The 50,171-nt window shown below is 61.4% G+C and carries 48 protein-coding genes and 1 pseudogene; 23 read left to right on the forward strand and 26 right to left on the reverse strand.

Annotated elements, in window-relative coordinates:
- Both JKL46_RS25620 and JKL46_RS25625 read right to left on the reverse strand, forming a co-directional pair.
- A partial coding sequence (locus JKL46_RS25620) for a helix-turn-helix domain-containing protein (RefSeq protein ID WP_201838637.1) occupies nucleotides 1-461 on the reverse strand: 461 nt, incomplete at its 3' end.
- A gap of 174 nt (nucleotides 462-635) precedes the next feature.
- The gene (locus JKL46_RS25625) at nucleotides 636-848 is read right to left on the reverse strand and encodes a hypothetical protein (RefSeq protein WP_210381468.1); all 213 of its coding nucleotides are present in this window, start codon (nucleotides 846-848) and stop codon (nucleotides 636-638) included.
- Between the two features lie 676 nt (nucleotides 849-1,524).
- Between JKL46_RS25625 and JKL46_RS25630 the strand changes: the two genes are divergently transcribed.
- Nucleotides 1,525-1,722, forward strand: a complete 198-nt coding sequence (locus JKL46_RS25630; protein WP_201838640.1) for a hypothetical protein — start codon at nucleotides 1,525-1,527, stop codon at nucleotides 1,720-1,722.
- Nucleotides 1,723-2,285: 563 nt separating this feature from the next.
- Here JKL46_RS25630 and JKL46_RS36635 read toward each other — a convergent pair.
- The 4 genes from JKL46_RS36635 to JKL46_RS25645 form a co-directional block, all read right to left on the reverse strand.
- Nucleotides 2,286-2,468, reverse strand: coding sequence for a hypothetical protein (locus JKL46_RS36635; protein ID WP_201838641.1), 183 nt, complete (start codon nucleotides 2,466-2,468; stop codon nucleotides 2,286-2,288).
- 182 nt (nucleotides 2,469-2,650) lie between these two features.
- Complete coding sequence (locus tag JKL46_RS25640; RefSeq protein WP_343074123.1) at nucleotides 2,651-4,009, reverse strand: S8 family peptidase; 1,359 nt, start codon at nucleotides 4,007-4,009, stop codon at nucleotides 2,651-2,653.
- Nucleotides 4,006-4,299 (reverse strand): S8 family serine peptidase, encoded by a 294-nt coding sequence (locus JKL46_RS37195; protein WP_343074124.1) that lies wholly within the window; start codon nucleotides 4,297-4,299, stop codon nucleotides 4,006-4,008. Before JKL46_RS37195 ends, JKL46_RS25640 begins: the two co-directional genes overlap by 4 nt.
- 286 nt (nucleotides 4,300-4,585) lie before the next feature.
- A complete protein-coding gene (locus JKL46_RS25645; protein WP_201838642.1) occupies nucleotides 4,586-5,287 on the reverse strand; it encodes a GntR family transcriptional regulator in 702 nt (233 codons plus the stop codon).
- A 232-nt stretch (nucleotides 5,288-5,519) separates the two neighbouring features.
- Between JKL46_RS25645 and JKL46_RS25650 the strand changes: the two genes are divergently transcribed.
- The 10 genes from JKL46_RS25650 (at nucleotide 5,520) to JKL46_RS25695 (ending at nucleotide 16,718) form a co-directional block, all read left to right on the forward strand.
- Entirely contained in the window at nucleotides 5,520-6,461 is a 942-nt protein-coding gene (locus JKL46_RS25650; RefSeq protein WP_201838643.1) for an ABC transporter permease, read from the forward strand.
- A complete protein-coding gene (locus tag JKL46_RS25655; RefSeq protein WP_201838644.1) occupies nucleotides 6,461-7,333 on the forward strand; it encodes an ABC transporter permease in 873 nt (290 codons plus the stop codon). The genes JKL46_RS25650 and JKL46_RS25655 overlap by 1 nt, the downstream gene beginning before the upstream one ends.
- Before the next feature lie 9 nt (nucleotides 7,334-7,342).
- Nucleotides 7,343-8,944: an ABC transporter ATP-binding protein gene (locus JKL46_RS25660; RefSeq protein ID WP_201838645.1), complete on the forward strand. Its 1,602-nt coding sequence runs from the start codon at nucleotides 7,343-7,345 to the stop codon at nucleotides 8,942-8,944.
- A 30-nt stretch (nucleotides 8,945-8,974) separates the two neighbouring features.
- Entirely contained in the window at nucleotides 8,975-10,564 is a 1,590-nt protein-coding gene (locus JKL46_RS25665; protein WP_201838646.1) for an ABC transporter substrate-binding protein, read from the forward strand.
- A 69-nt stretch (nucleotides 10,565-10,633) separates the two neighbouring features.
- Nucleotides 10,634-11,788, forward strand: a complete 1,155-nt coding sequence (locus JKL46_RS25670; protein WP_201838648.1) for a M24 family metallopeptidase — start codon at nucleotides 10,634-10,636, stop codon at nucleotides 11,786-11,788.
- A gap of 125 nt (nucleotides 11,789-11,913) precedes the next feature.
- A complete protein-coding gene (locus tag JKL46_RS25675) occupies nucleotides 11,914-13,197 on the forward strand; it encodes an MFS transporter (RefSeq protein ID WP_343074118.1) in 1,284 nt (427 codons plus the stop codon).
- Nucleotides 13,194-14,747 (forward strand): sensor histidine kinase, encoded by a 1,554-nt coding sequence (locus tag JKL46_RS25680; RefSeq protein ID WP_201838650.1) that lies wholly within the window; start codon nucleotides 13,194-13,196, stop codon nucleotides 14,745-14,747. Before JKL46_RS25675 ends, JKL46_RS25680 begins: the two co-directional genes overlap by 4 nt.
- Entirely contained in the window at nucleotides 14,744-15,370 is a 627-nt protein-coding gene (locus JKL46_RS25685) for a response regulator transcription factor (RefSeq protein WP_201838651.1), read from the forward strand. The genes JKL46_RS25680 and JKL46_RS25685 overlap by 4 nt, the downstream gene beginning before the upstream one ends.
- 110 nt (nucleotides 15,371-15,480) lie before the next feature.
- The gene (locus JKL46_RS25690) at nucleotides 15,481-15,969 is read left to right on the forward strand and encodes a GlcG/HbpS family heme-binding protein (RefSeq protein WP_201838652.1); all 489 of its coding nucleotides are present in this window, start codon (nucleotides 15,481-15,483) and stop codon (nucleotides 15,967-15,969) included.
- A 56-nt stretch (nucleotides 15,970-16,025) separates the two neighbouring features.
- Nucleotides 16,026-16,718 (forward strand): ankyrin repeat domain-containing protein, encoded by a 693-nt coding sequence (locus JKL46_RS25695; protein WP_201838653.1) that lies wholly within the window; start codon nucleotides 16,026-16,028, stop codon nucleotides 16,716-16,718.
- Nucleotides 16,719-16,918: 200 nt separating this feature from the next.
- Here JKL46_RS25695 and JKL46_RS25700 read toward each other — a convergent pair whose 3' ends face one another.
- The 5 genes from JKL46_RS25700 to JKL46_RS25720 are packed head-to-tail and all read right to left on the reverse strand — an operon-like array spanning nucleotide 16,919 to nucleotide 22,312.
- A complete protein-coding gene (locus JKL46_RS25700; protein ID WP_201838655.1) occupies nucleotides 16,919-17,794 on the reverse strand; it encodes an ABC transporter permease in 876 nt (291 codons plus the stop codon).
- 4 nt (nucleotides 17,795-17,798) lie between these two features.
- The gene (locus JKL46_RS25705) at nucleotides 17,799-18,728 is read right to left on the reverse strand and encodes an ABC transporter permease (RefSeq protein WP_343074119.1); all 930 of its coding nucleotides are present in this window, start codon (nucleotides 18,726-18,728) and stop codon (nucleotides 17,799-17,801) included.
- Entirely contained in the window at nucleotides 18,725-20,248 is a 1,524-nt protein-coding gene (locus JKL46_RS25710) for an ABC transporter substrate-binding protein (protein ID WP_201838657.1), read from the reverse strand. The genes JKL46_RS25705 and JKL46_RS25710 overlap by 4 nt, the downstream gene beginning before the upstream one ends.
- Nucleotides 20,249-20,268: 20 nt before the next feature.
- Nucleotides 20,269-21,219 (reverse strand): oligopeptide/dipeptide ABC transporter ATP-binding protein, encoded by a 951-nt coding sequence (locus JKL46_RS25715; protein ID WP_425493301.1) that lies wholly within the window; start codon nucleotides 21,217-21,219, stop codon nucleotides 20,269-20,271.
- A 4-nt stretch (nucleotides 21,220-21,223) separates the two neighbouring features.
- Nucleotides 21,224-22,312: an ABC transporter ATP-binding protein gene (locus JKL46_RS25720; RefSeq protein WP_246529530.1), complete on the reverse strand. Its 1,089-nt coding sequence runs from the start codon at nucleotides 22,310-22,312 to the stop codon at nucleotides 21,224-21,226.
- Between JKL46_RS25720 and JKL46_RS25725 the strand changes: the two genes are divergently transcribed.
- Entirely contained in the window at nucleotides 22,312-23,241 is a 930-nt protein-coding gene (locus JKL46_RS25725) for a LysR family transcriptional regulator (RefSeq protein ID WP_201838662.1), read from the forward strand. The two genes, JKL46_RS25720 and JKL46_RS25725, sit on opposite strands and share 1 nt — an antisense overlap.
- Before the next feature lie 152 nt (nucleotides 23,242-23,393).
- Nucleotides 23,394-24,761 (forward strand): amidase, encoded by a 1,368-nt coding sequence (locus JKL46_RS25730; RefSeq protein WP_201838664.1) that lies wholly within the window; start codon nucleotides 23,394-23,396, stop codon nucleotides 24,759-24,761.
- Between the two features lie 247 nt (nucleotides 24,762-25,008).
- Here the strand turns inward: JKL46_RS25730 and JKL46_RS25735 are convergent, their stop codons facing one another.
- From JKL46_RS25735 to JKL46_RS25800, 14 genes and pseudogenes are all read right to left on the reverse strand, one after another.
- Nucleotides 25,009-25,806, reverse strand: a complete 798-nt coding sequence (locus tag JKL46_RS25735) for an amino acid ABC transporter ATP-binding protein (protein ID WP_281400072.1) — start codon at nucleotides 25,804-25,806, stop codon at nucleotides 25,009-25,011.
- Nucleotides 25,803-26,444: an amino acid ABC transporter permease gene (locus tag JKL46_RS25740; RefSeq protein ID WP_201838666.1), complete on the reverse strand. Its 642-nt coding sequence runs from the start codon at nucleotides 26,442-26,444 to the stop codon at nucleotides 25,803-25,805. The genes JKL46_RS25735 and JKL46_RS25740 overlap by 4 nt, the downstream gene beginning before the upstream one ends.
- Nucleotides 26,441-27,187, reverse strand: coding sequence for an AroM family protein (locus tag JKL46_RS25745; RefSeq protein ID WP_201838668.1), 747 nt, complete (start codon nucleotides 27,185-27,187; stop codon nucleotides 26,441-26,443). Before JKL46_RS25745 ends, JKL46_RS25740 begins: the two co-directional genes overlap by 4 nt.
- Entirely contained in the window at nucleotides 27,184-27,879 is a 696-nt protein-coding gene (locus tag JKL46_RS25750; protein ID WP_201838670.1) for an amino acid ABC transporter permease, read from the reverse strand. Before JKL46_RS25750 ends, JKL46_RS25745 begins: the two co-directional genes overlap by 4 nt.
- A 43-nt stretch (nucleotides 27,880-27,922) precedes the next feature.
- Nucleotides 27,923-28,717, reverse strand: a complete 795-nt coding sequence (locus JKL46_RS25755) for a substrate-binding periplasmic protein (RefSeq protein ID WP_246529531.1) — start codon at nucleotides 28,715-28,717, stop codon at nucleotides 27,923-27,925.
- A 273-nt stretch (nucleotides 28,718-28,990) separates the two neighbouring features.
- Nucleotides 28,991-29,776, reverse strand: coding sequence for an SDR family oxidoreductase (locus JKL46_RS25760; protein ID WP_201838671.1), 786 nt, complete (start codon nucleotides 29,774-29,776; stop codon nucleotides 28,991-28,993).
- A gap of 274 nt (nucleotides 29,777-30,050) precedes the next feature.
- Complete coding sequence (locus tag JKL46_RS25765) at nucleotides 30,051-30,977, reverse strand: dihydrodipicolinate synthase family protein (RefSeq protein ID WP_201838672.1); 927 nt, start codon at nucleotides 30,975-30,977, stop codon at nucleotides 30,051-30,053.
- On the reverse strand, nucleotides 30,978-32,351 hold the full coding sequence (locus JKL46_RS25770; protein WP_201838674.1) for a dihydroorotase: 1,374 nt from the start codon (nucleotides 32,349-32,351) through the stop codon (nucleotides 30,978-30,980).
- 57 nt (nucleotides 32,352-32,408) lie between these two features.
- Nucleotides 32,409-33,794 (reverse strand): amidase, encoded by a 1,386-nt coding sequence (locus JKL46_RS25775; protein WP_201838676.1) that lies wholly within the window; start codon nucleotides 33,792-33,794, stop codon nucleotides 32,409-32,411.
- Nucleotides 33,795-34,033: 239 nt separating this feature from the next.
- A pseudogene (locus JKL46_RS25780) lies at nucleotides 34,034-34,558 on the reverse strand (transposase); the annotation flags it as partial.
- A complete protein-coding gene (locus JKL46_RS25785; protein WP_246529532.1) occupies nucleotides 34,536-35,675 on the reverse strand; it encodes a MalY/PatB family protein in 1,140 nt (379 codons plus the stop codon). The gene JKL46_RS25785 and the pseudogene JKL46_RS25780, both read right to left, overlap by 23 nt.
- Before the next feature lie 42 nt (nucleotides 35,676-35,717).
- Nucleotides 35,718-35,966, reverse strand: coding sequence for a dihydrodipicolinate synthase family protein (locus JKL46_RS25790; RefSeq protein ID WP_201838678.1), 249 nt, complete (start codon nucleotides 35,964-35,966; stop codon nucleotides 35,718-35,720).
- 12 nt (nucleotides 35,967-35,978) lie between these two features.
- The gene (locus JKL46_RS25795; protein WP_246529533.1) at nucleotides 35,979-37,337 is read right to left on the reverse strand and encodes a dihydroorotase; all 1,359 of its coding nucleotides are present in this window, start codon (nucleotides 37,335-37,337) and stop codon (nucleotides 35,979-35,981) included.
- A gap of 2 nt (nucleotides 37,338-37,339) precedes the next feature.
- Nucleotides 37,340-38,002, reverse strand: a complete 663-nt coding sequence (locus JKL46_RS25800) for an aspartate/glutamate racemase family protein (RefSeq protein ID WP_201838680.1) — start codon at nucleotides 38,000-38,002, stop codon at nucleotides 37,340-37,342.
- A 163-nt stretch (nucleotides 38,003-38,165) separates the two neighbouring features.
- Between JKL46_RS25800 and JKL46_RS25805 the strand changes: the two genes are divergently transcribed.
- The gene (locus JKL46_RS25805) at nucleotides 38,166-38,852 is read left to right on the forward strand and encodes a GntR family transcriptional regulator (protein ID WP_343074121.1); all 687 of its coding nucleotides are present in this window, start codon (nucleotides 38,166-38,168) and stop codon (nucleotides 38,850-38,852) included.
- 26 nt (nucleotides 38,853-38,878) lie between these two features.
- On the opposite strand, the gene JKL46_RS25810 is transcribed toward JKL46_RS25805, so the two are convergent.
- Nucleotides 38,879-40,693: an ABC transporter ATP-binding protein gene (locus tag JKL46_RS25810; RefSeq protein WP_425493300.1), complete on the reverse strand. Its 1,815-nt coding sequence runs from the start codon at nucleotides 40,691-40,693 to the stop codon at nucleotides 38,879-38,881.
- Nucleotides 40,694-40,796: 103 nt separating this feature from the next.
- Between JKL46_RS25810 and JKL46_RS25815 the strand changes: the two genes are divergently transcribed.
- The 9 genes from JKL46_RS25815 to JKL46_RS25855 all read left to right on the forward strand — a co-directional run bounded on the left by JKL46_RS25815 (nucleotide 40,797) and on the right by JKL46_RS25855 (nucleotide 49,960).
- The gene (locus JKL46_RS25815) at nucleotides 40,797-41,654 is read left to right on the forward strand and encodes a rhodanese-like domain-containing protein (RefSeq protein ID WP_201838682.1); all 858 of its coding nucleotides are present in this window, start codon (nucleotides 40,797-40,799) and stop codon (nucleotides 41,652-41,654) included.
- A gap of 260 nt (nucleotides 41,655-41,914) precedes the next feature.
- On the forward strand, nucleotides 41,915-43,477 hold the full coding sequence (locus tag JKL46_RS25820; protein ID WP_201838684.1) for an ABC transporter substrate-binding protein: 1,563 nt from the start codon (nucleotides 41,915-41,917) through the stop codon (nucleotides 43,475-43,477).
- A 73-nt stretch (nucleotides 43,478-43,550) separates the two neighbouring features.
- On the forward strand, nucleotides 43,551-44,561 hold the full coding sequence (locus JKL46_RS25825) for an ABC transporter permease (RefSeq protein WP_201838686.1): 1,011 nt from the start codon (nucleotides 43,551-43,553) through the stop codon (nucleotides 44,559-44,561).
- On the forward strand, nucleotides 44,558-45,397 hold the full coding sequence (locus JKL46_RS25830) for an ABC transporter permease (protein WP_201838688.1): 840 nt from the start codon (nucleotides 44,558-44,560) through the stop codon (nucleotides 45,395-45,397). The genes JKL46_RS25825 and JKL46_RS25830 overlap by 4 nt, the downstream gene beginning before the upstream one ends.
- Before the next feature lies 1 nt (nucleotide 45,398).
- Nucleotides 45,399-46,781 (forward strand): ABC transporter substrate-binding protein, encoded by a 1,383-nt coding sequence (locus tag JKL46_RS25835; protein ID WP_201838690.1) that lies wholly within the window; start codon nucleotides 45,399-45,401, stop codon nucleotides 46,779-46,781.
- A 10-nt stretch (nucleotides 46,782-46,791) separates the two neighbouring features.
- Nucleotides 46,792-47,175 carry a VOC family protein gene (locus tag JKL46_RS25840; protein ID WP_201838691.1) on the forward strand — a complete coding sequence of 128 codons (384 nt, stop codon included), beginning with the start codon at nucleotides 46,792-46,794 and terminating at the stop codon, nucleotides 47,173-47,175.
- Nucleotides 47,172-48,932, forward strand: coding sequence for an SUMF1/EgtB/PvdO family nonheme iron enzyme (locus JKL46_RS25845; RefSeq protein ID WP_201838693.1), 1,761 nt, complete (start codon nucleotides 47,172-47,174; stop codon nucleotides 48,930-48,932). Before JKL46_RS25840 ends, JKL46_RS25845 begins: the two co-directional genes overlap by 4 nt.
- A 98-nt stretch (nucleotides 48,933-49,030) precedes the next feature.
- The gene (locus tag JKL46_RS25850; RefSeq protein WP_343074122.1) at nucleotides 49,031-49,291 is read left to right on the forward strand and encodes an SOS response-associated peptidase family protein; all 261 of its coding nucleotides are present in this window, start codon (nucleotides 49,031-49,033) and stop codon (nucleotides 49,289-49,291) included.
- Nucleotides 49,292-49,774: 483 nt separating this feature from the next.
- Nucleotides 49,775-49,960 carry a hypothetical protein gene (locus tag JKL46_RS25855; RefSeq protein WP_201838695.1) on the forward strand — a complete coding sequence of 62 codons (186 nt, stop codon included), beginning with the start codon at nucleotides 49,775-49,777 and terminating at the stop codon, nucleotides 49,958-49,960.
- Nucleotides 49,961-50,171 lie beyond the last annotated feature (211 nt).

The following is a 50,171-nucleotide window of genomic DNA, read 5'->3' on the forward strand; positions in this document are numbered from 1 at the left end:
ACCTCGCGCAGCTGCTTCTGCTCGAGAAGCATGACCGCCCAGTCGCCGCGCCGGGCATAGACCGGGGTCAGATCGAACCCGAAGGCGTCGACCACCTGCCCGGCCAGGTCCTTGACGGCAAAGCGCTTGCCGTTGGGCGAGTCCTTAGGGGTGACGAGCTGCAAGTCGACGAGCTGGCGCAGGATGCGCCGGATCGCCCGCTCGGTCAGGCCGGTGCGGGTTATGAGATAATCGTTGGACGGCCAGACCAGCAGCCGCTCCCACTCCTGCTCGCCCCAGCAGGCCACGAGCTCGGACAGGACCGCGCGCTGGGCCGGCCTGAGCTCGAGGGCCTTGCCGGCATCCCGGGCTGCCGCAGAGAGTTCTTTTCGTGTTACGGTACGCCCGTTTTCGAGCGCAAGCTTCCTTCCGGCCAGAGCGGCATGTCTCAGCCGCCGGCCTCCTGACGATGCAAGCTGCATCGTACCCTCCATGTTGAGGGCAAAGCGGGAGTGCTCACCGAAACCGATGCTCTTGACAGTCAGTTTGTCGGGATGGCATAAGGAGGTTGCAAAACGTTCCGAATGCCCACCCTCGCGGTGGTCTCCAAAGGCCCTCGAAGTTTCCAGCTTCGTGGGCCTTTTGCTTTGCCTGGTTTACGTCACGATCTTCATCTCCTTCCGGACGAAGGCTGCTTCGAGAGCATGGGCGATGGCGACTTGGCGAGAGGGGAAGAGCCCGCGCTCGACTGCTTCGTCGATCGCAGTGCCGATTTCCCGCGGAAGCCAAACATTGGTTTCCCGGTCTCCCCGCTCGCGGCGGGTTTGACGGAGACGTTGAGCCCGCTTTCGACTCCCTGCATCAGCCATTTCGTCCACCCATGATACTCGTAGCGATACGAGGATTGCCCGATTCTGAGTTGGCTGTGGAGTCGCGCGTCAAGAATCCATTCACAATAGATCGATTATCCGTTGGAAAACTCGTTTAGGCAGAATCATTTAGCGCAAAATGCCGAATCAATTCGCAAGTAAAGCCCTGGTTCCAAGCGGCTGGGCGTTATGCCCTTGATTCTACGTCGTGAGTTATCGAACCGACATCTCAATGCAGGCTCCGACGTTCTTCTCTAAGAGACTCGGCGTCTCGGCGTTGAAGACTGCACGTCAGTAGCAGACAGACCATTAATATTTGTGAGAGCTCAAGAACCTAGGTCCCAACAGGGGTGCCGGTTAAGTGCTCGCCTGTTTCATCGCCACTGGTGGCCCACACTTTCCTAGAGAGATGTCATAGTTGGCAGGACGCCTCCAGCGCGTAGCCCGTGTCTGGATGCGAGACCTCCTTAGCGTGAAATCGAATGGATCATATCAATAGCCATCATCTTGCCTCTTGTGGGAATGGTGGTTGTTCTCGTGGGCAAAGCGGTGGGGAGCCTTTGGGATCAGCCGAAAGTCTCTCGCCGGCAGATGTACGCCATGTTCACGGCCATCGGTCCCGTTGTGGTCTATAGGAGCCGGTGCGCTAGACCGTGACGGGGCGAGGGACGCCTTAATGCATGCCGACCGCATGGACTCCGTAGCAATGAGTGTGACGCACTTCGCAAACCTCCTTGAAATCGGCCCGCAAGGTATAACCGTGCGAGCAATGGATGACAGACGTGGCGACAAACTGGATGAAGGCGAATGCGAGGTGCTCAAAGCGGGCCGCCAGGACAAGCGGCCGGAGAGCTTTCAGCCGCAAAGGCGATAAACTGTGGAGGGTCTGCATCCACTGCCAGCAATCCGCTTTCCTCACCACCGAACACTGGGAATGTAAGCGCGACGCGCCGTAGAGTTTGGTTCATCGCGTGGCACTGTTGCAGTACTTGAAAAGGGCATAACGAACCCAGTTCAATGGCCTTTTAAGCTGCAAGTCCGAAGAACTTCTCAATGAGACAGATTTTGCCTGTCGCCTGACGTTTCCGCTGGATGCAATGACCATGGCGGATCATGCACATGATTTCAAAGCCCGTCAGGGTCGCGGCGGCGGTTTCCATGGTCTAAAAGCCACGCGTTGGACTGATCATGCGCTTGAGCGGGTTCCGTTGCAAACCCCGACGTAGGTCAAGAAACTGCCGGAGATGACCTCAGGTTAGGCGGCCACGTCGAAGAGAGCTACAGGCGTCCTGACCCAGCTTCGAATCTTCTACAATCAACCCGCAAGGGGTCCGCTAGCAAGCTGCGGCCGTCCGGCTTCGCATCCCGGTGATCGCGCCCGGAGCCGGTCCTTCAAGGAGCCATCGAGCGGGAATTGGCCTGCTCCGGATAGAGCCTTCAAAAATGTCGCACGATCTTTCCATTGTCCAGAACCACGCCTTCCAGCTCACCCGCACCCTGATGGTCCCGGTCACGGTCATAAAGTCCGGCGACTAATAAGGGCCCTCCGACGAACTCGACGACGGCGACGACCTCGAACTCATCCACAAATTCGATCCCTACGATCGCCGGCCGGCTCATTGAGCCGGTTCCGTAGGCGCCGCGTCAGCCTCGTGGCGCCTACGCTGAGGTCAAAGACGCGCTCGGTCTGGAAGCGCGCGCCCCGTTAATCCAATTCTGGACGCCCTCCCGCCGACCTGGCGCCACGAGATCCCGTCTGCACCCCCTGCACTTGCCGCGGTCACCTGCCGCAGACACGACGATCACGTCTCGATCGCCGTTTGGACAGCTACGGCCACTTCCACAGGCGTGAAGATGTCAACGTTCGAGCCGGGCGCCCGAATCGTCACGACCAGGGCGTATCGCGCTCGCGCGTCGAAGCGTTCAAGGTAAGGTTTCTCCTTCCACCAGCCGCCGACCGGGAACACCCCGATCGCATCACGTTCGGCAAGATCGGCGGCGCTGCCGGACCAGAAGTCGGCATGCAGTGAGCCGCGATCGCGAAACGTGCCGAGCAGCCACTCCTCTCCGCCTCCGGCGGGAGCCCCTTCCTCCTCGTCGCGAGCAGCTTGGTTGATGCGGGCGCGGAACTCGTCGACTGTCTCGGTTGCCGCCTTCACTCTGAACCGCAGGCCATGCGACGCGTAGCGATGCCGGCGCGTCCATCCCCTTTCGCCAGGATTGGGCTCAACGAAATATGACAACGTCGCGCGGAGCTCAACCTGTGCCGCGCCAAGGGCACCGAGCTGCTCCCTCGGCCAAGGCAAGCGATGCAACTTCATGTCGCGGGTCTTTGCGGCCGACCCGCCCTCTCGCTGAAAGGGCTGCAACTCGTCTTCGACAATGAGCGTCAGGTCATTCACCGTCGACAGGAGCGCGCGCCCCAGATCTGGCACACCGTACCCGTAGCGGCGCACCAACGCCTGGAGTTGGCCCTTCGCGCCGTTGCACCCATCGATACGGACGCGCATTGCAGGGGTCCACTCGGCCGAGTGGACGATCAGCGCACGCACCGTTTCAGGCCACAATCCCGGGCGCGCCGACAATATCTGTCCCGCCATGCGGGCCGCATGCGCTGTCGCCGCGCTCGTATCGCCGAGGGTCGTGAAGTGGCGCAGCTCGGGACGAAAGTGGGTGGTCAGGATCTGCAAGTCATCGATCGCTTCACCCGGCAATGTCCCGTCATGAGCGAGATTACCGCCCTCGAAGACAACGTCGGGCTTCACTGGCCACTGCCGGCCCCACACGACCGACGTGCGGCTGCGCGGAGAGAGCTCACCCGCCGCCGCGATCGCCGCATAGCCCGCGAAGGCGGGATCAATGATGTCGACCTTCTCCGTGAATGCGCCGACCGTCAGCGCGTTCCAAGCCTGGGCGGGGTCATCGACCGCCTCCAGATCGTTCCGCGTCAGATGATCGGCCGGCACGAGGTCGTCACCGATATTGCCGGCCGACAGAATGATCAGACGTCGCTGCTCTTCCTCGAAACAGAGCTGATCGACTGCGGCCGACCATGATGTCGGCCTTCCGCGCGCGGGGTTAGCGCTGGTGATAGCCATCGCAATGGCGCGGCGCCGGTTCGGCGCCTGGACCTCGGCGCGGGCGATCGCTTCGCCGGTTATCGCACCATAGAGTTCCGGTTCGTTGGCCCATCCGCGGGCGGAAGGATGCGGACGCTTTCAAGCCGAAATGGCAATGGGACAGGATCGCCTCCAGCCAGTACTGGCACCAGATCGCCATACAGGCCGACGCCGGCCATCCGGGTACCGTGGCCGCGCCATGCCGGCGTGTCGTCGCTGCCCCAGGCCGGCTTGATCGTGTGCCAGTCCTCGGCGGCAAGCGCGGGTTCGATCAGCGGATGGGTCCGCCTGACCCCGCTTCTTGAACCCCGCCGCGAGCGGCAGGAGATGATTGGTCACTCCACGAGTTCGGAGGATCGACGCGGCCATGGTCGACCCCAGGATAGCTGCCAGATAGCAGACGCTAATGCTCTACCAAGCCCCTCGATGGCTGCTCTCCAAAGGATGGGACCGACCTGGCTCTCGGTAACATGGCTAGGCCGGTGCGCTCAACCTGTGGGTGGTATCGTACCCCAATTTTCCGAGACCGGCGCGCCTGCGATCAACTTGTCCTGGTGGCTTGTTACGAGCGTGTTGTCGTGGGGGAACAATAGCCAAGGCATTATGCGATGTCTGCCGCTACGCTAAACCTTCAGCGGCTGCGTATGCAGATAAAACATCTTTGATGCTTCGACCGTCGTCTGTTGGGAGCAAGGCGCGTGTCGTTATCGAGTCGAGATGGTGTCGCATGAGCGTAACCGCCTCGTCAGTCTTGCCGGCGACCAGCTTGTCGAGAAGGTCTTGATGCTCCGATACGGCGCATTCGGACGAATGTGGTCTGCCATAAAGAGCGAGGATCAGCGAGCTGCGGGCAACCAGCTCGTTCACGTAGCGGATAAGGCTGGCATTATGTGTCATTTGTGCAAGGAGCGTATGGAACTCGCCTGCCAGCCGAATGGAAGCTGCATGCTCCGTCTTGGCAGCTTCCTCGGCTCGAATATGGGTGGAAAGCGCATCAATTTGCTCTTGCATTAACCTACCCGAAAGTGTTTCCACGACAAGGCGCTCCAGCGCCATTCGGGTCAAAAATAGGTTCCGGCCTTCCTCCAGAGTTGGCCGCGCAACTACCGCCCCCTTGTTCGGGCGCAAGTCGACCAATCCCTCCTCGCTTAGGCGAACCAGTGCTTCGCGGACGAGTGTCCGGCTGACGCCCAACCGCTCGCCGATTGAATCCTCTGGAAGCTTTGTTCCGGGTGACAGGGCCTGATCGAGGATCGCCCGTTTCAGGGCGCGATGAACAGCCTGGGAGCGGCCACCCCCGTCCCTCCCTTTCTGTGCCATTTTACAATCTCCAACGCCAAGCCATCCCTCGAATTGCATACAAATATTGTCTGTGTCCAGCAATTCGGCTGCATAGGAGCTTTGCGGTCTGACCCATAGGAGGCTTTAGCTCATATTCTTCCATGAAAATGCCAGCTTAGCCACAAAAGCCCCTTTACGGGCTCGGTCATTGTATGCAAGGTTTTCCGAGAAATGCATACAATAATTGCATTCACTGAGTCGGAGGAATTGCATGCTTGCCTTCATCGCCAAGAGGGTGCTGAGCTTGATTCCCGTGATCGTGGTCGTGGCGATCGTGGTCTTCATGCTCTTGCGGCTAAGCCCTGGTGATCCTGCCGTCGTCATCGCGGGCGACAATGCCGACGCCGCGGCAATCGAGCGGATCCGCGTGTCACTCGGCCTGGACCAGCCGTTGGTCACCCAGTTTTTCATATGGGCTGGTTCCCTCCTCCAGGGAGATCTCGGGATTTCGATCTTCTCAAAGATCCCCGTGACGGACCTCATCCTGCAGCGCCTTGAGCCGACAGTCTCCCTTGCCCTGACGACTCTCTTTTTCGCGGTCGTGATTGCCGTTCCCCTCGGAACGATCGCAGGGGCCACTGCGGGGAGCTGGTTAGACCGGTCGTTGATGCTTGTGTCTGTCCTCGGCTTCTCAATCCCCGCTTTCGTGCTGGGCTACTGCCTCATCTATGTCTTCTCGCTCCAACTGCGCATCCTGCCGGTTCAAGGCTTCTCCAGCATCAGGCAGGGAATTGGTCCTTTCCTGTCCACCATCGCGCTGCCGACGATGACGATGGGGCTTGCCTACCTGGTGCTGATCGCGCGCATCACCCGGGCGAGCGTCCTGGAAATGATGGGCGAGGATTTCATTCGCACTGCGCGGGCCAAAGGCGTGAAAGAGCGTATCGTTGTGACCAGGCATGCGTTGCGCAATTCCGCCATACCGATCCTGACCGTCATCGGCATCGGCGTCGCACTCCTGATCAGCGGCGTCGTGGTGATCGAAACCGTGTTCAACATTCCCGGTGTTGGACGGCTGGTTGTCGATGCCATTCTGAAGCGCGACTACCCGGTCATTCAGGGCATCATCCTGATGTTTTCCGGGACATACGTTCTCATCAACCTGGCGATCGACATCGGTTACGCCTTCCTCGATCCAAGGGTGCGCTACTAATGACCAATCTTGCTTCGCCTCCCCTCGCGTCGGTCTCCACCAAGCGCTGGCCGCCGCCGTTCTTGCTCCATCCCTCTGTCTTCATCGGCGGGCTGCTCGTCACGATGATCATCCTTGTGGCGGTCCTCGCGCCGCTTCTCGGCACCGTCGATCCGAGCCGTATTGCTCCGAGCATGCGCCTGAAACCACCCTCGGAACTCGCCTGGTTCGGCACCGACCTGTACGGCCGCGATGTCTATAGCCGTGCAATTTATGGCGCACGCAGTTCCATTCTCATCGGGCTCTGTGTCGCCGCCGCAGCACTGATCGGCGGCGTCGCCATCGGACTTGTGACCGGTTACTTCCGCTGGGTCGACGCTGTGGTCATGCGCATCATGGACGGCCTGATGGCGATTCCGACCTTCCTGCTGGCGATCGCCTTGGTATCCCTGACGCGCGCCAACGTCGCAACTGTCATCGTCGCCCTGACGATCCCGGAAATTCCGCGTGTTGTCCGGTTGGTGCGCAGCGTCGTGTTGACCGTGCGCGAGGAGCCCTTCGTCGAAGCTGCCAAGACTGTGGGGACATCGACGCCCAAACTTCTCTGGCGTCATATCCTGCCCAGCACGACTGCGCCGCTGATGGTCCTCGGTACTTACATCTGCGCGTCGGCGATCCTGATCGAAGCGGGCCTCAGCTTTCTCGGAACGGGGTTACCACCTGAAATCCCAAGTTGGGGCAACATGATCTCAGAAGGCCGGACCTTCTTCCAGGTTGCACCACGCCTCGTCTTCCTGCCGAGCCTTTTCTTGGCCCTGACGGTTCTTGGCATCAATCTTCTCGGAGACGGGCTACGCGACACGCTCGATCCTCGTATCGCAAAAAGGATGTGAGACTTGCTGATGAAACCGCCATTCTCGATCCTCGAGATCTCCGACCTTGCCATCCCTTTGCCTGGAGGTGGAGATCGCGGCTTCGCGGTTGACGGCATCTCGCTCTCTGTCTCTGCAGGTGAGATCGTTTGCGTCGTTGGTGAATCCGGCTCCGGAAAATCCATCACCGCGCAAGCCGTCATGGGCCTGTTGCCCAAAGTCTTCCGCAACGTGTCCGGGCGAATCATGTTCGAAGGCAAGGACGTTACGACAGCGACACCGGCACAGATGCGAGATCTGCGGGGGCGGGGCATCGGGATGATCTTCCAGGAACCGATGACGGCGCTCAATCCGGTTCAGAAGGTTGGCGAACAGATCGACGAGGTCCTGCGCACGCATCTGACCCTATCGCGAAAGGAACGTCGTGCCCGCGTGATCGCCGCCATGGAAGAGGTCCGCCTGCCCGACCCAGAACGGCTGTACCATGCCTTTCCGCATCAGCTGTCCGGCGGCCAGCGTCAGCGCGTTCTCATCGCCGCCGCGCTGATCCTGAAACCGCGCCTTTTGATCGCCGACGAGCCGACCACCGCGCTCGATGTCACGACGCAGGCGCAAATCCTGTCGCAGATTCGAGACCTGCAGCGCGATCGAGGCATGGGCGTGCTTTTCATCACCCATGATATCGGCGTGGTGCGGGAGATCGCCGACCGTGTCGTGGTCATGAGATCTGGAAAGGTCGTCGAGGAGGGGCCCGCCGACGTCGTGCTGAACCGGCCGTGCTCGGACTATACCCGCATGCTGATCGACGCGGTGCCCACCCTAGAGCCTGCCCGAAGCGATCACGTCGTCACAGGTGAAGTCGCTCTCAAAGTCGAGGGTGTCACCAAGATCTATCACAGTGGCGGCCTCTTTCAGGGCAAGCGCGTCGTTCACGCGCTGCAGGAGACGTCGCTCTCGCTCCGACGCGGCGAAACGCTCGGCGTCATCGGCGAGTCGGGTTCGGGGAAATCGACACTCGCACGCTGCATCATGCAATTGATCGACCCTTCGTCGGGGAAAGTCACGCTTGGGGCAAGCGCCGGCGGCAGGCCTTTCTACCAACGCATCCAGATCATTTTCCAAGACCCCTATCGATCCCTTAATCCGCGCCGCACGGTGGGGGAATCGATCATCGAAGGGCCGATGAACTTCGGGCAACCGCGTACGGAGGCCATGGAACGTGCACGAGAACTGATGGCGCTAGTGGGACTCGACCCAACGGCAGTCGATCGGTATCCGCACCAGTTTTCAGGCGGCCAGCGGCAACGCATCTCGATCGCCCGCGCACTTGCCATGGAGCCGGAAATCCTCGTCGCCGATGAGGCTGTCTCGGCCCTTGACGTCTCGGTGCAGGCTCAGGTGTTACGACTTATCGACGATCTTCAGAAGCGGCTCGATCTGGCCATTCTCTTCATCACTCACGATCTGCGTGTCGCCGCGCAGATTTGCGATCGCCTGATCGTCATGCATCGCGGCTCGGTTGTCGAGCAGGGGGCTGTGTCCTCGATCTTCGCGTCGCCCGCTCACGCCTACACACGGGAGCTGTTCGCATCGATCCCCGGCAAAGGGGAGAAGCAAGCAGTTCTGACCTGACTCCACAATACCGAAGAGGGAATGACACTCATGATGAATCCATTCAAGACAACATGCCAAACGCTGCTGGCATTCGCCGTCTTCGCTTGCGGCTTGGGTGCCGCATCGGCCGAAACGACCCTGAGGATCGTGCCCAGCGCCGACCTTCAGGTGCTCGACCCGATGGGTTCGACAGCCGACATCGTCAAGATGCACGGCTTCATGATCTACGACACCCTCTATGCGTTGGATGAGCACTTTCAGCCCCGACCACAGATGGTCAAGGATCTGCAGGTGTCGGCCGATAAGATGACCTATCGCTTCACCCTGCGCGACAGCCTGAAATGGCACGATGGCCAGCCCGTCAAGGCAGAGGATTGCGTCGCCTCGTTGAAGCGCTGGCAGGCTCGCGATGCCGCGGGCCAGTTAATGGCGCGGCAGCTCAAGGAGATGCGCGTTGTCGACGACAAGACCTTCGAGCTGGAGTTCAAGGAGCCATACGGGATCGTGCTTGAATCCTTCAGCAAGGTCGCGTCGAATGTTCCCTTCATGATGCCGAAGCGGATTGCCGAAACCGACCCCTTCAAGGAAATTCAGGAATACGTCGGCTCCGGTCCTTACAAGTTCGCCAAGGACAGGTGGGTCCCCGGCAGCAAGGTCGTCTATGAAAAGTTCGCTGATTATGTTCCGCGGTCAGAGCCGGCCAGCGGGTTGGCCGGCGCCAAGGCGGCAAAGTTCGACCGCGTAGAATGGAATATCATCAAGGATCAGCAAACGGCTCTATCAGCTCTCATGAGCGGTGAGATCGACTTCTGGCAGAGCCCTTCGCTCGATCTGCTTCCGGTGATCGAGGCTGCCGGGAATCTGACTACGAAGGTCGTCAACGCGACCGGGACGCAGGGCCTGCTGTTCTTCAACCATACGCTTCCACCCTTCGACAATCCTAAGGTGCGGCAGGCTATGTTCTGGTTGACGAACCAGGAGGCATATCTCCAGGCAGTCAACGGCAATCCAGACTACTACAAGACATGCGCGTCCTTCTTCATTTGCGGCAGCCCGATGGAGACCGATGCTGGGCTCGCTGCACTGAAAGCGCCTGATCCGAAAAAGGCAAAAGCGCTGTTTCAGGAGGCAGGCTGGGATTTCTCCAAGCCGATCGTCATTCTCGACCCGACTGATGAGAGCATCGTCCATCCGGAAACTGTTGTAACAGTTCAGGCGATGCGGGACATCGGTCTGAAAGTCGATGTGCAGGCCATGGATTGGGCCACAGTGCTGAAGCGCCGCAATTCCAGGGAGCCTGCCGACAAGGGGGGTTGGAATCTGCTGCACTCCTATGTCGGAGGGCAGGTGGCCGCCAATCCGGTCTGGAGCATCACGTTCTCTGCCGCCTGCGAGAAAGGCATCTTTGGCTGGCCATGTGACAAGACGCTGGAGGACCTTCGCCTGAAGTGGGCCCTCGCTGACGGTCTCGACGCCCAGAAGGCTGTGGCGGCGGAGTATTCCGGTCGTGCCTTCGAGACCGGTCATCATATCCCGCTCGGTCAGTGGAATACATTCGTTGCCTTCTCGAACAAGGTTTCGGATGTGTTGGTGACGCAGGATGTCCCGGTGTTCTGGAACCTCAAGAAGAGCGACTGATGCAATCGTAGAAGGCTGCGCGGGAGTGCAGCCTTTCTTCCCATTCTCACTTTAGATGCGGGTCTGAACATGCTTGCCGACTTCGATCGTTTGCCCTTCCAGCCCGGGGAATACCTGGCGCGCAGAGATGCCCTGCGACAACTGATGGCTGACCGTGGCATCGATGCCTGTGTCCTGAACTCGACCGAGAACATGTACTATCTGACCGGCTTCGGATCGCTTGCCTACGGCGCAACGTCTCTCATCGTTCGGGCGGACGGCAAGGCCATCTGGGTGATGCGCCTGACGGAACTCAGCAACATTCGGGCTCTCAAGAGCCAGATATGGGCCGATGAGGGTGTTGGGGTGATGGACGGACAGGATTACGCGACAGTTCTTGACCATACCATTGCCGACTTTGTTCCTGGCAAAGCCGTCATTGCGGTCGAGTACGGGAATGTGCAGGCGGCCCTGCGCGGCTTCGTGCGTTCGAACAACGATGCCATTCTCAATGCATCGGGTCTGGTCGAGCACCTGCGTCGCATCAAGAGTCCCGCCGAAATTGAACTGATGCGTCAGGCGGGCCGGATTGCCGCTCAATCCTGCCGAGACGGCTTCGAGGCGCTGCACGAAGGGATGACCGACAGCGAGCTGGCTGCGGTCGTGACCAACAGTCTCCTGGCCAACGGCAGCCATCGTGTTGCCCAGATGCCGAATGTCTGCGCCGGACCACGCACGGCCCGTGCCCACGTCACGTGGTGCGGGGCACCGATCTCGCGCGGTGAGCTGGTCAACATCGAGCCGGCAGCTTCGGTCCATGACTATCACACGCCGGTATTCCGGTTCTATTCGATTGGTGAGCCGTCCGCCCGGGTTCGCCGCATGTTCGATGTCTGCAGGGAAGCCCTCGACGAAGGGTATGCGCGGGTTCGTCCGGGCATGACGTCGCACGATGCGGCTCGCATCTTTGAGAGCGTGATCGAGCGTCGAGGCTTTGGTGAATGGATGGTCACGCGGCCGGCCTATAGCATCGGCGCCTCCTTCCCACCCGGCTGGGGCGAGGACAATGTCATGGCGATCCGCCGAAACCATGATGCAGTCCTTGAAGAAGGAATGTGTTTCCACGTGTGCCCCTGCCTTTATCAGGACGATATCGGGTGCGTCGGGGCGAGTATGCCTTCGGTTTTGACCGCCGGCGGACTCGAATCGCTGAGCGGCGATGAAGCCGTCTTCGGCGTGAAATAAGGCAAGGTCCAGAAACACGATCCTTGGGAGGTGGGCCGGCAGCTCCTCCTCCCCAACTCCTATCGCGATGACTATGGATCGCGGCCACCGCGCCGACGGCTGTGAAAAGTGAGGCTTTGCTTTCTGTGAACTCCTTCGAGATCGAACAGGCATCGTATGCCAAGGCACGTCTCAAAACCCGGCATGCTTCTCTCACGAGGCTGCTGCTGCTCACGGGTCTTTGCATGCTCCTCGGAGCCTCCAACATGCGGCCGGCTCTGACGAGCCTTGCCACCGTGCTGACCGATGTGGAGCAGGCTCTCGCCGTGGGGCGTCTCTGGACTGGCTTCATCACCACGGCCCCGGTCCTGTGCTTCGGGATCTTTGGGCTGCTCGCTCCCTGGCTCGCGGGACGCCTCGGCCTGGAGCGCGCTATTGCCCTGCTGCTCCTGCTTCTGTTCATGGGACTTGCCCTGCGCATCCAGGTTTCCAGCGTCGGGCTCGTCGTCAGCACGCTGATATCGGGAGCGGCCATCGGCATGGCCGGAGTGCTCCTGCCGGTCGTCATTCGCCGCGATTTCCCAGAGCGCGCCGGAATTGCAACCGGGCTCTACACCATGGCGATGAGCATCGGCGGCGCGAGCGCGGCCAGCCTGACCCCAATCCTCGAGCGGGCGACTGGCACCTGGACTTTCGCCCTCGCAATCTGGTCTCTGCCGGCGCTTGCCACAGCCCTTGCCTGGGGCGGCCTCTCCCTCGTCTTGCATCGCGCCGGCCGGATGGCCCGGCTGCCGCACTTCTCCGCTCTCTTGCGCGACAGGGTCGCCTGGAACGTGACCGCCTTCATGGGCCTTCAGGCAGGACTTGCCTTTGTCGTCCTCGGCTGGCTCCCGACCCTTTTGCGGGACCGTGGCTATGGTGGCCTGGAGGCGGGTCTCGTCACGTCCGTTTCAATTCTCGCGCAGACCGTCACCGCATTGCTGGTTCCCCCCTTGGCAACCCGGCGGATCCCCCCCGCTCCACTAGTCATCGCGGTGCTCGGTGCAACAATCGCCGGCTTCCTGGGCCTGCTCTATGCATCAGTGGACGTGCGCATCGTCTCGGCACTTGTGCTCGGTCTCGGCCAAGGCGGTCTCTTTGGCCTTGCTCTCCTGTTCATTTCCTTGCGCTCGCCGTCACCGGAAGCGGCGGCCATGCTCTCGGGGATGTCGCAGAGCATCGGCTATCTCGGTGCCGCCCTCGCTCCCTTTATGGTGAGCATGCTACGAGGCTTCAGCGATGCCACGGGAGGTCCTGCCGTGTTCTTTCTTGCTGTTGCCGTCCTGTGCAGCGCTTTTGGTCTGCGGGCCGCACGGGCCGGCTTCGTCCTGACGCAGATGGAGGGTACGCGCCCGGTTCTGAGTTCATCGACCCGCGGGAAAGGCCCATGAGCAGACGAGTCGCAGGAGTCCTTGGCGCCTGGTTGATGCTGACGGTCATTGCGGTAGCGCTCGTCACTACCGTCAACTTCGTCCGCCTCCGCAACAGTTTCGAGGCGGAAGCCCGCACCCTGCACCGCGTCGTCTCACAACGGGCAGATCAGCACGATGCGCATCTGACGAGCCTTGCCGCCGTGCTGGCCAGTCCCGACCACTCGCTCGCGACCTTTCGCGCTGTCACCGAGGCCGTTTTGCGCTTTTACCCACGGATTACTGCTATCGATGCGATCAGCTTCGCGCCTGTTCCGAATTGGGCGTTCACGACCCGCGAGCTTCCGTCCGACAGACACGATCTTGGCGAGCTTGTGGCAATTGCATCCAATCTGCCCGCTGGACAGACCATCGTGCTGGCTGGAGCGAATGACACAGCAGCCTATCACCTGGTCAAGAGACTTCCTGAAGCGACTGTGCAGACGAACGCCCTGGTCATGACCATCGACGCAAAACGATTGATGGACCCGGAGGCGGACTTGCCGAAGGGTATGCGACTTGCCCTGCGCGATCCGTCAGGACACGAACTCGTCCAGCGAGGGGCGCCACCATCTCTAGGCGGAGTGATGCCGGTCCTCGCCTTCGAGAAAGAACTCGGCAGCCGATCTCAACCACTCCTGCTGCGGATCTCCAGGAGCCCGGCCATGAGCGAGCTTCTGCCGTTCATGGCTAACGCGCTCGTGGCGACACTTATGGGGATCGGGGTCCTTCTCGCCTCTTTCGTGCAGCGCGAACGCCACGCCGCCCGGGAGGCCCGGGAACGGGCGAGCTTTCACGAGCATCAAGCCCGGCTCGCGCATGCCATGCGGGTTAACACCGTGGGTGAGATGGCCTCCGGAATCGCCCATGAGCTCACCCAGCCTTTGACAGCCATCCTCAGCAGCAGCCAAGCGGGCCTGCGCCTTGCCAGCTCTCCTTCCCTGGATCCGGACGAGATCATCGGCGTGCTCGATGCGAATGTCCGCTTGGCCAAGCGGGCCGGCGACATCCTCTCGCGCCTGCGCGCCTATGTGACTAACAGCGGGCCAGTACCCGAGCGGATGAGCCTCAATCGGCTGGTCCGCAACGTCGCCGAGTTGGTGCAGAGCGATCTGGATCGCCGCAGCATTGCGCTCAATCTCCATCTCGATCCGGACGCCCCCTCCGCCACGATCGATCGGGTCTCCATCGAGCAGGTCGTACACAATCTCGTGCGCAACGCCTCAGACGCGGTCGAGTCCCTGCCGCAGGAGCGGCGGACTATCACGGTCGCGACATTCTTCAAGGATGGCTCGACAGGGATTGCAGTCAGCGACAGCGGCTCAGGCATCCCGCCCGCCGACCTGCCTCGCCTGTTCGAGCCGTTCTTCACCACCAAGCCGGATGGCATGGGCCTTGGCTTGCCGCTTTGTGAGCGCCTCGTCGAAGCCTTCGGCGGACAGATCACGGCGGCGAACGTTCCAAAAGGTGGAGCGGTCTTCACAATCCACCTGCCGTTGATCGCAGAGGACCGCAAGGAGGCCGCCGAATGACGGCTTCATCCCGTACCGTGTTCCTCATCGATGATGACGAGGATGTTCGCAACGCGCTCCGGCTGCTCCTGCGCACGGCCGACTTTGCCGTCGAGCCCTTCTCGAATGCCGTTGCCTTTCTGGAGCGGCACGATCGGTCTGCCATCGGATGCATCGTCGCCGATGTGCGAATGCCAGGTCTCTCGGGCCTTCAGCTTCTGGAGCGACTTGCTGCGGAAGGTGAGCGCTTGTCGGTGGTGATCATCACTGGCCATGGCGACGTGAATGCCTGCCGACGCGCTTTCAAGGGCGGGGCCGTCGATTTCCTGACCAAACCGGTTGATGAGCAGGTACTGATCGAAGCCGTCGAGGCGGGTTTCGCGCGGCTGGAGGCTCGCCGGCGGCAAGCGGACGAAGCGGATGAGGCGCGCACGCTGCTGGCTCGCCTCACGCAGCGCGAGAGCGAGATCCTCGACATGGTGGCTCGCGGCTGGATGACGAAAGAGATCGCCCGAGCCATGGGTGTTTCGCCACGCACCGTCGAGACACATCGCGCCAATCTCGCTGAGAAGCTCGGCACGACCTCAATCGCCGAGATGGTGCGCCTCGTTCTCCTTGCCCGTCCCACGGATGTGTCTCCGTAGAACTACGGAAGCCGCTCCGGTTCCGCACCGATAACCAGCCGGCTCTCGCCCGGCTAGGGTTGCAGGCGTCGAACAACCGGGATCGTCACGATCCCCACTGGAGAAGCCTCATGTCGAAAATTCGCGTTGCCATTCTCGCAGCTCTCACCCTGGCTCCGGCTGCTGCCAGCGCCCAGGCCCTTCAGGAGAGGAACATCTCCCTGGCGGTTGCCCAGGAACTGGCCCAGGCCACCGTCGAGGCATGCGCTGCCAAGAACTTCAACGTAGCGGCCACCGTCGTGGATCGCGCCGGTATTGTCCGCACCATGCTGCGGGCGGACCGGGCTGCCCCCCACACCATCGAGGCGAGCCGCGCTAAGGCCTACACGGCAGCATCCGCCCGCAACAACACCTCGGCTATCATGGACAGCGCCGAGAAGAATCCGGCCGCCCGTCACTTGGCGGCCATTGAAGGCTTTCTGCTGCTCGGCGGCGGCGTTCCGGTGAAGGCTGGCGACGAGGTCATCGGCGCCGTGGGCGTCGGCGGCGCTCCTGGCGGACACCTCGACGAGGAATGCGCGAATGCCGGCATCGCCAAGGTGCAGGCGAAACTGAAATAACGGCCGTCGGTGGCTGGCGTGACCGCCAGCCACCGCACATCACATGGAGACGCGCCATGACTCAAACATTCGCGCTTGTCGGGCTGATCGGGTTTCTGGCCTTCTCCGGAAGCGCGGCCCTGGCGCAGACTCCCCCGACGCCAACGGAATTGTCGACCTATCGCGGCCTGCATGCGGCCGCAGCCCAGGATTCCGTCGATGACATCAGGCGGCTGGCTCGAGCAGGTGCTGATCCCAATGCCCGCGACGGCAAGGGCCGTACGCCGCTGCATGTAGCGGCGTTCCAAGGGCACGCCGCAGCCATCGGAGCCCTGATCGCAGCCGGGGCGAATCCCAGCCTTCTCGACAACCAGCGTTATGACGCCGTGACCATCGCAGCCGTCCGGGACGACATGCCGACGTTGAAGGCGCTGCTCGCCGCCGGCGCCAGCGCGAAGCTGGTCACCAGCGTCTACGACGGCACGGCCCTCATCGCCGCGGCCCATCTCGGCCACGACGGCATTGTTCGCGAGCTCATCCGGGCCGGCGCACCGCTCGATCACGTCAACAACCTTGGTTGGACCGCCCTGATCGAGGCGGTGGTTCTCGGGGACGGCGGGGCCCGTCACACCGAAACCGTGCGGGCTCTCCTCGCAGCCGGCGCCGACGCCAGGATCCCTGACCGAAACGGAGTGACACCGCTCCAGCTCGCACAGGCCCGCGGCTACGGCGGCATGGTGTCCTTGCTGCGAAAGGCCTCCGACCGCTAGGGCGATGGCGGGCTCCGTTTGACTTCCCCACCGGAGGGCATATCCTCGATGGACCATGTAGAGCTGGCTCTGTTGCATCAACCTAGCAAGCCACAGGATGTAGTAGCTGTTGACGACGACAGAGGCGCTACAGATTGTGTCTCCTGAAGTTAATGCAACAGCGCCTAGCTAGGAAAGCGCGGGTACCCCTGGGCGCAGTATCAAATCTGCATGTCCTCACCGGTCTTCAGTCCCTCGCAAACCGCATTGATTGCTCCAATGAGGACAAAGATCATCAATCCAGTGAGATTGAGCATCCAGGGTTCGAAGAACACGAGATCCTTGGCCTCCGCGATCATCAGCCCCCAGGAAACCTCGGGCGACTTGATGCCAAGGCCAAGGAAGGATAGCGCAGATTCGAGAAGGATTGCGTGAGCGACCTCGAGCGTGGCTACGACCAGTAGTGGTCGCGCAAGATTGGGCAGGATTTCTCCAACAAGTATGCGCAGGTCGCCGCAACCCGCAGCCTTAGCCGCCACCACATATTCGCGCCCCTGAAGCTGCAGCGTGATCGACCGCGCAACAACTGCAAAACGGTCCCAGAGAAACAAGGACAACACCACCATGATGAGCGCGGTTGAATTACCCAACAGCCCAACCAGCGACAACATAATCAGCATGATGGGCATGCTCAGCCGGACAGTGATGAGAAAGCCTACGACTGTCTCCACTCGGCCTCGGAAGTAACCCGCGGCCATTCCCATCGAGATGCCAATGACTGCAGAAATGACGGTGCTGATGATCCCGATGAACAGAGTGAGTCGCGCTCCATAGAGCAGACGGCTGAGGAGGTCGCGCCCAATCGAATCGGTGCCCAGCCAGTGCTGCGAGCTTCCGCCCATGAAGATCGGTGGCACAATCCGCCCGTTAAGCTGCTGGTAGTTGGGAGCATACGGAGAGATCCATGGCGCCAGCAGGGCTGCAAGAGCAATTGCCAGCAGCACGACTCCGCCAATGCGCCCTGCAGGACTGATGCTCTCCCAAAGCGCCGGGCGCCTGCGATACCTTGCTGATTCAGTTGAGGAAGCAGTCATCATGGCATTAATCGATCTTGTAGCGCGGATCGATCCACATATTCAGTAGATCGGAGGCAAGGGTTAGCAGGACATAGAAGGATGAGACGATCAGGACCGCTGCCTGCACAACGGGATAGTCGTTCTGAGAGATCGCCTGCCAGGTGAAATAGCCGATGCCATCGACGGCGAAGATGGTCTCCACCACGACCGATCCGCCAAGGAGAAGGCCGAATTGGACAGCAGCGATGGCGACAAGCGGCACCAGCGCATTGCGCAGTGCGTGCTTAAACACGACCGAGTGCATCCGAAGCCCCTTGGCCCGGGCGGTCCGGACATAATCCGACACGAGGGCCTCACTCATGCCCGAACGTGTGATGCGCAACAGAGCTGGCAGGGCGTTCAGCGCAAGGGCGCAGGCGGGCAGAGCCAGATGGGCGAGACTGTCAGCTCCCGAGATTGGCAGCCACCCGAGATTCACCGCGAACAGCAGGATCAGCAGGTAGCTGGACCAGAACACGGGCATAGCCTGCCCGGTCAGGGCCAGCATCTGCACCAGCCGGTCCACCCAACTTCCTTCGCGCAATGCCGCGAGAACGCCCAGCGGCAGGGCAACCAACAGTGCCAGCAGGATGGAGAGAACGCCCAACTTCAACGTCACCAGCAAGCGGCTTGCGAACAGCAGCGAGACAGAGTCGTTGAAATAGAAGGAGCGCCCGAAATCGCCGGTTAGCGCTTTGCCAAGCCAGGAGGCATATTGAACGACGAGCGGGCGGTCCAATCCGTACTCCTTGCGCAGAAACTCGACATAGGCCGCATTTGAACCCTCCCCGGCCAACGCTGTCGCGAGATCACCTGACAACTTGAGCAACAGGAAGCTGATCAGCGAGATGGTGAACAGCACTGCGACAGCAATCAGAAGACGTCTGGTCAAATACGAGGCCATGGGATCGCTCACTTCCAGCGCGCGCGCCAGAATTCAACATTCTCGTCCCGCGGAACTGGGATATCGACGGAGGACGAGAAGACGTAGTTGATCGGCATGGTAAAGAGCGGCACCCAATAGGCCTTCCCACTGATCCGCTCCAGAGCGGCGCCGTAGCTCGCCTTGCGTTCGGCGGGGCCCAGCAGCTCATTGCCGCGCGTAACCAGTGCTGAGACCTCCGGGTCGCGTGATAGATCGTCCGAAGTCTCGTTGAAGAAGAAGGAGAGAATGTAGCCCGCATCAGCCACGCCTGAAGACCCGAAATCGTCGATGACGATAGTGGCCTGCCCATCGCGCCGCGCCTTGACCACGGCGGGATATTGCATCCACTTCAGGTCGCCGCGGACATTGACTGCCCGCAGATAGCCTAGGATGGCTTCGGCCACCGGTCGGCTGCGATAGCCGTACACATCGATGTCGAAGCCGTTGGGATACCCGGCCTCGGCCAGTAGCGCGCGGGCCTTTTCGGGGTTGTATTCATAGGCGGGCAGATCTTGGCGGCAGGCGAATTGCAGCGGCGAGCAGGCCGAGTTGATGAGCTGTGCGGCCGGCCCGATCAGCGACGTGGCCACCGCCTTGCGGTCGATGGCATAGTTCAGCGCCTGTCGAACACGGATGTCGCGGAGGGGCGAATTTTCGGGGGCATTGTTGGCGATATTCATGGTCAGAAAGCCAACGCGGAAGGTGTCGGCGTTGGTGATCTTGATCCGGGGATTGTTCCGCATGCGCTCGGTTAGATCAGTCGGGATATAGTAGGCCCAATCGACGGCGCCGGTCATCAACTCGGCGACCTGAGCGGTTACGTCGGGAACCGTCTTGTAAACCAACTTGCCAATATGCGGTTTGTTCTTACCGCCGCCGTCGAAATATTCCTCATTGCGTGTGAAGATCACGCTGTTGCCGCTGCCGCGCGCAACCTTGTAAGGGCCCGTACCCACCGGGGCACGCCCGAACGCGTCCTTGCCCGCCTTCTGATGATATTGGGCCGGCAGGATCGCCAGCTGCATGATGTAGTTCAGCGCCAGTGGCGTAGGCTTCTTGGCCCGGATGTGGACAGTATGGTCGCCCACGGCCTCGACCTTGTCGATCCACACCGCAGTCTCGGGGCTGAAGATCTTGTTGTCGGGGTTCATGACGAAATTGATCGTGTAGACCACATCGGCCGCGGTGAAATCGTCGCCGTTGTGGAATTTGACGCCCTGCTGCAAATCGAATTCCAGCGTCAGATGGTCGATCTGCCTCCAGCCCTTGGCCAGGAGCGGCTTGAATTCGAGAGTTTCGGGATCGCGATAGACCAGAGCATCATAGACGAGCAACCCAAGCAGATATCCCTCTCGGCCGCCCGCGTAATAGCGATCGAAGGTCGGCAGCTGGAACTGGAAGGCTGCCGTCAATGTGTCGTTGGCTTTGTCGGCGGCTGCGGTGCCGGTCATTGCGCATTGCAGGCTCAGGCCAACCGCGAATGTGGCCAGCATCTTCTTCGGGTGGAACATGCGTATCTCCTAGGAGAGGGCTAGTGTAGTGGGTTGTGGCAGGCAATTCGCCGTCCGGAAATCTCTACCAGCGGCGGCTCCATATCCTCGCAGATCGATGAGGCGCGGCTGCAGCGCGCCCTGAACGGGCACCCCCTATGCGCCTGCATGGGATTGGGCATCACGGCTGCATCGAGCGGAGCAGTCAGCTTCTGGCCGACGGTCGGCTCCAAGACCGCTTGCCGTAGCATCAGAGTATAGGGATGCAGCGGTCGGTCCAGCACGTCGCGGGTGCGACCGACCTCGATAAGCCGGCCGAAGTACATCACCGCAGTCTCATCGGCGAGCTGGTCGACGACGGCCAAATTGTGGGTAATGAGCAGATAAGAGAGCCGCAGCCGCCCACGCAGTTCGAGAAGCAGATTGATGATCTGCGCCTGCACCGAGACATCGAGCGCCGAAGTCGGCTCGTCACAGATCAATGCCTGCGGCTCCGCCACCAAGGATCGGGCTATCGACACACGCTGACGCTGACCGCCCGAAAGTTGCCGCGGCATCCGGCCGGAGAAATCAGCCGGCAGCCCGACCAGTTCCAGCATCTCGTGCACGCGCTCAATCTGCTCGGTCCGATTTCCGCGGCCTGCCGCAACCAGAGGCAGCCGAACAATCTGCTCGACGGTCTTGCGCGGGTTCAGCGAAACATAAGGATCCTGGAATACCGGCTGAACCGCGTTTGCGATGGCTTGGCGCGACAATTCCGATGTGGTCGCGCCTTTGATCCGGACCATCCCCTCGCTGGGCGCGGAAAGCCCCAGCAACATGCCCGCCAGGGTGGATTTTCCGCAGCCGGACTCTCCTACGAGCGCGAGAGTCCGGTCAGGCCCTAGCGAGAGGCTGATGCCTCGCACCGCACGGACCGTCCGAACAGCGCCGCCGAATCTGCTCTTTGAGGAAAAGGTCTTGTGGACCTCGTTCGCCTCGACGATTGAAATGGCCTCAGGCATGCGCATACTTCTCCACGGACTGGACGGGCCGAAGGCAACGCACCGCATGCCGGCCCTCGACCGAGGCGAGAGTGACAGCTGTTTCGTGGCAAGCGCGATCCTGCCGGTCGCAACGCGCAGCGAAAACGCACCCGCGCGGTATAGCGGTCAACCTTGGCGCATATCCGGGGATCGTCGGGAGACTGCTGCCAGCCACCCGTTCTCCGATCAGTGGAAGGCAGGCGAGTAGACCATTCGTATAGGGATGCCGAGGTCGGGCCAGGACCGATGCGACCTCGCCTCGCTCGACGATCTCGCCGCAGTACATCACCGCGACATCATCGGCCACGGCCGAGACCACACCCAGATCATGGGTGATCAGGATCACGCCGATGCCGCGTCGCTGCTGCAGTTCACGCAGCACATGCAGAACCTGCGCCTGAATAGTCACGTCCAGCGCGGTGGTCGGCTCATCGGCGATGATGAGCGAAGGATCGCACATCAGTGCCATGGCGATCATTGCGCGTTGACGCAGGCCGCCGGAAAGCTCGAAAGGATATTGCCGCAACCGCTCTCCCGGTGCCGGCATGTGAACCTGTTCCAACATCTCGACGGCACGATCGCGCGCCGAACGCCGACCCTTTCCAACATGTCGCATATACACTTCTTCGAGCTGGTTCCCGATCGTGTAGGATGGATTGAATGAGCTCGTCGGATCCTGGAAGATCATGCCGATACGCCGCCCCCGGACGTCCTGCATCTGCCTGTCCGAGAGGCCGGAAAGATCCGTTCCTTCAAAAATCAGACGCCTCGCCCGCCGTTGTGCTCCCCGCGGCAGAAGCCCCATGACCGAGAGCGCGGTGATCGACTTGCCTGAACCGGATTCCCCCACTATGGCGAGAGTACGCCCTGCTGCGGCTTCGAGGTCGACGCCCCGAACCGCATGAAGGAGACCCGCTTTCGTCGGCAGATCAACATGCAGATCCTGGATGGTTAGCAAAACGTCACTCCATAGGTAAAATCGATGACGCTTGCCAAAGTTGGATAGACCGCCCTGGGAAATCCAATTCAAATGCGCAATAAGCTTATAGGGATTAGTCAATGCATCCGACTCTGAGACATCTTCAGATCTTCCGCCTGTTCTCACGGGTTCTGAATGTCACCGAGACTGCACGGCTGCTCCGGATCTCGCAGCCCACGGTAAGCCAAGCCCTCAAGGAACTCGAAGCGCAGCTTGGCGTCTCGCTGATCGTCCGCGGCAGTGGCCCGATGAAGCTCACCTCCGATGCCGAGATCCTGCTGAATTCGATCGACCAGGTTCTCGACAGTATGCAAACACTGCGGGACGGTGCTGCAAAGTTGCGAGGCGAGCACAATGCGAGCATCTCGGTCGCATCGATCTTTCCGCTGACCCCTACGATTTTGCCCCGCGCCATCACTCGATTGCAGGAAGCAGAGGGCGATTTTCGCGTTCATCTCGAAGCCCAGCACAGCCGCGAGGTCGCACGTCTGGTCAAGGAGCGCACGGTGGAGGTCGGATTTACCCTGCTTCCGGTCGAGCACCAGGATCTCACGGTGCGGCCGCTGATGAGCACAGAAATGATCTGCCTTATCCCGCCCTCGCACCGGCTGGCGGACCGGGATGTCATCACGCCCGATGACTTGAAGGACGAACGGGTGATCACACTCGGCGAACAGATCCGGCAAGAATTCGATGCGCGCCTCTTTCTGTACAATGGCCTGAACGACACGCGCATCATCACGACGAATAATGCTTCCGTTTCGCTGAGTATGGTCCGGCACAGTATGGGGATCGCGGTGACGCTGCCCTACATCCTGACACAGGGCGGGTTCTCTGATATCGCGGTGGCGAGGTTCCAGCCCGACATCCGCCGTCGGCTGGTGGCGATCTATCTTAAGCAGCCGGCGATGTCGCCATTGTCCAAGAAGTTGATCGCGCTGGTGATCGAGGAGTTGCGGAGCTTCAACTCCTATCTGAATTCACATGGGATCCAGGTCGGCGGTAGCTAGCGCATCGGCCTAGTCTTTCCTCGCGCCTATATGCGATCTCCTATTCCTGCATGGGCCGATTTTATTGGATCTTGCCGCATCGAGCCGGAGAATGATCCTATCCCCGGAGGGCGCGCCCGTCCGGTTCCCAATGGCATTCAAGGACGGCCCACATGGAAGAGCTCTGGAAACTTTCGGCAATCGAGCTTCGCGGCGCCTATTCAGAGGGGCGCCTCCGACCGAGCACCGTGCTCGAAGAGGTGCTGATGCGGGCGGAGGCAGTGGATCCCGTCCTCAACATCTTCGCCACCCGCGATTTCGAGGGTGCGCGGCAGGCGGCGCGGGAAAGCGACGCTCGCTATGCCGCCAAGGCACCAGCGGGGGCGCTCGATGGGATTCCCGTAACCATCAAGGACAACATCCCGGTCAAGGGTCTGCGCTGCGCCTGGGGCAGCAAGCTCTACCTCGACCAGATCGCCGAGGCCGACGAGCTCCCTGTCGCTCGGATGCGCCGACAGGGCGCCGTTATCCTTGGCAAGACTAACGTCTCGGAATTCACGTTGGGTCGTGGCAATGTTGATACCTTGGCTTTCGGCACAACGCGCAATCCCTGGAACACCGAGCTGACGAGCGGTTCCTCGACCGGCGGCGGTGCGGTGGCTGCGGCAAGCGGAGTCGGGCCGATCGCCCTCGGCACCGATGGAGGCGGCTCGATACGGCGGCCGGCGGGCTACAACAATCTCGTCGGCCTCAAGCCCTCAGTGGGCCGGGTCGCTCGTTGCGATAGCCTGCCCGCCATCCTGCATGATTTCGAGGTCGTCGGCCCCCTTGCCCGCAGCGTCGACGATGTCGCCCTTGCACTTTCGGCAATCGAGGGGCCCGACCCACGGGACCGGTCATCTTTCGGCTTCGCCCATGGCAATCTTCAGGAAACGATCAGACCGTTGCGCATCCTCTATGTGCCCCAGCTTGCCGACATGCCGGTCGAGACGCAGATCGCAACGTCCTGCGCCGCAGCCGCAACAAATCTGGTATCGCTCGGCCATGAGGTGGAAGTCGGCACCGCTCCCTTCGATGTCGCATTGTTCGAGAAGCATTGGCCCCTCGTCAGCTCCAGTGGGCTGGCTTGGCTGCTGCGGGAGACCGACTGGCAAGACAGGATTGGACAGGCCTATGTGTCGATGATTGAGAGGGGCCGCTCACTGTCCGCTATTGACTATGTCGATACGCTGGATGCCTATCGCCTGATCTATCGGCAGATTGTCAGCTGCTTCGAGACTTATGATCTGATCATGACACCCACCTCGGGTGCCATGCCCTGGTCTGCACGCGAATTCGGCCCGCCCTATCACCGGGCCTTTACCGGCTTCGTGAACGTCACTGGCCTGCCAGCTGTCAGCATCCCAGCTGAACCGTCGGAGGATCTACCCATCGGGTTCCAGCTCGTTGCACCCTTCGGGCAGGACTGGCCGCTGCTCTCCATGGCCAAGAGCTACGAGACGGCCTTTCCCTGGGCACGGCGCCGGCCGAATCTCGGCTGAGTGTCGAACCGGCCCGCCGACGCTGAGAACGCAATTGCCCTGCGGTTGGCCAGCCGCAGGGACGACTGATCACTTCCGGCGTATCCGCTTCACAGGCTTCCTAAGCGAAGGAACCCGGTCACCGAGACTGCAACTGCGGCATAGGGCATTTTTCGGCGAAGTGGATCCGGTTCGCCGTCAAAGAAAACGCGGCGAGCCATAGAAGAGAGCTGATCTCATGCCAGTGGAACCCGCTCTAGGCTTCTGCTCAGTGCTGTAGAAAGCGGCGGATCCGATCCGGTGCTTTGTCAGAGAACACCTGCGATGGCGGCCCCTGAAGTGCGATCTCGCCGCGTTCCATGAACACTACGCGATCGGCCACCTCGCGGGCGAACCCCATCTCGTGGGTCACGACCACCATGGTCATGCCTTCGCGCGCGAGTTCACGCATCACATCCAGCACCTCGCGCGCCAGTTCGGGGTCGAGCGCCGAGGTCGCTTCATCGAACAGCATGACCTTGGGCTGCATCGCCAGCGCCCGCGCAATCGCAATGCGCTGCTGCTGACCACCCGAAAGTTCGTTCGGAAAGGCATTGAGCTTGTGCCCGAGCCCCACCCGTTCGACCAGCTGAAGGGCACGGGCGCGGATTTCTCCGGGTGATCCGCGCCCGGTCGAAAGAGGCGCGAAGGTGACGTTGTCCAGCACATTCATATTTCGGAACAGGTTGAACTGCTGGAACACCATGCCCGTATCCAGCCGATGTCGACGCAGCACAGAATCCGGAGCCGGGCGCAGCCGTCCACCTACTGGGCGTTGTCCGACGAGATGCCCACCGACCCAGACCTCGCCGCCGCTCGGCTGGGTCAGATAGTTGATGCAGCGCAGGAGCGTGGTCTTACCCGAACCCGAGGGGCCGATGATCGCCACCGTCTCGCCCTTGTGGACGGCCAGATTGACCCCTTTCAGCACCTGCAGTTTATGATAGTTCAGCACGATGCCGCGCAGCTCTACCATATGTTCGGGCGCAGGCGGCGTCGGCCAGCTTGCAGTTTTCGCTTCGGTCATATCGTGGCGTACCTTTTGGAAAGATACCGCTCCAAGCGGATCAGGAGGATGTTGATCGTGGAGTAGATGGCGCCGGCGATGGCGACATAGAGAAGCGGATTGCCGCCTGCGTAGATGAAGCCATTGGTCACGCTCATGATTTCCGAGGTCGAGATCGCCGAGGCGAGAGAGGTCTCCTTGAACAGGACCGTCGTGCGGCCGACGAAGGGGCTCGCCGCGATGCGCAGCATCTGGGGCAGCACCACGCGCGCCACGAAATGTCCACTTGGAACACCGAGCGCCTTGGCCGCCTCGAACTGACCGGGAGGGATGCCGGCGAAGCTCGCCCGGAAGATCTCGTAGTAATAGGCACTCGAGAAGAAGACGAAGGCGATGAAAGCCGCCAACATCGGCGCGACCTGCCAGCCAAGGGCGCTCGAGCCATAGAACGCAAGGAACAGCAGGATAAGTGGCGGCGTCGTTTGCGCCAGCCAACTGTAGGTAGGAATGATCCAACGGACCCAGCGCGGTCCGATCACGTCAATGCCGGTTAGGACAAGACCGATCACCGTTGCCACGCCTGCACTGGTCGCCAGCAGGAAAAGTGCCTGAAAGGTGCCGTTCAGGAACAGCTGCATGGCGGTGGGAAACCCCATCATGCTCTGCGCCCTTCGCATTGGGGCAGCAGGACATGGGCCAGCCCCACCGCTGCAACTGAAGCCAGGATGACAGGCGCCCCCGTCCGCGCGGAAAGTATTGCCGGGCCTGGCGATCCAGGCAGGATTCCTGCCCCATAGGCCCAGACAAAGATCAGCTCGGGGGGATCCGGCAGGAGATCCGCCGCCGCCGCCTCGAGATCCCCGCCATTGCTGCTGAAGCTCATTCGCAGCTCACGCGCCCAGGGAAAGGCCGCCCAGCCAGCCAGCTGCTGTTCCCGCTGCCGCACACCATACGTGACGAGACCGATATGTGCATCCGGGCGAGTCACGGCCAATACCTGAGCATAAGCGGCCATCGCCCTCGCTGGCAGAATGACCGGTCGAGCGCTGCGCAGTTGAAGCGTCGGGAGTTCCTCGGCCGCGCAGACAATGGTCAAGTTAACGTCACCCTCATCCTCTAGGGCCTTAACGGCCCGAGCAACAAGCGGCGCAAAGCTGTCACGGTCGAGCCAAGTCGGCTCGGCATCGCGCAGCACCGAGCGGATAGCGGGTTGCCCGTCACGAGCCGACATGGCGGCGATGCCCTGCGCCGTCAGATCGTCGAGGACATGGCGCCAGACCAGTTCGACGCTTCGCCCGTGTCCGGCAAAGAGACGCTGATGAAGGTCCTCGAGATCGGGCCTCGGCCCTTGTCCAAGGCTGACGCAACCGATACGGAGCTGAAGGCTGGGTAAGGTGGTCATGCGCTGGCTTTCATCGCTGGGGCTGAGCGGACAGGCCCCGCGGACAGGCCCCGGGTCAAGTGGCGACGCACGGCGGCGGCGATCAGGCTCAACGCTCCGCCCAGGACGACATAGATGAGGGCCGATGCAATCAGGATCTCGAAGGGCTGATAGGTCAGCGAGACGATCTCGTTGGACACGGCAGTGAGTTCGGGAATGGTGATAATCGAAGCAACGGACGTGCCCTTTAAGATCAGTGTCGCATTCGAGAGATAGGTCGGCAGGAAGACCGGCATGGCCTGGGGAAAGGCTATGTTCACCCAAATCCTCCAGCGGGGAATACCCAGGGCCTCGGCGGCCTCGATCTGCCCCGGATCGACGGCGCGCAGGCCTGACCGGAAGATCTCGATGTTGTAAGCGACGGCCGAGAGCGTGAGCCCGACGACCGCCACTGCAAAGGCTGGCAGGACCAGCCCGAGATAGGGCATGCCGTAATAGAAGAAGAACAGCACGACCAGTGTCGGGATCGATCGCATGAACAGGGTGAACAGGTCGAGCGCTGCCGAAAAGGCGTTTGGCTTGCGCAGACCGACGACTGAAAGCGGCAGGGCGATGACGGTCGATAGGATTAGGGTAACGACCGTCAGAATCGCAGTGACCTTTGTGGCGTCCATCAGGACAGGCAGGTACTCCGCCAGGTAGTTCAGATCCATGGATGCCCCCGAAGCGCTGTCCAACCGTCAGACCGCGCTATTGTCAATGTGCGGAGATCCACTCGGCCTTCAAGGCATCGAGCGAGCCGTCGCCCTGCATCTTCTTGATCTGCGCGTTAACGGCTTGGAGCAGCGCCGGCTGGCCCCGACTCACAACCAGACCATGCGTATAGGGCGAGACGCCCTCCTTGACAAAACCGGGCGTGACCACAAGGAATTCCGGCGTGGTCGCGACATGGTGCGACGCTGTGGTGAAGTTCATCGCAACGGCGTCGATGCGGCCGTTCTTGAGATCGAGAAGCTCCTCGGCAATGCCAGGATAGCTGCTGATGGTGATCTCGGAACCGAAGAGCTCCTCGAGCAGCTTGCCTTCCTGCCCGCCTCGCACGACGCCGACGCGGCGGTTGCGCGCATCTGCGACCGCGGTGATGGCGCCGCCCTTCTTGACCACCAGCGTCGTGAAGTTCTCGATGGTGGGCTCGGACATGAAGAGATCCTGCGACTCGAGGCGCGCAGGCGTCCGAGCGACGGCCGAACAGATCATGTCGAAGCGCTTGGCCTTCAGACCCGGGATCGTGGCGGCGAAATCGACCCGGACGAACTTCGGGCTGAGGCCCAGCTTGTCGGCGATTTTGGCGCAAAGCGCGATATCGAAGCCGGCGAGTTGGCCATCCGGACCGATCTGCGTCATGGGCGGGGCGTTACCCGTCGTTGCGATCGTCAGCGTACCGGGCGAGGCCAGCGCCGCCTTGTAGTCGTCCTGCGCCGCTGCGGGTAGGGTGAGCAAGGCTGCCGCCACCGCGAGAGCTGCTGCCGTGAAGGATCGAATGTTCATCATCTGGAACTCCCCATTGTCAAATGTGTGAGCAGTGCCGGAACCGGCAGCCTGCCTGGCCCTTCCTCTGGTTTGCTGCACTTGCGTGCCTTTCCCGGCCCGCTCGCCGCCCTTGGGTCTGATCGAGCAGGCCGGAAAATCTCCTCTCAACGGCATCACTGAATGACGCGACCGCGCGGGCGGGAACGCCAGATCGACGCGGATGTCCCTGCCGGGTTGCGCCCGGACGGATGGCGACTTCTGACTCTCGGTCCAGTCTACTTTCATCGCCAATCCTCAGATGCTCTGGATCATCCCGCCATCGATGCGGATCACAGATCCGGTCAGATAGGAGGCGCGGGTGGATGCAAGAAAGGTAACCACGTCGCCGTATTCCCGTGGGTCGCCATAGCGCCCGACCGGGATCGACGCGACGGACGCCGCCGAAACCTCCTCGACCGGGCGGCCCTCACGTTGGGCCCTCTGCTCATCGAGGAAGGTGATGCGCTTGGTCGCAATCCGTCCGGGCAGCACGATATTGACCGTGATCCCCTCGCGGCCGACCTCCCCTGCAAGGGTCTTCGACCAGCCGACGAGGCTGAGGCGCAGTGCATTCGACACCGCAAGGTTCGGGATCGGTGCGACCACGCCCGAGGATGTCGAGGTGATGATCCGCCCCCAGCCTGCCGCCTTCATCCCCGGCAGCACAGCATCGGTAATGGAAACGACCGAGAGCACCATGGTTTCGAAGTGCTTCCGCCAGAGCTCCGGATCCTGACCGAAGGCGGGGGTCGGCGGAGGGCCGCCGGTGTTATTGACCAGAATACTGATCTCCCCGATGGTCGAGCGGATTGTTTCGAGGCGCTCGCCGATTCCCGCGAGATCGGCCAAGTCCCATGGCACGCCTATCGCCCGGCCACCAGCCGCCTCGATTGCCCCGACCATGGCCGCGACGGCCTCTTCCGAGATATCCGCTACTGCGACCTTGACGCCTTCGCCGGCAAGACTGCACGCGATCGCGCCGCCCAATCCGCCACCTGCGCCTAGTACCAGCGCGACCTTGTCCTTCAGGCCGAGATCCATTCCTGTCTCCCCCAAGATTAACTCGCCGCGCCTGTCAAGCACCGCGGAACCAGGATCCAGACTTGACCAGGATCTGCGGATTTTCCAACCCAATCTCTCAATTCCGCCATAGGCGTTCTCCTATGGCACGGCCTGGCGGCCCACGCGGACCCGTCACCGCCCGGGCGTCGCGCCGAGATGCAAGCCAGGGACGAAAACGAACGAGCGGCGGGCCGGGCCGCCGCTCGAAGTCTTAAAGCGAATCCTTCCATAGGACAGTTGGATCGAACCCGGTTCAGAAACCCATGTCCGCGAGCCGCCGCTCCTGGCGCGCGATCAACCGATCGACTTCGGATCGTGCTGCCGCCGGGAGGCTTCCGCCCGGCTTGCGGAGCGACTCGGAGGCGATGGCGCCACGGCGCGCTAGCACGTATTTGCGCACAGCAAGACCAAGCCCGGGCTGTTGCTCGTAACGGACGAGGGGCAGATAACAATCGAACAGATCCTGTGCTCGATCTTGATCGCCGGCGGCCGCGAGATTGCAAACCTTCACGAGCATCTCGGGATAGGCAAAGCCGGTCATGGCACCATCGGCGCCACGCGCCATCTCTTCGGGCAGGAATATACCGCCGTTACCGCAGAGCACCGAGATGCGGCGGCGTCCTTTCGCCTCCGCCGCGCGCAGGGCAGAAATTTTCGCCAGACCCGGCCAGTCCTCATGCTTGAGCATGGCGATCTGCGGCACGGCATCGATGATCCGCCCGAGAAGATCGTCACTGATCTGGACCATCGTGGCTAACGGGAAATCCTGCAAACAGATCGGCACGTCACCCAGCGTGTCGGCGACTTGGGAATAGTAGCTCAGGATCTGCTGATCGGTCCGCAGGGTCATGGGCGGAGCCACCATGACGCCAGCCGCGCCACGCTCCATCACCGCCTGCCCCAGTTCCCGGATCGCTGCCAGGCCCGGTGCCGAGACACCGACGATCACCGGCATTTTTCCGACGCGGCGGATGACTCGTTCTGCAACCGAAAGCGCCTCGGCCTGGGTCAGTTTTGGCGCCTCGCCCATCATGCCGAGAATGGTGAAACCGCTCACGCCTTTCTCGATGTAGAAATCGGTCACGCGGTCCAGACTGTCGTAATCGATGGCCCCGGATTCATCGAACGGGGTTACGGAGATCACATAGACGCCCTTCGCATCTTTCGTCAGCAGAGCCACTCAGGCCTCCTTTGCATCGTTGAACCAGCCCCGTGTCCGGCGAGGCACGAAAATCCCTTCGCCGGGCCGGGAGAGGACCGCTCGGCCATTCCAGGCCTCGCGGCCTCGCAACCATGTGCCGACGACCCTTGCAGTGAATGTGCGGCCGTCAAAGGGGCTCCAGTTGAGACCGTCATGCGCATCGGCAGCCTTCCAGACGAAGCTGCCGCGTTCCACGATGGCGAAATCGGCGTCCATGCCGGAGGCGATGCGCCCTTTCCGGTCGTCGATGCCGAAGAAACGGGCCGGCTTTTCGGCCAGCAAGTCTGCGGCAAGGAGCGCACCCTCGAGGCCCTGCCCCTCCGCCGCCGTAAAGAATGCCGGAAGCAGCGTTTCGAGGCCCGGCACTCCCGCTCCGGCCTCGAAAATCGAACCTCCGAGCTTGTTGTCGATGGGCCAGCTGGCGTGATCCGAGGACACGAAGGCCACCTGCCCCTTGCGGATCGCTCCCCACAGGCCAGCGATCGCATTCGCCCTGATGGGCGGATTCACCTTCATGAGGGCGCCCAGTCTGGGCCCGTCCGCTTCGGCGTTGAAGCACAGGTAATGCACGCAAAGCTCGCCGGTAACGGATGCACCGATGGCCGCGAAGGCTCCGACCTGCTCGAAGCCCTGGCCGTGCGAGAGATGAACAATATGCGCATGCCCCCCCGTCGCCTGACCCAGGGCCAGGAACTGCGCGGTCGCGGCCAGTTCGGCCGCCAGCGGCCGGCTTTCAGAATGGGCGGCGATGTCATTGCGCCCCTCCGCCTTCAGGCGCGCGAGGCGGGTGCGGACGATCTCCTGATCTTCGTTGTGCAGGCCGAGCGGGAGACCGGTCGGTGCCAGGGCCTCCATCAGGTCCAGCGTGAGATCGGCCGCGATCCTTGGAAAGCGTGTCGGGTTGGCCTCGAAGGACGAGATCTTGAAGGCTGCGACGCCGCCCTCGATCAACTCGGCCAAGTGTGCGGTGCCGGTCTCGGCCGTCGCCGTCCCATAGAGGGCCACGTCGCAATGGGAGTGTTCCCTGATCGCGGCGACCTTGGCCTCGAGCCGTTCCCGGCGGTCGAGCGGCAGCGGATTGTCGTAAGGCATGTCGACGATCGTTGTGACGCCGCCGGCCAGCGCCGAGGCCGTGGTCTCGGCCATTCCGGCCAATCCCTTGTAGCTCGTAGCATGGGTCTGGCCGTCGACGATGCCCGGCAGGATCAAGGCCTCGCCGAAGTCGCGCACCTCTCTTGCCGTCGGGACCTCGTTCCGGCCGAACGCGGCAATCCTGCCGTCCCGGACCGCGACCCAGCCGCCTTCGATGACGGCGCCTTCTGCGCAAAGTGTTCCACGTAGAACGAGATCCATCTTCCTGTCCTTCCTGAGCCGAAACCTTGGAGTCGATCCTTCGGAAATCGCCGCGGCTCAGATGGCGGGCCAGAGATGCGCCCAGGGATGCGCACGCTCGTATTGCCGCGCCAGCGAGAGCAGCTCCCAGTCCTGTCCGAAGGCCCCGATGAGCTGGAAGCCGATCGGCAGCCCATTCGGCGAGGCCGGGCCCGGAATGCTAATCGCAGGCAACCCGGCCGCATTCACGAAACCCGTGAAGGCGCGGTGATAGGGTGGCGCATAATCCTCGGCCTTCCAGGGCAGGGCCCCAGCCGATGGCGTCATGATGAAGTCGAACTCCTGGAGACGCGCGGCCAACTGCGCATAGACCTGGCGATAAGCCATCAGCGCCTCGACATAGTCGATCGCGGATAGCGACCTGCCCTTTTCGATCATCGGAGGATAGGGTTCACCGACCTTGCCCTGCCAGTCGGTGTCCTTCAGGAGCCACGCTAGACCCGCAGCTCCCACAACCGGCCAATGCTTTTCGAACAGGGCAACGTCGAAGGGCTCGTTTTCGCTGAACTCCACTTGGTGCCCCAGATCCTCAAGTTGTGCCGCCGCCTGCCGGCAGGAGGCTGCCACCTCCGGCTCGACGATCATGTCGCCCAGTTGCGCAACATAGAGGATACGCCGACCTGTGCCGACCTCCCGCATGGCGCCGGGCTGGAAGCCGTGGGACTGGCGATCCAGGGGGTGAGCCCCCTCCGTCGCAGCAAGTACCATCGCCAGATCCTCGACCGTGCGTGCGATTGGGCCGATGATCTCGAAATCATGCAGAATCGGTGGAAGGCCGTTGATCCGGGCGACCCTCCCCGTCGAAGGCTTCAGGCCGACGAGGCCCGTATGCGAAGCGGGCCGTCGGATTGACCCACCACCATCCGTGCCCAGGGCCAGGGGCGCGACCCCGGACGCGACAGCCGCCGCGCCGCCGCCGGTCGAGGCTCCTGGGGTTAGCCCCGGATCCCACGGATTGCGTGTGACGCCGAATGCCAGGGTGTTGAGGTTCCCGCGGCCGAGCGTGAACTCCGACACATTGGTCTTTCCCAATATGATGGCGCCTTGGCAGCGCAGACGCGCGACCGGAAGTTCGTCGGCCTCAGCGATCCGGCCCTTGTAGAGGTTGCTGCCCCAGGCGCAGGGCAAGCCCGCGACTGGGATGTTGTCCTTGATGGTGATCGGAATGCCGTCCAGATCACCCAGAGGTTCACCGGCAGCAAAGCGCGCGTCGCTCGCGGCCGCCGTCCGACGCGCCCCCTCGGTATCAAGATGTGCGAAGAGATTCAGAGTGGGATTGATCTTCTCGATGCGCGTCAGGATCGACTCGAGAACGAGACTCGGGGTCATTGCCCCAGTGCGATAGGCCGCATGCAGGCTTGCGGCCGAGTGCTTCCACAGCGGCGCGTCTTGAGGTTCGGTCATGGCGGAATTCAATTCTCTCTGCTCAGATTTCAAGCACAGGTGACGGAAAAGCAGGCATGAAGTCCAATAGGATCCGAACATACGACCATAGAAGATCGCCTATAGAATATAAGCGGTGCGCAGACTGGTACTGCGTGAGGCACAAGGCACTCTCCGCAATGAGATCAGGACAATGCCTATTGGTTTCGTCTCAAGCCAGTCTCCATTGAGCTATGACGGATTTTGGGTGACGGGGCCGATCAGGCGGCGCTGTTTGTCGGCATCGGAATGACTTCGGTGCCGTCCTTAAACCTGACACCGGCGATTACTTTGGGCAACTGGTTTTCGCCCATCAGCCGCCGCCAGCTTTTCGCGACTGCCATCACAATCTCGAATACCATCAGCCGCGCTGTTGTCGGCTACAGCGCCCCCTTGGTGCGCACGGTCCGGTGCCGCACGGTTGCGAACACTCTTTCAATGGGATTTGTCGGCCGCAGATGGACTCAATGCTCAACGGGCCAATCGTAGAAGGCCAGCAGCGCCCGCTGGTCCTTGTGCACGCACTCCACGGCTTTTGGATAGCGCGCCTGATAGGCTTCGGCGAACAGATCGATGGCAACTTCGGCTTGCGCTCGTGTCGGGGCGAGATAGATCTCCCGCAGGGAAGCCTTCATCCCCGACTGCACGGATTTCGGCACCTTGTTGAGGACGTTGGTGGTCTTGTGCAGCCAGCAGCGCTGATGATGCGTGCCGGGAAAGAGCTCATCGAGTGCCTTCGAGAAGCCGGGAGGCAATCGCTGCCTCCATACGATCTAGGCCTTCTATCAACGTCGCTCGGCTGCAGCCAAAATTAAGCCGGACATATTTGCTATAGACCTCGCCGAATTCATGCCCAGCACTGAGACCGACTTTTGCATTATCGAGAAAGAATTGCTGTGGGTCAGGTAGGTTAAGCTCGGAGCAATCCAGCCACGCCAGGAATGTCGCCTGTGGTTTCTTCATCTTGATGCTGGGAAAGCGCGCCGAGATCGTGTCGACGAGGTAATCGCGATTAGCTTGCAGATAATCTAAAAGGTCCCTCTTCCAAGATTCCGCCCTGCTGAACGCAGCCAACGTCGCTTCCAGACCAAGAACATTGACACTGTCGACCATTCCAAGTCGCGACGCAGCAAATCGGTCCCGGATCTCCGGATTCTGAATGATGGCGAAGGCGGTTTTTAGGCCAGGTATATTATAGGTTTTAGCAGCTGACATCAGGGTGATGGTGCGCCATGCCACATCCGAACTTAGCGATGCGATCGGTGTGTGTACGTTGCTATCGAAGAGAAGGTCGCAATGAATTTCATCGGAGATGATGACCCTTCCCTCGGTCGCGGCAGCAATGTCATGTAGCTCCTCAGGGGTGTAGACCTTGCCTGTCGGATTGTGCGGATTACAAAGTAGGAATGCACGTGATGCCGCAAGCTTCTGGAGATCGTCCTTGCTCAGATCTGACGCGTTGATGTCAATGCGGCGGAGGTTCCAATGATCAGGAGCTTTGAGGATTGGCCGGTAAATCGGGCTCTGGATCGCGAGAGTGTCACCCGGCTCGAGCATCGCCTTAATGGCCATGTTGAAACCTGGCTCTACCCCCGGTAAGAATACAATGTCTTCCGGTTGGATGATCCATTGGTATATCCTCGCCAGATCGGCAACAATTTGTGCCCTCAGCTGGTCGCGCGCGACACCATAACCAAGAATTGGATGTTCGAGTCGCTCGACAATTGCCTCGATAATTTCGGGGGCCGCTGCGAAATCCATGTCGGCGACCCACATCGGCAACACGTCGGCTGAATACTTGCTCCATTTGGAGCTGCCGGTACCGCGCCGTTCTATCGGAGTATCAAAGTTGTAAGTCATCATGTGCAGCTTAATTGTTCGTGGGATTTAATGTGGTGGCAGGTTTTACTGTCGCGCCTTCATCGACCGAGATCCGCAGCGCGCAATGGTGCGGCGGATCACATGGATCGCTTCGGCTTGGGTGAGCTTTGGCGCGTCGCCCATCATCCCAAGGATGGTCAGGCCAACAGCTCCCTTGTCGAAGTAGAAGTCAACCATCGAGTCGATGCTGGCGTCGTCAATCTGCATCGTCTCGGTGAACGGCGTGGCGGCAATGACAAAGACGCCTGCGGTCTGGATATCGATCAACGGCATTGGAACTTCCTGTTAGGCGAACCAGTGCGAGGAGCCTCGGCCGACGTAGCGGCCTTCTCCTGGCGCGTTGACCACGGCGCTGCCGTCCCATGCCAATTTGCCGCCCACATAGGTGCGCGTCACGCGGCACTCGAACCGCCGCCCGTCGAAGGGGCTCCAGTTGAGCTCATCATGGGCGTTGCGGGCGTCCCAAAGCATCGGCTCAGGGGATAGGATAGTGAGGTCCGCGTCCGCGCCGGGGCGAATAGCTCCCTTTTGCGGCCACAGGCCGATGAACCGGGCTGGCCTTTCCGCCAGTTGCTGGGCCGTCAGCAGTGGAGCATTGAGACCCCGCGCTTCTGCGCCGGTAAAGAAGGCAGGAAGAAGGGTTTCAAGTCCCGGCACGCCAGCTCCCGCGTCGAAGATCGACTCGGTGAACTTGTTGTCGATGGGCCAGCTCGAGTGATCGGAGCTGACGAAGGCGACGCGGTTAGAAGTCACCTCGTTCCATAGCGCATCGATTTGACCGGGGCGGATCGGCGGGTTGACCTTCATTCTCGCGCCCAGCGCCGGACCGTCCGTGGCGGGATCGAACCAAAGGTAATGGACGCAAAGCTCGCCCGTCGCCCGATACCCATCCTGCTTGTAGTGATCGACGAGTTGGAACCCGCGGGAGGAGGTCAGGTGCACGATGTGGGCGTGAGCGCCGGAGGCAGCGCCCAGCTCGAGAAAGTGAGCCGTCGAGGCCAGCTCGGCGGCAAGGGGGCGGCTGGCGGAATGGGCTTCGATGCCGCTCTCGGCAGCGTTCCGCGCGCGGGCGATGCGGGCGCGTACGATCTCCTGGTCTTCGTTATGCAGCCCCAGAGGAATGTTCGTTGGCGCAAGAGCTTCCAGCAGATCAAAGGCCTGGTCGGCTGCGATGCGCGGAAAGCGGGTCGGGCTGCTCTCGAAGCCGGAGATCTTAAAGGCGACAACTCCGCGCTCGATCAGGGGAATGACGTCCTCGGCCGACTGTCCAGGCATGATCGTGGCATAGAGCGCCACATTGGCGTGCGCATGCTCGCTGATTGCCCCGACTTTCGCCTCCAGACGCTCCACTGTGTGGAGCGGGTCGGGATTGTCGTAGGGCATGTCCACAATGGTCGTGACACCCCCCGCCACGGCCGAGCGGGTGGTGGAGCGCAGGCCGGGAAGTCCGCCATAGCTGCCCGCATGAGTTTGCCCATCGATGATTCCAGGTAGAACGTAGCTCCCGGAGGCATCGAACGTCTCTGCGGCTTGCGGAGCGTCGCCGGTTCCGACCGCCGCGATCCGGCCTGCCTTCACGGCAACCCAGCCGTTCTCGATCGGCCCATCAGGGGTAACAATTGTGCCAAAAATGATCTGATCCATGCTCAGCGGGCCCTTCTGCGATATTGGAGATCGAGGTTGGTGCAGGCGAGAGCGACGCCGGCCTGCACCGGGTCGACGATCGGCAGGCCCAACTCCGCTTCCATGGCGGCGCGATAGCTTCCCAGCCCGGCGCATCCGAGAATGATCACATCGGCGCCGTCCTCGTCACGCAGCAATCTGCCGGTTCGCACGACGGTCTCAACCACGTTGCTGGACATGAGTTGTGGAATGGTCATGTCGATGGACCGATCGCCGGCCAACCGGCCGTCGAGCTTGATCTTTTCAAGATAACGCAGATGGCGGGCGATGGACGAGGGGCCGAGCGACACGATGCCAAAGCGATGGCCCAAGCCGAGGGCTGCCAAGTAGGCGGATTCCGCAATTCCCACTACTGGTTTGTCCGTCGCTTCACGGACCAGATCGATTCCGGGGTCGGAGAAGCAGCCCAGCACGAAGGCGGCCGCATCGGACTGGCCGACCGCTTCCAGGATGTGCGGAACGACCTCAACGACGTGCTCGTCAGTCTCAATCCCGGGAGGCGACTTCGCCAACTCAGTACAGCGGATATCATGACGGGTGCTTGCCCGGACGATACTAAGGCATGCCTCCATGGAGCGCGTCATGGAGGAGGAGCTGTTCGGGTTGATAACAAGAATGTCCGCCATAGCGCACCTGGATTTGAATATACCACGTGATATACTACCTGCGGGAACGCGTCAAAGGCACGCCCCGGCAAGCGTAGCCAAAGCTGGTCGGCTGTCCTATTGTTGCGTCTGCAGCGTAGCCAGAGAAGCTGACACTGAGTTCGTTGTTGAGGATAAGAGTTTGGTGGATCAGGAAGTATCGGGCAAACGCAGCAAGTCGCTGATGGATCGGGCTTACGCGATCCTTCGCCAGCGGATCATTACTGGGCAGCTGGCGCCTGGGGCGGAAATGTCCGAGCTGGAGCTAGCCGAGCAGCTCTCGATGAGCAAGACGCCGGTGCGCGAGGCCCTGGCTCGCCTGGGACTTGAAGGACTTGTCGAGGCCTTCCCGCGCCGGGGGTATCGCGTCACGGCCGTGACCATCAAGGACGTGAACGACCTCTTCGCCGTCCGGGCGATGCTGGAGGGAACGGCAGGAGCCATGGCTGCAGTCAATCTCACAGATGCCGAACTCGACCGGCTTGAGGCCTTGGCCGACGCCAGCTACGTGGTTGGTGAGAACGTGAGCGTTCAGTCCTTTGTGGAGGCCAATGAGGAATTCCACTCGGAGATCGCCAGAGCCTCGCGCAATCCGCGGCTCTACGGGCTGGTCATGAGCCATCTTGAGGAATGTGCCCGTTTCTTCTACATGGGCGCCCAAGCGCGGGACGTGAACCCGGAAACCAACACCGACCACCACCGGATCGTCGACGTGCTGCGCGGCCGGGATCCGGAGAAGGCCCGCGCCGTGATGGTCGAGCACAACGAGAATACCCGGCGTGGCCTTCTCCAGGCGCTGATCGGCAGACAGGACAGCGGCTTGGCCCTCTAGGGAAAGGGCTAGCTCCCCGCTGTGACTCAACTCCAGTCAATGTCCCACGCCTGCACGAAATGGCCGGGTTGGGCCTCCATGTAGCGGCGAACCGGTGGAACATAGCTGGGGGGCCTGATGGGGCTCTTGATCTCATCGCTTGTAACAGCCCTGCGAACGTGCCGCCGGGCCAGATCAGCGACCGGAACGGCCGCCAACAGGCGCTTGGTGTAAGGATGCTGCGGATTGCCGAAGATTGCCTCGCGCGGTCCGATTTCGACGATTTCACCGAGATACATGACCGCGACGCGGTGGCTGACCCGCTCGACGACCGCCATGTCATGGGAAATGAATAGATAGCCTAGCTTGAGGGTGTCCTGCAGCTCGAGCATCAGGTTGATGACTTGGGCCTTGACGGAAACGTCCAGCGCCGACACCGCTTCGTCCGCGACGATGAGGCCTGGGTTCAGGGCTAGAGCTCGGGCGATGGCGACGCGTTGGCGCTGACCGCCGGAGAATTCATGCGGGAAACGCTTGGCCATGTCGGGATGAAGGCCGACGCGCTCAAGCAGCGCTGCAACCTGCATGCCAGCTTCAGCACGGGTGGCGAGCCTATGCGCTAGAAGCGGTTCGGCGATGGCCTCACCGATCCGCATGCGGGGGTTGAGGCTTGAGAAGGGATCTTGGAAGATCATCTGCATGCGCTTGCGCTTTTCGGACAGCGCGCGCCGGGGCAGTGCTAGCACATCCTCGCCTTCGATACGGATGGAGCCGCTGGTTGGCTCGACGAGGCGCAGGATGGATCGGCCCGTCGTGGATTTCCCGCATCCGGATTCGCCGACCAGAGACAGCGTTTCGCCGGCCTGCAACTGGAACGACACGTTCTCGACGGCGTGAACACGGCCGGTGACCCTGCCGAGAATACCCGAGCGGATGTCGAATCGGGTTACCAAGTCTCTGACCTCAAGGACGGGCCTGCCGGGTGCGACGGTGTCGCGGCCTTCGCGCGGCGGTGTGAGTTGGCCGGTCTTGACATCAATAATTGGGAACGCGGCCGGACGCACGTGGTCCTTCATGCCCCCCAACTGTGGCACGGCCGACAGCAGGGCCCGCGTATACGGATGTTGAGAACGTTGGAAGATTGCCTCGGTCGTACCCGTCTCCAGAGCCTGCGACCGATACATGACGACGGTGCGGTCAGCGATTTCGGCCACGACACCCATGTCATGGGTGATGAAGAGGACCGCCATCTCCTGTTCCCGCTGCAGCTCCTTGATCAGGTCCAGGATTTGCGCCTGAATGGTCACGTCGAGCGCCGTGGTCGGCTCGTCCGCAATGAGCAGTTTAGGACGGCAAGAGAGCGCCATGGCGATCATGACGCGCTGAAGCATTCCGCCCGAGAGCTGGTGCGGATATTCGCCGAAACGGCTCCGGGCTGCCGGAATGCGGACCCGGTCGAGCAGCCGAACCGTCTCAGCCCGAGCCTCGGCCTTGGATAGGTTGCGGTGGGTAATCAAAGCTTCCTGGATCTGCCGCCCGATTGTGAGCACCGGATTGAGGCTCGTCATGGGCTCCTGGAAGATCATTCCGATCTCATCGCCCCGTATGGCCTGCATCTGCGTTTCGGCGAGCGTAAGAAGATCACGCCCCTCGAGTAGTATCTGCCCCGTCACGCGGCTGGATCGCGGAGGCAGCAGCCCCATGATCGACAAGGCCGTGATGCTTTTGCCTGAACCTGACTCCCCCACGAGGGCGACCGTTTCTCCGGCGTCGATGTGAAAGCTGACGTCGTTTACGACCGTGTTCCAAATGCCATCCCGACGGAACTGGGTCGTCAGGCCTTTGATCGAAAGAACGGGCACGTAAATCTCCAAGGGGGGCAGGCATGTCCTATTGCATCGCCCTGGCTGGTAAAAGTCAATCTAAGATGCTACGTAATATATCAAGCCGTTTCAGGGGGCACGAGTGAGTGACGACCTTCGCAGCAAGGTGCTGCTGACACCCGAGCAGCTACACGAACTGATGCAGGGCGGCCGAGACATGACCATCTTGGCCATACAGTCCATCAATCCCTATACTGGGAAGCCGTCCATCCGCGACGTTCGTATTCCGGGAGCGATCGACGCGGAAGCCTATACGGATTTCCAGGCGCCGTCGTCGCCAACAGGGGGGCAGCGTCCATTGCCGATGCTGGCCGACCTGCAGGCTGCAGCGAGACGGTGGGGTCTGCGCAAGGACAGGCTGATTGTCATCTATGACAGTGACCGGAGCATGACAGCAGCGCGCGCCTGGTGGGTTCTGCGCTGGGCAGGGTTGCCGGACGTTCGCGTGCTGGACGGCGGGCTCCCAGCATGGCAGGCGGCCGGATTGCCTCTGACCAGTGAAGTGCCTACGCAGGAACCCAGCGACATCACCCTCTCAGTAGGGCACATGCCAGAACTGGATGCCGATGGGGCGGCGCAAATGGCTTGGGAGGGCGTTTTGCTCGATGCTCGGATCCGGCCAAATTATATCGGCGGAACGACGGCTCCGGGTACCCCGGCGCGAGGACATATTCCCGGGGCGATCAGCGCGCCAGCTCCTGACAACGTAACGGATTATGGCAATTTCACCGACAGCAAGACGCTTCGGGAAATGTACCGCGTGCTGGGGGCGGATGGCAGCAAGTCGGTGGGTGTTTACTGCGGGGCGGGCATGTCGGCAGCTCACTCGGTGCTCGCATTGGCCGCTATCGGCATCGACGCTGCAATGTATCCCGGTTCGTGGTCGCACTGGATCACAGATCCCGAGAGGCCCGTTGTGACAGGTGGCCACCCGGGCTAGGTTCACGCATGCGGCCGACAGGCTACCGAAGAGGCCAAGCTCCGGAGGAGTGCTCAATGTCTGTGCAGCTCGCCCAGAAATCGCACACTGCCTAAACTTTACACCTCTAGCTAGGTAGGATATTTCCTGGAATATCAGCAGAGATATGTCTCTGATCCTGTATCCTCCGCCTGCCGATCGCCGGAGAGGGTCGAATATCGGGGACCGCAAGAAGCCTATTTGACCGCAACCCGTCACCAGACCACGAAGGGCCCACTCGAATGAAACTCTTCAGACTTTTCGCAGGCGCCACGTTGGCTCTGCCATTGATGTTGAACGCAGCCCATGCGCAGGCATCTGACCCGCTGAAGACGCTGGTGATTGCCGTTCCGTCTGATCCCGACAATCTCGAACCGGGCACCAACAAGGCGGAGCCCGTCGGCAGCGAGGTCATCCTCAATGTCTTCGACACCCTCGTGGCTTGGACGCCGCCGGATTTCACCAAGCTGGAAGGCCGCCTTGCTGAGAGCTGGACGGTTTCGCCCGATGGAACGACCTTCGGCTTCAAGCTCCGTGAAGGGGTCAAGTTTCACGATGGCACCGCCTTCGACGCCGATGCGGTGAAGTTCTCGATTGAGAGAACCAAGGCCAGCAACCCCTATGTTGAGGCGACGTTCGGCCTGATCCGCGACATTGCTGTGGTGTCGCCAACAGAACTGAAGATTTCCCTGTCGAAGCCCTACCCGGCTTTCCTGTCGATCCTCGCCCAGCCGCAATCGGCCATCGTGAGCCCCGCTGCCGTCAAGAAGTTCGGCGACCAGTTCGCGTCCAATCCCGTCGGCACGGGGCCGTTTGTGTTCAAGAGCTATCAAGCTGACACCAACGTGGTTCTGGAGTCCAACCCGAACTACTTCCTCGGCGCTCCCAAGCTCTCGCGCATCATTTACCGGATCATTCCGGACGCTTCGACGCGGCGGCTGGAATTGGAGAACGGCGGCGTCGACATCGTCCAGCAGCAGGGCCAACTCTCATCAATCGCGGCAGAGGACATCCAGGCGCTCAAGGGCAATCCGAACGTCTCCGTTCTGGAAGCCCCGAGCCAGATCATCCGCCAGCTTGAATTCAACAACAACAATCCTAACAGCCCAGTCGCCGATATCCGTGTGCGTCGAGCCATCGTGCACGCCATCGACTACGAGGGTCTGCTGACCGGCGTCTTCGGAGGCACGGCGGAGCGCGTTTATGGTCCGCTCACCAGCAACAGCTGGGCCTTCAACCCTAAGATCAAGGAGACCGCACCCAAATACGATCCTGAGTTGTCGAAGCGTCTCCTGGCCGAGGCGGGCGTCGACCCGGCGCGCCTCAACTTCAAGCTCTATAGCTTCCAGGGCGCCTTGTGGGGCGCAGTCGCGACCTTCGTGCAGGCGAACTTGGCCGACATCGGCATCAACGCGACCATCGAGCAGACGCAGTTCCCGGCCTATCGCGCGTTGCAGACCGCGGGGCGCTTCGATGTCGCCCTCGACGGTCGTCAGCCTTGGTACAACGACCCGGACGCTCACATCACGATTGGCTACCTGTCCAGCCTGGCCGACTCCGCCATGACCTTCCGCATGCCGAAGGAGGACGCACTCGACGCGCTGATCCTGAAGGCGCAGCAGACGGTTGCTCAGGAAGAGCGCAAGGGCCTGTACTTCCAGGTGCAGGAGGAGATCGCGAAGCGTGTTCCAGCCGCCTACCTGTTCAGCCCCAAGCTGATCGTGTTCCAGCGATCGAACGTCAAGGGCCTCGTGATCAACAGCGCGCCCCCGCTGAATGAATACCGGGGCGTCTACAAGGAGTAGCGATGAACTTCCACTCCGCGGTGTCGCTGGCACCGCGGAGCACGAACGGTACGGAATAGCCGATGAGCCAGACATGGTAAGTTTTCTTCTGCGCCGCCTGGTCGCTCTGTTACCGGTTCTGGCTCTGGTGCTGGTGATCGTCTTTTCTTTGGTGCGGATCATTCCGGGCGACCCGGCCGTCACGCTTTTGGGACCGGGAGCCACCAACGAGCAGATTGCAGCCCTGCGCCTGCAACTCGGGCTCGACCGTCCGGCCGCATTCCAGTTCTTCGACTACGTCGGCGGCCTTCTCCAGGGCAATCTGGGCACCTCCCTCAAGACAGGCAACGGAGTTTTACAGGAGATCCTGATCCGCCTGCCGGCCACGCTTGAACTGTCGATCTGCGCAACTCTCCTGGCAATCCTCATCGGGATCCCGATCGGCGTTTTGTCCGCCACATGGCCGAATTCTGGACTGGATCACGTCACGCGCGTAGTATCGCTCCTGGGCGTGTCCATGCCGGCCTTTCTGCTGGCACTGATCCTGCAGCTGATCTTCGCCACCTATCTCGGATGGCTCCCAGTCTCCGGCCGGATCAGCCCGTATGTCGCTACTCCGACCGTCACGGGCTTTGCCACTCTCGACGGTGTCATCAACGGCGATTTCGGGGCCATGTGGAGCGCCGTGCAGCATCTCGTGTTGCCCACGGTAGTACTGGCGGCCTTTCTGGCAACCACCCTGGGCCGTTTTGTGCGCAACACGATGCTCGATGTGATGACGGAGGACTACATCCGGACTGCCCGCGCCAAAGGTCTGAGCAGATCGAGCGTAATCCTGCACCACGGCCTGCGCAATTCGCTCCTGCCGGCCATTACCATCACCGGCCTCAAATTTGCTGAGATGCTCGGTGGAGCGATCCTGACCGAAACCATTTTCGCATGGCCAGGCGTCGGTCGCTTCATGTTCGAGGCGATCAAGAACCGCGACTACCCCGTCATCCAAGGAACGACGCTCATCTTCGCGTTGCTCTTCATGGCCACCTCACTTCTGGTCGATCTCCTCTACGGTGTTCTCGATCCCCGTGTCCGCAGGAAGATGCAATGACGATGCTCTTGATCTTCCTGCGCAAGAACACGCTCGCCATGGTCGGTGGGCTGACCCTTCTCGCCGTATTGCTCGCGATCCTGTTCGCCCCGATGATGATCACCTATTCCCCGACCCGCATCAACGTGCTGCACAAACTGGCCGCGCCGAGCTGGGAGCATTGGCTTGGAACGGATGCGTTCGGACGCGACGTGCTGACTCGCGTGCTGTACGGAGGGCGCTACACGCTGGCTATCGGCATTGGTGTCGTTGCCATCGCCTTCACGGTCGGAGTGTTCTTCGGCACACTGGCGGGCTTTGCCGGGGGGGTCGTCGACATGCTGATCATGCGTGTGGTCGACGCGATGCTGTCCTTTCCGGCATTGGTTCTGGCAATCGCATTGGCTGCCGCCTTCGGCCCGAGCCTCAACAATGCCATGTTGGCAGTCGCCATCACGCTGGCACCGCAATTTGCGCGCGTCGCGCGCAGCCAGGCTCTGGCAGTCTCGGTGAAACCTTACGTAGAGGCGGCGGTTTCGCTGGGGCTTCCTACGCGGCGCATCCTTTGGCGGTACATATTCGCCAACGGCTTAGGGCCTCTTCTGGTGCAGGCCTCGCTCAGCCTCGGCAGCGCCATCCTTCAGACCGCGAGCCTCGGCTTCCTAGGCTTGGGGGCGCAGCCGCCCTTGGCGGAGTGGGGCGCCGACGTATCGGCCAATCTGCAATATATGCGCGGCAGCCCCTGGGTGGCGCTGTCGCCGGGGATGGCCATCCTTCTCACCGTGCTCTGCTTCAACCTGATCGGCGACTCACTGGCCGACTGGTTCAACCCCCGCCGCCGCAGCGAGCTCGACTAGCATGCTGACCATTGCGCTCGAAAAAGTCGACTTTCTGCCCGCGACCCGGGTGACGGACGACACCAGCGTCCTGACGCTCAAAAACCTCGTGTTCGAGCCGCTCCTGCGCTGGGTGCCTGGAGGCTCTGCCCACCCCGCGTTATTCTCGCACTGGGCCCATTCCCCAGATGGCCGGCGATGGGAGTTCTTCATCCGCCCGGGCGCTGCCTTCCACGACGGCAAGCCCTGCGTGCCGGAAGATGTAACGGGCTTCATCGCCGACATTCTTGATGCCGTTGACACTTTCGGAATGAGATGGTCCTACGCGCGTTATCTGGCTCATGCGCGTGTCGCGGTCGGATCCGACCGCAGCGTGGTCGTCGAGAATCCTGAGCCGATCGCCGACATTCTCGATATTTTTTCGGAGTTCTACCTCTGCCGCAATGCACCGGACGGCCGCGCGACCCTCGGCACGGGGCCTTATCGCGTCGCCGCCTTCGAGCCGGGCCGGACGGCGGTGCTCGAGCGGTTCGGAGCGACGAATGGACCAGACCGCATTGCCTTTCGTGCGGAGCCGGATGCGGACCGGCGCTTCGACCTCCTCAAGGCCAGGCACGTCGACGCAGCTTCGAATCTCGAGCGGGTCCATGGCCGTCCCACCTTCGACCCGTCTTATGCCTGGGGTTCGGCGCTCAACACCCTGTCGGTGATGTACTACCTCAACTGCTTCGAGGGGCTATTCGCTTCTCCGGAGGCGCGGCTCGCCGTGAACCACGCTGTCGATCAGGATAGGCTCATCGCGGAGGTCTTCCACGGGCTCGGCGCCCCATCGGTCACTATCGTGAGCCCGTTTCACTTGGGAATGTCCAAAGTGGCCCTGAAACCGATAGCTTATGACCCGTATGAGGCCCGACGACTGTTAGACAAGGCAGGTGGCCCTGATACCGTGATGCTGCGGACGCCGACCTTCATGCCCGAGCGGGCGCAGGAGATCAGCCGCTTCGTGGCCGCCTGCTTGGGTGATGTCGGGCTCAAAGTCGAAATCGAGGTGGAGCACGACCGTCCCGAATACGCACGTCAGGTTGGGCGCAAGCAGATCGGCGACATGGCCATTTTCGATTCGTCACCACAGAGCACCTACCGGGTGCAGAATGACAAAATCTCGAGCACTACAAAGGCGGTATGGTGGCAGGGCTATGACGATCCGGAAGCCGAGCGCCTGATTATCGAAGCCAACCGCGCAATCGACCAGGATGCTAGGGATATCGCCTATGCCCGATGCCTCCGGCGCCTGCGCGACAATCCGCCTTGGCTCTATATCATGCACCCGACCGATGTCTTCGCGGCTCAACACGACGCACCGGGACTGTCCATCGACCACAAGGGTGCGCTCATCATCACCTGACTGGATTATCATGAAAAAAGATCACGCAATCACCTTCTTCTACTACCCCGACATCCACGCCGTAGCGCCGTTCTACGAGAACGTCCTAGGATTTGAGCTTGTGCTTGATCAGGGGCTAGCCCGTATTTATCGGATCGCCGACAACAGCTACTTCGGGATCGTCGACGGCAATCGCGGCCACCTACGGCATCAGGAGAAGAGTGCAGTCCTTCTAACGGTCGTGTCGGAGGACGTAGAAGGTTGGCACGCCAAGCTGACGGAAGCCGGCGTAGCGAGCCTGACCGAGATGCGACGCGGAAACTACTGCGATCACTTCTTCTTCGAGGACCCTGCAGGCTACGCGATCGAGATCCAGCGGTTCCACAATCCTGACGTTGCAAAGCTCTTCCGATGATTGAAGAGCCTCGTTTCCCGCTGCTGGTCAACTTCACCCACGAAGACAAGGCCGCTAAGGGGCTGCGGTCCCTGCGCGAGCCCACCACACCGGAGCCGCCAGTTTACTTCACCGCACGAGAGATGGTGGAGACGACCACGCCTTTGCTGCTTCTCGGCGATAGGGGCAGTGGCAAGACCGTCTTCGCCCGGCAGATCGCCAGCGAGCTGGGCTACCACCATGTCGAGATCTCCGGACCTGCCTCGTTCGCCGAGCTCACCGAAGGATTGCCAGAAGGTGCGAGCTTGATCCTGGACGGCGTCGATCGTCTGGGCCCGCAGGGAGTGGCCGTGCTTGAGGACGCGCTGGCGCACCTGCCCGAACGCAGGCTGCTTGTCTTAGGCGAACCCAGCGTGGTCAAATCCTGGCGCATCCCGTCGGGCTATCACATCCACACCCTGTTGCCGCTGCCCCTCGAGCAAAGGGAAGCCGTTCTATCGACGAGGAGGATTAACGCCCTGGCGCCGCTATCCCGGGCGGCCGCAAATCCAGCTCTCTTTTCCCTGGCACTGTCCATTGATATGCCTGCCGAAACCCCTGAGGACCTGATCGACGCCATTGTGGCCGGGCAGCCGGCTGCCGCGGAGGCTGGCTTCGCCGCAGTGCAGGAAGGCAGATCCGCAAACCGGGTCGTGAACGATCTTCTGGCGGCAAGGCATCTGCTGACGCTTTCCGCGGATACGGCAGCGAGACTGTTCCACACCTCCCCCGACGTATGGGCCCCAAGCATAGCCAGTCTGCTGCGGCGGCTTCAGGGGGCGCTCGAAGCGTTGGCCGAGCGGCTTATTGAGGGCTCCGGCGACAGCGCCCTGCGAGGCGCCGTGATGGTGGCTGAGGTCCTTGACGCGGGTTCTCCTTTGTACCCTGCTGTAACCGCAAGTCTCGTGCGGCTCGTCGAGACCGGCAGCCTCTCGGCATCGGACCGTGATGCTGCGGCACGCGCCCTTGCAGTCTGGGGGGATCCGCGCGATTTGGAAGCCCTTACAGAAGTGCCAGGCGGCACCTTCACGTTCGGGTCGGATACACACCCAAACTCCCAACCACCACACTCGGTGACGCTGGCTGATTTCCGGATCGGGCTCTATCCAGTCACGAACGCTGCGTATACGGCCTTCGTTGATGGGACAGGACGGCACTGGGCCTCAACAGACGGACGAAAGAAGGAACGTTCAAATGCGCCTGCGGTCGATCTCACGTGGCACGACGCGCGGGCATATTGCAATTGGCTCACTCGTCGATGGCGAACGGAGGGCCAGATAGACCAGGATGAAGTCGTGCGCTTGCCCACAGAGCCGGAATGGGAGCGGGCCGCCCGCGGTGACCAGCCGGATGCCGGCGCAGAGATCGTCTATCCCTGGCAGGGTCCCTGGGATCCTGACGCGGCCAATTCTGAGGAAACTGGCCTCAACACCACCTGTGCGGTGGGGCTTTTCCCAAAAGGCCGTTCTCCTTATGGCTGCTATGACATGGCCGGGCAGGTGTGGGAATGGACGACAACACTGTGGGGGGACGATATGGCGGTCCCGGAGTTTAAGTATCCTTACGCGAATGACGGACGGGAAAACTCAGCTGCCGGACCTGAAATCCGGCGCGTGTTGCGCGGTGGGTGTTTTTCCAGCACGAAAGCGAAAGCATGCTGCACCTACCGAGGTAGCTTGGAGCCGGATGGCTTCTGGCGAGGAAACGGATTCCGTATTGTCGTTTCAAAGTGGTCCTAAGTATTCTGCTCCAGCCTTTGCTGCTCACGTACGACACCTGCTGCGTTGGATGCTGCAGGACCCGGCCGCTGGCCGCGCTCGTGGGGATCTAGCGGCCGTTGACGGACATGTGCGGCACGAAGGCCGAGCCGATCGAGGGCGAGCACCTGCTCTACTCGTTCCTCACCTCCGAGCCTAACGGCGTTGTCAGGCTGATCCACCCGAGAGCTATGCCGGTGATCCTCACGACGCTTGAGGAGTACGAGATCTGGCTCACCGCGCCGGCGGATGTGGAGCTCAAGCTGCAGCGTCCTCTGCCTGATGACATGCTCCAGATCGTGTCGGAGGAACACCGCTCTTACCAGCCGGAGGTGGCATGAGGCGCGCGATTTTCAGATATATGCACACAGTCAGACAACCCGCCCAATCTCGGGTCTGCCTGCAACGCAGAGCAGCGGCTTCAGCAGATCCAAGCTCGGCGAACATGATTGTGTGAACAAGCTGATCAGCCGCAAACTCCAGCTCAGAAGTCGCGCCCCAAAATTTCACTGCGAAAAGAACCTCTGCCTTCGCCGGCGCCGCAGCCGGCGTCGAGTCCTGCGCCTGTTGAGGCTCCAGCCGCTGCTCCAGTTGCTTCGGCAGCTGCTCCTATTCCAGCCTCAACCGCTGAACCGAAGCCGAGAAGAGCCATAGCCGAACCTCCAACATCGATCCCTTACCCACCAGCTGAACCTATGGTGGCTCACGTCGCGCGGAGTGAAGCGGATAGAGTTAGTGCCCTGTTGCAGCTCTCTCGTCACTACAGGTCCGAGCGCTATTACAATGTCGATGACTTGATCATACCTCTGCGCGGATGTTGGGCTGTGGTTTACGGCGATGTCGAAATAAACACAGCCGAGCCGCCGGTTTGCGTCGTCGTCGATGCATACGAGCCCGATCCGAAAGCAGTTAACCCGTTCGATATTGATGTGATGTTCCTCGATATGAAAGATCAACATCACATCCGATCAGCCGCGAGTTGGATGTTCGTACCTTATCAGAAGGAATGAGCGCCTGCGGTGCCAACATAAATTGAGGGGTCGGGTTTCCCGGCCTCCAGCCTCAGGATTGTCGGTCTATTACGACTTCCCGCGGATCCTTGTCCTCCCGCAAGCCAAGGAAGGTGGGATGACGCAGGATGTTGGGCACTGTTGCGTTAACCTCGGCAGTGTAATCCGGATCGGCCAGTCGAGGAGCCGTTCTGTTGTCTCTGTTCAAGCG

The sequence above is a fragment of the Microvirga zambiensis WSM3693 genome (genome assembly GCF_016735695.1).
In the GTDB taxonomy this organism is placed as follows: domain Bacteria; phylum Pseudomonadota; class Alphaproteobacteria; order Rhizobiales; family Beijerinckiaceae; genus Microvirga; species Microvirga zambiensis.

Bases quoted from the DNA above. Each gene is read 5' to 3' on its own strand.
- JKL46_RS25690 (WP_201838652.1), top strand. From the start codon at position 15,481: ATGTCGAAAATTCGCGTTGCCATTCTCGCAGCTCTCACCCTGGCTCCG.
- JKL46_RS25740 (WP_201838666.1), bottom strand. From the start codon at position 26,444: ATGATGGGGTTTCCCACCGCCATGCAGCTGTTCCTGAACGGCACCTTT.
- JKL46_RS25835 (WP_201838690.1), top strand. From the start codon at position 45,399: ATGCTGACCATTGCGCTCGAAAAAGTCGACTTTCTGCCCGCGACCCGG.
- JKL46_RS25685 (WP_201838651.1), top strand. From the start codon at position 14,744: ATGACGGCTTCATCCCGTACCGTGTTCCTCATCGATGATGACGAGGAT.
- JKL46_RS25650 (WP_201838643.1), top strand. From the start codon at position 5,520: ATGCTTGCCTTCATCGCCAAGAGGGTGCTGAGCTTGATTCCCGTGATC.
- JKL46_RS25770 (WP_201838674.1), bottom strand. From the start codon at position 32,351: ATGGATCTCGTTCTACGTGGAACACTTTGCGCAGAAGGCGCCGTCATC.
- JKL46_RS25660 (WP_201838645.1), top strand. From the start codon at position 7,343: ATGAAACCGCCATTCTCGATCCTCGAGATCTCCGACCTTGCCATCCCT.
- JKL46_RS25775 (WP_201838676.1), bottom strand. From the start codon at position 33,794: ATGACCGAACCTCAAGACGCGCCGCTGTGGAAGCACTCGGCCGCAAGC.
- JKL46_RS25670 (WP_201838648.1), top strand. From the start codon at position 10,634: ATGCTTGCCGACTTCGATCGTTTGCCCTTCCAGCCCGGGGAATACCTG.
- JKL46_RS25800 (WP_201838680.1), bottom strand. From the start codon at position 38,002: ATGGCGGACATTCTTGTTATCAACCCGAACAGCTCCTCCTCCATGACG.
- JKL46_RS25695 (WP_201838653.1), top strand. From the start codon at position 16,026: ATGACTCAAACATTCGCGCTTGTCGGGCTGATCGGGTTTCTGGCCTTC.
- JKL46_RS25745 (WP_201838668.1), bottom strand. From the start codon at position 27,187: ATGACCACCTTACCCAGCCTTCAGCTCCGTATCGGTTGCGTCAGCCTT.
- JKL46_RS25630 (WP_201838640.1), top strand. From the start codon at position 1,525: ATGCATGCCGACCGCATGGACTCCGTAGCAATGAGTGTGACGCACTTC.
- JKL46_RS25645 (WP_201838642.1), bottom strand. From the start codon at position 5,287: ATGGCACAGAAAGGGAGGGACGGGGGTGGCCGCTCCCAGGCTGTTCAT.
- JKL46_RS25785 (WP_246529532.1), bottom strand. From the start codon at position 35,675: ATGATGACTTACAACTTTGATACTCCGATAGAACGGCGCGGTACCGGC.
- JKL46_RS36635 (WP_201838641.1), bottom strand. From the start codon at position 2,468: ATGAGCCGGCCGGCGATCGTAGGGATCGAATTTGTGGATGAGTTCGAG.
- JKL46_RS25830 (WP_201838688.1), top strand. From the start codon at position 44,558: ATGACGATGCTCTTGATCTTCCTGCGCAAGAACACGCTCGCCATGGTC.
- JKL46_RS25730 (WP_201838664.1), top strand. From the start codon at position 23,394: ATGGAAGAGCTCTGGAAACTTTCGGCAATCGAGCTTCGCGGCGCCTAT.
- JKL46_RS25655 (WP_201838644.1), top strand. From the start codon at position 6,461: ATGACCAATCTTGCTTCGCCTCCCCTCGCGTCGGTCTCCACCAAGCGC.
- JKL46_RS25625 (WP_210381468.1), bottom strand. From the start codon at position 848: ATGGCTGATGCAGGGAGTCGAAAGCGGGCTCAACGTCTCCGTCAAACC.
- JKL46_RS25735 (WP_281400072.1), bottom strand. From the start codon at position 25,806: ATGACCGAAGCGAAAACTGCAAGCTGGCCGACGCCGCCTGCGCCCGAA.
- JKL46_RS25760 (WP_201838671.1), bottom strand. From the start codon at position 29,776: ATGGATCTCGGCCTGAAGGACAAGGTCGCGCTGGTACTAGGCGCAGGT.
- JKL46_RS25700 (WP_201838655.1), bottom strand. From the start codon at position 17,794: ATGATGACTGCTTCCTCAACTGAATCAGCAAGGTATCGCAGGCGCCCG.
- JKL46_RS25755 (WP_246529531.1), bottom strand. From the start codon at position 28,717: ATGATGAACATTCGATCCTTCACGGCAGCAGCTCTCGCGGTGGCGGCA.
- JKL46_RS25820 (WP_201838684.1), top strand. From the start codon at position 41,915: ATGAAACTCTTCAGACTTTTCGCAGGCGCCACGTTGGCTCTGCCATTG.
- JKL46_RS25795 (WP_246529533.1), bottom strand. From the start codon at position 37,337: ATGGATCAGATCATTTTTGGCACAATTGTTACCCCTGATGGGCCGATC.
- JKL46_RS25790 (WP_201838678.1), bottom strand. From the start codon at position 35,966: ATGCCGTTGATCGATATCCAGACCGCAGGCGTCTTTGTCATTGCCGCC.
- JKL46_RS25710 (WP_201838657.1), bottom strand. From the start codon at position 20,248: ATGTTCCACCCGAAGAAGATGCTGGCCACATTCGCGGTTGGCCTGAGC.
- JKL46_RS25845 (WP_201838693.1), top strand. From the start codon at position 47,172: ATGATTGAAGAGCCTCGTTTCCCGCTGCTGGTCAACTTCACCCACGAA.
- JKL46_RS25665 (WP_201838646.1), top strand. From the start codon at position 8,975: ATGATGAATCCATTCAAGACAACATGCCAAACGCTGCTGGCATTCGCC.
- JKL46_RS25750 (WP_201838670.1), bottom strand. From the start codon at position 27,879: ATGGATCTGAACTACCTGGCGGAGTACCTGCCTGTCCTGATGGACGCC.
- JKL46_RS25840 (WP_201838691.1), top strand. From the start codon at position 46,792: ATGAAAAAAGATCACGCAATCACCTTCTTCTACTACCCCGACATCCAC.
- JKL46_RS25725 (WP_201838662.1), top strand. From the start codon at position 22,312: ATGCATCCGACTCTGAGACATCTTCAGATCTTCCGCCTGTTCTCACGG.
- JKL46_RS25680 (WP_201838650.1), top strand. From the start codon at position 13,194: ATGAGCAGACGAGTCGCAGGAGTCCTTGGCGCCTGGTTGATGCTGACG.
- JKL46_RS25825 (WP_201838686.1), top strand. From the start codon at position 43,551: ATGGTAAGTTTTCTTCTGCGCCGCCTGGTCGCTCTGTTACCGGTTCTG.